The organism is Leptospira alexanderi serovar Manhao 3 str. L 60 (genome assembly GCF_000243815.2).
Taxonomy (GTDB): Bacteria; Spirochaetota; Leptospiria; order Leptospirales; family Leptospiraceae; genus Leptospira; species Leptospira alexanderi.
In genome coordinates, this window is sequence record NZ_AHMT02000044.1 from 1 (window position 1) to 57,671 (window position 57,671).

General features: G+C 41.5%; 47 protein-coding genes and 4 pseudogenes (1 of these 51 running past the window's edge). 25 read left to right on the forward strand and 26 right to left on the reverse strand.

The features are described 5' to 3' along the window. A pseudogene (locus LEP1GSC062_RS13530) lies at nt 1-796 on the reverse strand (IS110 family RNA-guided transposase); the annotation flags it as partial. A gap of 397 nt (nt 797-1,193) precedes the next feature. Here LEP1GSC062_RS13530 and LEP1GSC062_RS13535 point away from each other — a divergent pair. The 6 genes and pseudogenes from LEP1GSC062_RS13535 to LEP1GSC062_RS13560 form a co-directional block, all read left to right on the forward strand. Continuing rightward, nucleotides 1,194-2,976, forward strand: a pseudogene (locus tag LEP1GSC062_RS13535) (hypothetical protein); the annotation flags it as partial. Nucleotides 2,977-3,001: 25 nt separating this feature from the next. Continuing rightward, the gene (locus LEP1GSC062_RS13540) at nt 3,002-3,391 is read left to right on the forward strand and encodes a Bor/Iss family lipoprotein (protein ID WP_010576315.1); all 390 of its coding nucleotides are present in this window, start codon (nt 3,002-3,004) and stop codon (nt 3,389-3,391) included. Continuing rightward, a complete protein-coding gene (locus LEP1GSC062_RS13545; RefSeq protein WP_020984590.1) occupies nt 3,379-3,900 on the forward strand; it encodes an LIC_10461 domain-containing protein in 522 nt (173 codons plus the stop codon). Before LEP1GSC062_RS13540 ends, LEP1GSC062_RS13545 begins: the two co-directional genes overlap by 13 nt. Before the next feature lie 73 nt (nt 3,901-3,973). Continuing rightward, complete coding sequence (locus LEP1GSC062_RS13550; RefSeq protein WP_010576312.1) at nt 3,974-5,356, forward strand: high affinity choline transporter 1; 1,383 nt, start codon at nt 3,974-3,976, stop codon at nt 5,354-5,356. Nucleotides 5,357-5,509: 153 nt separating this feature from the next. Beyond that, nucleotides 5,510-6,514 carry a patatin-like phospholipase family protein gene (locus tag LEP1GSC062_RS13555; RefSeq protein WP_010576311.1) on the forward strand — a complete coding sequence of 335 codons (1,005 nt, stop codon included), beginning with the start codon at nt 5,510-5,512 and terminating at the stop codon, nt 6,512-6,514. A 389-nt stretch (nt 6,515-6,903) separates the two neighbouring features. Next, complete coding sequence (locus LEP1GSC062_RS13560) at nt 6,904-8,460, forward strand: NAD(P)/FAD-dependent oxidoreductase (RefSeq protein ID WP_010576310.1); 1,557 nt, start codon at nt 6,904-6,906, stop codon at nt 8,458-8,460. Between the two features lie 397 nt (nt 8,461-8,857). On the opposite strand, the gene LEP1GSC062_RS13565 is transcribed toward LEP1GSC062_RS13560, so the two are convergent. Together LEP1GSC062_RS13565 and LEP1GSC062_RS13570 are read right to left on the reverse strand one after the other, a co-directional pair. Next, nucleotides 8,858-9,097, reverse strand: a complete 240-nt coding sequence (locus tag LEP1GSC062_RS13565; protein ID WP_002630110.1) for a hypothetical protein — start codon at nt 9,095-9,097, stop codon at nt 8,858-8,860. Nucleotides 9,098-9,154: 57 nt separating this feature from the next. Further along, complete coding sequence (locus tag LEP1GSC062_RS13570; protein ID WP_010576309.1) at nt 9,155-9,562, reverse strand: DoxX family protein; 408 nt, start codon at nt 9,560-9,562, stop codon at nt 9,155-9,157. A gap of 391 nt (nt 9,563-9,953) precedes the next feature. On the opposite strand from LEP1GSC062_RS13570, the gene LEP1GSC062_RS13575 reads away from it, so the two are divergent. Then, nucleotides 9,954-12,893: an adenylate/guanylate cyclase domain-containing protein gene (locus LEP1GSC062_RS13575; protein ID WP_010576308.1), complete on the forward strand. Its 2,940-nt coding sequence runs from the start codon at nt 9,954-9,956 to the stop codon at nt 12,891-12,893. A 56-nt stretch (nt 12,894-12,949) separates the two neighbouring features. Here LEP1GSC062_RS13575 and LEP1GSC062_RS13580 read toward each other — a convergent pair whose 3' ends face one another. The 4 genes from LEP1GSC062_RS13580 to LEP1GSC062_RS13595 all read right to left on the reverse strand — a co-directional run bounded on the left by LEP1GSC062_RS13580 (nt 12,950) and on the right by LEP1GSC062_RS13595 (nt 16,525). Continuing rightward, nucleotides 12,950-13,696, reverse strand: a complete 747-nt coding sequence (locus LEP1GSC062_RS13580; protein WP_010576307.1) for a class I SAM-dependent methyltransferase — start codon at nt 13,694-13,696, stop codon at nt 12,950-12,952. 44 nt (nt 13,697-13,740) lie between these two features. Next, a complete protein-coding gene (locus LEP1GSC062_RS13585; protein WP_244265115.1) occupies nt 13,741-15,147 on the reverse strand; it encodes a polysaccharide deacetylase family protein in 1,407 nt (468 codons plus the stop codon). A 277-nt stretch (nt 15,148-15,424) separates the two neighbouring features. Next, the gene (locus tag LEP1GSC062_RS13590) at nt 15,425-15,988 is read right to left on the reverse strand and encodes a tetratricopeptide repeat protein (protein ID WP_010576306.1); all 564 of its coding nucleotides are present in this window, start codon (nt 15,986-15,988) and stop codon (nt 15,425-15,427) included. A gap of 21 nt (nt 15,989-16,009) precedes the next feature. Beyond that, nucleotides 16,010-16,525: an LB099 family protein gene (locus LEP1GSC062_RS13595; protein WP_004500869.1), complete on the reverse strand. Its 516-nt coding sequence runs from the start codon at nt 16,523-16,525 to the stop codon at nt 16,010-16,012. A 769-nt stretch (nt 16,526-17,294) separates the two neighbouring features. Between LEP1GSC062_RS13595 and LEP1GSC062_RS13605 the strand changes: the two genes are divergently transcribed. Continuing rightward, on the forward strand, nt 17,295-18,101 hold the full coding sequence (locus LEP1GSC062_RS13605) for a TIGR01458 family HAD-type hydrolase (protein ID WP_010576305.1): 807 nt from the start codon (nt 17,295-17,297) through the stop codon (nt 18,099-18,101). Nucleotides 18,102-18,529: 428 nt separating this feature from the next. On the opposite strand, the gene LEP1GSC062_RS13610 is transcribed toward LEP1GSC062_RS13605, so the two are convergent. Both LEP1GSC062_RS13610 and LEP1GSC062_RS13615 read right to left on the reverse strand, forming a co-directional pair. Beyond that, nucleotides 18,530-18,958, reverse strand: coding sequence for an acyl-CoA thioesterase (locus tag LEP1GSC062_RS13610; protein WP_010576304.1), 429 nt, complete (start codon nt 18,956-18,958; stop codon nt 18,530-18,532). A 16-nt stretch (nt 18,959-18,974) separates the two neighbouring features. Next, nucleotides 18,975-19,538, reverse strand: a complete 564-nt coding sequence (locus LEP1GSC062_RS13615; RefSeq protein ID WP_020984622.1) for a TetR/AcrR family transcriptional regulator — start codon at nt 19,536-19,538, stop codon at nt 18,975-18,977. 250 nt (nt 19,539-19,788) lie between these two features. On the opposite strand from LEP1GSC062_RS13615, the gene LEP1GSC062_RS13620 reads away from it, so the two are divergent. From LEP1GSC062_RS13620 to LEP1GSC062_RS13645, 6 genes are all read left to right on the forward strand, one after another. Further along, on the forward strand, nt 19,789-20,253 hold the full coding sequence (locus tag LEP1GSC062_RS13620) for a DUF1564 family protein (RefSeq protein ID WP_010576303.1): 465 nt from the start codon (nt 19,789-19,791) through the stop codon (nt 20,251-20,253). 41 nt (nt 20,254-20,294) lie between these two features. After that, entirely contained in the window at nt 20,295-21,272 is a 978-nt protein-coding gene (locus LEP1GSC062_RS13625; protein WP_010576302.1) for an ArsR/SmtB family transcription factor, read from the forward strand. 1 nt (nt 21,273) lies between these two features. Further along, nucleotides 21,274-22,584, forward strand: coding sequence for an adenosylhomocysteinase (gene ahcY / locus LEP1GSC062_RS13630; RefSeq protein ID WP_010576301.1), 1,311 nt, complete (start codon nt 21,274-21,276; stop codon nt 22,582-22,584). Between the two features lie 157 nt (nt 22,585-22,741). Next, on the forward strand, nt 22,742-23,041 hold the full coding sequence (locus LEP1GSC062_RS13635) for an indolepyruvate ferredoxin oxidoreductase subunit alpha (protein ID WP_004496665.1): 300 nt from the start codon (nt 22,742-22,744) through the stop codon (nt 23,039-23,041). Nucleotides 23,042-23,087: 46 nt separating this feature from the next. Then, a complete protein-coding gene (gene metH / locus LEP1GSC062_RS13640) occupies nt 23,088-26,831 on the forward strand; it encodes a methionine synthase (protein WP_010576300.1) in 3,744 nt (1,247 codons plus the stop codon). Between the two features lie 49 nt (nt 26,832-26,880). Further along, complete coding sequence (locus tag LEP1GSC062_RS13645) at nt 26,881-27,210, forward strand: hypothetical protein (RefSeq protein WP_010576299.1); 330 nt, start codon at nt 26,881-26,883, stop codon at nt 27,208-27,210. A gap of 11 nt (nt 27,211-27,221) precedes the next feature. On the opposite strand, the gene LEP1GSC062_RS13650 is transcribed toward LEP1GSC062_RS13645, so the two are convergent. Further along, entirely contained in the window at nt 27,222-28,151 is a 930-nt protein-coding gene (locus LEP1GSC062_RS13650) for an LIC_20087 family outer membrane protein (protein ID WP_010576298.1), read from the reverse strand. 110 nt (nt 28,152-28,261) lie between these two features. On the opposite strand from LEP1GSC062_RS13650, the gene LEP1GSC062_RS13655 reads away from it, so the two are divergent. Next, nucleotides 28,262-29,563, forward strand: a complete 1,302-nt coding sequence (locus tag LEP1GSC062_RS13655; RefSeq protein ID WP_039942171.1) for an ATP-dependent 6-phosphofructokinase — start codon at nt 28,262-28,264, stop codon at nt 29,561-29,563. A gap of 190 nt (nt 29,564-29,753) precedes the next feature. Here the strand turns inward: LEP1GSC062_RS13655 and LEP1GSC062_RS13660 are convergent, their stop codons facing one another. Both LEP1GSC062_RS13660 and argB read right to left on the reverse strand, forming a co-directional pair. Next, on the reverse strand, nt 29,754-31,502 hold the full coding sequence (locus tag LEP1GSC062_RS13660) for a GAF domain-containing SpoIIE family protein phosphatase (protein WP_010576296.1): 1,749 nt from the start codon (nt 31,500-31,502) through the stop codon (nt 29,754-29,756). Between the two features lie 164 nt (nt 31,503-31,666). Next, entirely contained in the window at nt 31,667-32,542 is an 876-nt protein-coding gene (gene argB, locus LEP1GSC062_RS13665) for an acetylglutamate kinase (protein ID WP_020984595.1), read from the reverse strand. 79 nt (nt 32,543-32,621) lie between these two features. Between argB and LEP1GSC062_RS13670 the strand changes: the two genes are divergently transcribed. After that, on the forward strand, nt 32,622-33,377 hold the full coding sequence (locus tag LEP1GSC062_RS13670) for an SDR family NAD(P)-dependent oxidoreductase (RefSeq protein ID WP_010576294.1): 756 nt from the start codon (nt 32,622-32,624) through the stop codon (nt 33,375-33,377). Between the two features lie 44 nt (nt 33,378-33,421). On the opposite strand, the gene LEP1GSC062_RS13675 is transcribed toward LEP1GSC062_RS13670, so the two are convergent. Together LEP1GSC062_RS13675 and LEP1GSC062_RS13680 are read right to left on the reverse strand one after the other, a co-directional pair. Continuing rightward, nucleotides 33,422-35,143: a M61 family metallopeptidase gene (locus LEP1GSC062_RS13675; RefSeq protein WP_020984569.1), complete on the reverse strand. Its 1,722-nt coding sequence runs from the start codon at nt 35,141-35,143 to the stop codon at nt 33,422-33,424. Further along, nucleotides 35,144-35,623 carry a peroxiredoxin gene (locus tag LEP1GSC062_RS13680; protein ID WP_010576293.1) on the reverse strand — a complete coding sequence of 160 codons (480 nt, stop codon included), beginning with the start codon at nt 35,621-35,623 and terminating at the stop codon, nt 35,144-35,146. A 624-nt stretch (nt 35,624-36,247) separates the two neighbouring features. Between LEP1GSC062_RS13680 and LEP1GSC062_RS13685 the strand changes: the two genes are divergently transcribed. The 3 genes from LEP1GSC062_RS13685 to LEP1GSC062_RS13695 all read left to right on the forward strand — a co-directional run bounded on the left by LEP1GSC062_RS13685 (nt 36,248) and on the right by LEP1GSC062_RS13695 (nt 38,712). Then, nucleotides 36,248-36,616 (forward strand): SirB2 family protein, encoded by a 369-nt coding sequence (locus LEP1GSC062_RS13685; protein WP_010576292.1) that lies wholly within the window; start codon nt 36,248-36,250, stop codon nt 36,614-36,616. A 170-nt stretch (nt 36,617-36,786) separates the two neighbouring features. After that, on the forward strand, nt 36,787-37,887 hold the full coding sequence (locus LEP1GSC062_RS13690) for an MBL fold metallo-hydrolase (protein WP_020984632.1): 1,101 nt from the start codon (nt 36,787-36,789) through the stop codon (nt 37,885-37,887). Nucleotides 37,888-37,905: 18 nt separating this feature from the next. Further along, the gene (locus LEP1GSC062_RS13695; RefSeq protein WP_010576290.1) at nt 37,906-38,712 is read left to right on the forward strand and encodes an SDR family NAD(P)-dependent oxidoreductase; all 807 of its coding nucleotides are present in this window, start codon (nt 37,906-37,908) and stop codon (nt 38,710-38,712) included. A gap of 434 nt (nt 38,713-39,146) precedes the next feature. Here the strand turns inward: LEP1GSC062_RS13695 and LEP1GSC062_RS13700 are convergent, their stop codons facing one another. From LEP1GSC062_RS13700 to LEP1GSC062_RS13715, 4 genes are all read right to left on the reverse strand, one after another. Continuing rightward, nucleotides 39,147-40,046, reverse strand: coding sequence for a tyrosine-type recombinase/integrase (locus LEP1GSC062_RS13700; RefSeq protein WP_010576289.1), 900 nt, complete (start codon nt 40,044-40,046; stop codon nt 39,147-39,149). A gap of 115 nt (nt 40,047-40,161) precedes the next feature. Further along, on the reverse strand, nt 40,162-40,701 hold the full coding sequence (locus LEP1GSC062_RS13705; protein WP_010576288.1) for a shikimate kinase: 540 nt from the start codon (nt 40,699-40,701) through the stop codon (nt 40,162-40,164). Then, entirely contained in the window at nt 40,698-41,549 is an 852-nt protein-coding gene (locus LEP1GSC062_RS13710) for an HDOD domain-containing protein (protein WP_010576287.1), read from the reverse strand. Before LEP1GSC062_RS13710 ends, LEP1GSC062_RS13705 begins: the two co-directional genes overlap by 4 nt. 6 nt (nt 41,550-41,555) lie before the next feature. Next, entirely contained in the window at nt 41,556-42,062 is a 507-nt protein-coding gene (locus LEP1GSC062_RS13715) for a chemotaxis protein CheD (protein WP_002722220.1), read from the reverse strand. 178 nt (nt 42,063-42,240) lie between these two features. On the opposite strand from LEP1GSC062_RS13715, the gene LEP1GSC062_RS13720 reads away from it, so the two are divergent. The 3 genes and pseudogenes from LEP1GSC062_RS13720 (at nt 42,241) to LEP1GSC062_RS24860 (ending at nt 46,162) form a co-directional block, all read left to right on the forward strand. Continuing rightward, on the forward strand, nt 42,241-43,467 hold the full coding sequence (locus LEP1GSC062_RS13720; protein WP_039942173.1) for a TraB/GumN family protein: 1,227 nt from the start codon (nt 42,241-42,243) through the stop codon (nt 43,465-43,467). Then, nucleotides 43,464-45,587 carry a 7TM diverse intracellular signaling domain-containing protein gene (locus LEP1GSC062_RS13725; protein ID WP_010576285.1) on the forward strand — a complete coding sequence of 708 codons (2,124 nt, stop codon included), beginning with the start codon at nt 43,464-43,466 and terminating at the stop codon, nt 45,585-45,587. Before LEP1GSC062_RS13720 ends, LEP1GSC062_RS13725 begins: the two co-directional genes overlap by 4 nt. Further along, nucleotides 45,588-46,162 (forward strand): annotated as a pseudogene (locus LEP1GSC062_RS24860) (penicillin-binding protein activator LpoB). 105 nt (nt 46,163-46,267) lie between these two features. Here LEP1GSC062_RS24860 and LEP1GSC062_RS13735 read toward each other — a convergent pair. Beyond that, a complete protein-coding gene (locus LEP1GSC062_RS13735; protein WP_020984594.1) occupies nt 46,268-47,242 on the reverse strand; it encodes a lecithin--cholesterol acyltransferase in 975 nt (324 codons plus the stop codon). 51 nt (nt 47,243-47,293) lie between these two features. Between LEP1GSC062_RS13735 and LEP1GSC062_RS13740 the strand changes: the two genes are divergently transcribed. From LEP1GSC062_RS13740 to LEP1GSC062_RS13750, 3 genes are all read left to right on the forward strand, one after another. After that, complete coding sequence (locus tag LEP1GSC062_RS13740; protein ID WP_010576283.1) at nt 47,294-47,701, forward strand: hypothetical protein; 408 nt, start codon at nt 47,294-47,296, stop codon at nt 47,699-47,701. Continuing rightward, nucleotides 47,689-49,107 (forward strand): UTP--glucose-1-phosphate uridylyltransferase, encoded by a 1,419-nt coding sequence (locus LEP1GSC062_RS13745; RefSeq protein WP_010576282.1) that lies wholly within the window; start codon nt 47,689-47,691, stop codon nt 49,105-49,107. The genes LEP1GSC062_RS13740 and LEP1GSC062_RS13745 overlap by 13 nt, the downstream gene beginning before the upstream one ends. Nucleotides 49,108-49,205: 98 nt before the next feature. Next, nucleotides 49,206-50,561 carry an EAL domain-containing protein gene (locus LEP1GSC062_RS13750; protein WP_010576281.1) on the forward strand — a complete coding sequence of 452 codons (1,356 nt, stop codon included), beginning with the start codon at nt 49,206-49,208 and terminating at the stop codon, nt 50,559-50,561. A 567-nt stretch (nt 50,562-51,128) separates the two neighbouring features. Here LEP1GSC062_RS13750 and LEP1GSC062_RS13755 read toward each other — a convergent pair. From LEP1GSC062_RS13755 to LEP1GSC062_RS13790, 7 genes and pseudogenes are all read right to left on the reverse strand, one after another. Then, nucleotides 51,129-53,528 carry a C1 family peptidase gene (locus LEP1GSC062_RS13755; protein ID WP_010576280.1) on the reverse strand — a complete coding sequence of 800 codons (2,400 nt, stop codon included), beginning with the start codon at nt 53,526-53,528 and terminating at the stop codon, nt 51,129-51,131. 11 nt (nt 53,529-53,539) lie between these two features. After that, nucleotides 53,540-53,997: pseudogene (locus LEP1GSC062_RS24865) on the reverse strand (LIC_20196 family exoprotein). Nucleotides 53,998-54,172: 175 nt separating this feature from the next. Then, nucleotides 54,173-54,811: an energy transducer TonB gene (locus LEP1GSC062_RS13770; protein WP_010576279.1), complete on the reverse strand. Its 639-nt coding sequence runs from the start codon at nt 54,809-54,811 to the stop codon at nt 54,173-54,175. Nucleotides 54,812-54,829: 18 nt separating this feature from the next. After that, the gene (locus tag LEP1GSC062_RS13775; RefSeq protein WP_010576278.1) at nt 54,830-55,234 is read right to left on the reverse strand and encodes an ExbD/TolR family protein; all 405 of its coding nucleotides are present in this window, start codon (nt 55,232-55,234) and stop codon (nt 54,830-54,832) included. Between the two features lie 25 nt (nt 55,235-55,259). Next, entirely contained in the window at nt 55,260-55,874 is a 615-nt protein-coding gene (locus tag LEP1GSC062_RS13780) for a MotA/TolQ/ExbB proton channel family protein (RefSeq protein WP_039942139.1), read from the reverse strand. 80 nt (nt 55,875-55,954) lie between these two features. Continuing rightward, nucleotides 55,955-56,473, reverse strand: coding sequence for a hypothetical protein (locus tag LEP1GSC062_RS13785; protein WP_010576276.1), 519 nt, complete (start codon nt 56,471-56,473; stop codon nt 55,955-55,957). Next, nucleotides 56,473-57,671 carry the 3' end of a TonB-dependent receptor plug domain-containing protein gene (locus LEP1GSC062_RS13790; RefSeq protein WP_010576275.1) on the reverse strand. The gene runs 1,408 nt beyond the window's last position, so the window shows 1,199 of its 2,607 coding nt (coding positions 1,409-2,607); the start codon falls outside the window, past its right edge — the gene reads right to left on this strand; it ends in the stop codon at nt 56,473-56,475. The genes LEP1GSC062_RS13785 and LEP1GSC062_RS13790 overlap by 1 nt, the downstream gene beginning before the upstream one ends.

Below are 57,671 nucleotides of genomic sequence, written 5' to 3' on the forward strand. Positions count from 1 at the left end.
TCTCCCGAAATATCAACACTCGGAACTAAGCCCACATAGTAAGCGGCTTGTTTAGCCGAAGAGAATCGTTTACAATCACCCATATAGCTCATGATCGCCAAAGAAGTAATCATACCGATCCCAGGCATGGACATGATCGTTTGAACGTAACTCTGATTTTTTTTCAGACACTCTATTATGTAGAGATCAGTAGTTTTAGATTTAGTTCGACTAAATCTAAAACTTTTAAGATTCGTTCTGCTTCTCTTTTGTATCGATCAGGAAGTAGAGTTACGGAAGCTTCTCTGGATGCTTTTATTCGCAAATGCTTTTTGGTAATTTCAGTCAAACCAGCTTGAGTGAATAAACTATGAAGTCGATTTTTGCCTTGCGTTAGTTGTCTTGTCCAGTTCTCATGCTCCGTGCAAAGTCTTCGATTGTCTTCCTCTTCGTCAGTTGGAATTGGAACAACCGGTAACTCTTCTATTGGAAAACGTTGAATGAGCCTGGCTATTTTTAAACTGTCTTCTTTATCGGTCTTTTTTAAGGATTGATAGATCGTTGCTAAGTCTCCGGGATTCAGGACAATTACTTGAATCCCTTTGTTTAATATTGATTTTGCGATTCTAAAAGATTGAGAGCCAGCTTCTAATCCGACTATATCATTCAAGGTTAACCATTTTAGTAAATTGTTAATACCACTTTTTGTTGTACTAAATTGTCGACGTTCGAGCGAGTTCTCCGAATTGATTCGAACAACCTCTAAAGTTTTCTTTCCACAATCAATTCCTACATATTTGCCATCTTGACTTTTCATTGCTTTTCTCCTAAAATGACAGAGACGGAAGGGCTTAACAAAGTCCGGTGATAAACCAGCACTCCCATCGAACGACCTAAACATCGACCCATAGGAAGGTGTTTGCTGAGTTCCATTAAACTTTACTTGAATACTGTGAATTGCTTCCTAAGGGGCGCAATTCAGGGAGTGAGATGTTGAGTTTCCTTCGCGGTCGACTTTGTTAAGCCGCCACACTTTGGTTTGCGGTGGCCGATTTAGATTTATCTATGGACCGGGGTCTAAGCCCTATCGAACGACCCGTAGGGAGTGAGATTGAGTTCATCAGAAGCGATCAATCTGCCACCGGCCTTCTTGACTCCGTCGAATCAAGAATCTCACACTTCGAGCTGTCTTACATCCAAGAACCATACTAATCTATAAAGGCAATACTCATCGGGATATTTCTTCGGAAGGAGCTTGGTCCTCTGCGGATTCAAGCATTCTCAAGTTGTTGACTCTATCTCAGTTCAAAGGGATGAATCTCTCGGAAGCATCAGCGGAAATACTTCTTTGTCCGTGATCTTCTTAGATACGGTTGCTCCGATGGTTACGAACGTAGTGGCTTTGACTCCTGCTACGGTGAGAATCACATATTCGGAAAACATAAATGAAATTCAGGCTAAAACTGCGGCCAATTACAAATTGGTTCTTACGTCAGTTGTGAGCGGAAGCGGATCCGTATTCGTTTTAACGCTCGGGTCTTCTAAAACGTCTAACGTGCCTTATACGATTCTAGTGAATAAGTCGGGGGTACAAGATCTTTCCACTAGTCCGAACAATTTGGGTTGTGCGAACGATGGTGACTTCTTAGGACAGGAACAGATCAAAATCGTTTCCGCTTCCTGCACAAATTCCAACTCTGTGATCCTGAATTTCTCCAAGGCCCCTAAATCCGGAAATAACATTTCAGGTTCTACGGAATGTGCAAGCCGTTACAAAATTGTCGGTGCAAGCGATCTGGGAACGATCAACAGCGCTAAGATGCTGGATGGAATTGTTTGTAACGGAGCGACAGCCGATTCCGCAAAAGTCTGTGTCGTACACAATCTTGTGCAAACGGGCACACAATATACTATCATTGCCGCGGATTCCGTGGACGGGGATGGATTCGACAACGCAAGTTGGGGATCAATTCGAAATTCTTTGGATACAGAGAATCTTCAATCTTCTCCGAGAGACAGGGCTTCCTTCCTAGGATGTGGAACTTCTCCCGTAAACTTTGCAGATGGACCGATTTCCATAGATCCGAATTCGTCCACGTTCGGATATCTTATGGACTTCAATTCTAAGATTTATCCAGGACCGAACAATTCCGGAACTGGATTCTGTACTCCCGGTTCCAACTGTGATGCGTTCGACGGAACCAAAGGTAAAAGAATCCGGATCGATTTCCTTCCTTACTTCGGAGGACCGTCCACGGGTTTATTAGGAATCAATAATAATGCACATCCGAACTGGGGGTATTATATCGGAGTCGATTCTATGTTCGTATTCAAAAATCGTATCTACGCCGCAAACGGGGGATTACACGCGGTAGGGCATAACGGATCTATCATACGTTCTACCACGGCCGATCCTACGGTGGCTTGCACGGGTCCTGATTCTTGCTCGAATTGGGTGGAGATCGGACCAAGAACCAATACGAAATGGCATAACAGTCCGACGAACAACTGGTTCTCTTTAGAGTTGAATCAATTTTACAACTTGATTCCTGGGGACAAAGCTTTTGCACAATTCGCCGAATTCAACAATAACCTTTATGTAACGAGAACTGTTTGCGTTCAAAGTTCTCAGGCAATCGGAATCAGAACGAGCGCGGGAACCGTTGCCGGATGTACGGACGGAACAACTACGAACCGAAGAGCGCAACTCTGGAAATGTGTCCTACAATTTCCGGAAACACAAGCGAATGCGACGCGGCCGATTGGTCCGTGATGGGTGATGATGGAACCGGAATCACAAACATGGGAGACTCGACCAACCGTACGATCACGATGGTGATGAAAAACGGGTCTTATCTTTACATCGGGTACGATAATCCGAACGGAATTAGAATTTACAGAACTAACGTAGCCAATCCCGGATCGTCTTCCGCATCTTGGAGTCAGATCGCGGGGAAAAGCGGAGTTCCAGTTAGGACGTATCGTCAGCAGAACTAAAGGGAAAGGAAAAGGAAAATTCAAAATGAAGAATATTCTAAAAACAAAAAGTTATAAATTATTAGTATGCGTTTTGTTCGTTCTTTTTTTGGGAGAATGCAGACACGCATGGGTTCGATTTCCTCAGAATCTTCCTCGGGCCTGTCAGGGTTATCAGAATTCGAGCGAATGTAAACGGATGATGGAGGAGAAAAGGATAAGAAAGGAAGAAGCCGGAAAAATCCATACGATTCACCAGAGGTATTATTTTTTCGGATTGTTGCCTACGGAACAGATAGTGGACGTAACGAAATACTGTCCGGAAGGAGGACCAAGATCGGCGCATCAGTTCACTTCTTTTTGGGACGCGCTTTGGGAACAATTGACTCTTACGATCTATTCTCCCCAGACCTTGGAGGTAGAATGTTATCCTTAATCAGAATTTTAGGTTTGTGTCTAACGATTTGTTTTTGTGTAGAGTGTCATTCTACGGTGATCGTTCATAAGGAAAACTCCAAACCTTTGTCGTCGATCCACGCGCCTCCGCCTCCGGAAAAAAGAAACAAACAGGCGAATACGTTTTTCGGGATTTATTCTCTATCGGACAGTGAGGAGGCTTCTTGTCAGGATCTGCCCGGAGAAGTGAAGATGGTTCGTACGATCCCGGATACCCTGATTCATTTTTTTGCGGGACCTTTTTATACCACGAGGACCGTGGAAGTATATTGTCCTTCTTGCCAAGATAAGGACGTCGAAGAAAAAAAGAGTGAAGTGAAGACGGTTCCGAAAGAAAATCAAGACGGAAAGGAAGCGGTAAAACCGAACAGTTCTCCCGTGCCGGATCGACCTAAACCGAACGTAGAGCGATTCGAAGCACAGGATATGAGCGAGAACAAGGAAAAACCGAAAGTGAAGAAAAATAACGTATTCGATTCACAATTTTAAACCGAAGTCGAAAGACCAAGAATTGATTGCCTTTCTAGAAGAAAAATAAGAAAGGGATAACAAAGGAAATCCATTGCTTGGTGTATCTGTCATTCTTTATTTGCTTACGACAATATTCATTGGAGTCGTGGCCTCTCGGTTTGTAAGCGATTCAAAAGACTACGTTCTTGCGGGCAGAAGATTGCCTTTGTTCCTTGCGTCTTCGGCATTGTTTGCGACCTGGTTCGGCTCGGAGACATTGCTCGGCGCGTCTTCCCGTTTTGTCGAGGATGGAATTTTGGGAGTTATCGAGGATCCATTCGGAGCGGCGCTTTGTCTGTTTCTTGTAGGGATTTTCTTTGCAAAGCCGCTTTACCGAATGAACATTCTTACTTTCGGGGATTTTTATAAAAACCGATTTGGAAGAAAAGCGGAGATCCTATCGAGCGTTTTTATGATTCCGTCTTATTTTGGGTGGATTGCCGCTCAGTTTGTTGCGTTGGGAATTATTCTTCATTCTTTGGCGGATCTTCCCGTATCGATCGGAATTTTTGCGGGTGCGGGAGTCGTTTTAGTCTACACGGTAATCGGAGGAATGTGGGCGATTTCTTTTACCGATTTTTTACAGACGATTCTGATCGTATTAGGACTTGCTTATCTAGTTTGGGATTTAAGTTCAAAAGCGGGCGGCATTGATGTAGTGCTTTTATCCGCAAAGCCGGGTTTTTTTCGATTCTTTCCGGAGATGAATTCCAAAAGTATTCTTATGTACGTCGCCGCTTGGATGACGATCGGACTCGGGTCGATTCCGCAACAGGATATCTTTCAAAGAGTGATGGCTTCCAAATCGGAAAGAGTCGCTGTTTATTCTTCCTTATTAGGATCTTTCTTTTACTTGAGTGTGGCGTTTCTGCCGTTGCTGGCAGTTCTTTGCGCGAGAAAGATATATCCGGAGATAGCGAGAGAAGACGCGCAGATGATTCTTCCGAAAACGGTGCTCGCACACACGGGGCTTTTTACACAGATCCTGTTTTTCGGGGCCTTGTTGTCCGCGGTAATGAGTACGGCAAGCGGAGCGATACTTGCTTCTGCTTCTGTTTTAGGCGAGAATTTGGTTCGTCCCTTCCTCAAAAAACCGGATGAGAAAACTCTGCTTCGGGTATTGAGAATTTCAGTCGTAGCAATTGCATTAATTTCTCTTTCTATGGCAAATACAAAAAGTAATATTTATGAGCTTGTGTCTCAGGCTTCCGCTTTGAGTCTTGTTTCCTTATTCGTTCCGCTTGTAGCGGGTCTTTTTCGAAAGAACTCGACTTCAACCGGCGCGGTACTTTCCATGGTCGTCGGATTTTGCGTATGGCTTTTTTGTAATATACTTTCTTTGGAAATTCCGGCTTCGATTCCCGGATTGGTATCGAGTTGGTTTGCGTTGTTGTTGGGCGATTTGATGGAACGTCGCGGTTACGGATTGAAATAGAATAGCGACAACCTACAAAGATAAAAATCCAGATACTGTTTGAAATTTTTTCGAAAAAACAAAAACGCAAATGGCAAATCGGTAGATAAATAATTTCTTTCCATTCAAGCGGGCGTTGTTTGAAGATGGCAAAATACGAATTTGGAGAGGTAAATGGCTCCTATTTTAGACGATTCCATCGCATTGGAAAAAAAACAAGAGATTCAAAAGAGATTCGGCGGAGTGTTTCAAGGTCTTTGGTTTGAGGAAGAGATTTGTTTTGCGATTGCGGGAGGGGGATGTAAAGCGTTTTACGGATTGGGTTTTGGTCACGAGATGAAATCTTGGGGATTGAAATTCAGGGAAGTTTCCGGAGTGTCGGCGGGAGCCGCGATGGTTCTTTGTTTGATCTGTGGGGACGAAGAAGAATGTGTCTCCTTTTTCGAAAACATAGTCCGAAAAAATCCGGCTAATTTCTATCTCGGTCGTCTTTTTAAAGGGGAACGTGTATTCCCGCACGAAGAGATGTATCGAAGGACGATCCGCTTCGGGATGGATTTTCAGAAAATCGTCAAATCCGGAATCAAGGTGTTTATTCATACTTTGAAAGCGATTCCTAAAGAGGATTCTTTAAGGAATAAATTCAGACTTGCAAGATTGATTACGGAAACCGCAAAAGCGTTTCTCGAGGACGAAAGAGATAAAAAGCGCGGTTTGAATACGGGAAGAATGCAAAGAATACTCAGAAAATGGAATATGAGAGAAGTTTTATTTACGGAAAAGGATTTCGATGATGAAAAAACAGTGGAACAGATTATTCTCAATTCTTCTTCGGTTCCTCCCGTCGTTTCCGTTCAGAGTCACGGAAACGAATATTATTTCGATGGAGGACTTACCAACAATCTTCTTTTGGAAGTGTTTCCTCCGGATAAAAAGACGATCGGAGTTTATTATGAACCGACTACGATTGTCGGAAAAGATCCTAAACTTTTAGAAAGATGTTATTTGCAAACTCCTTCCGAACCTTTGCCAATTACTTCCTTCGATTATACCGATCCGAACGGAGTGAGGAGAGCCTATGAACTCGGGAAACAGGATGCTCGGTTGAACAAGGATAAAATTTTCGAATATCTGAGAAAAGATTGGGCGAAAGCAGCTTTTTTCTTAAAGTCCAAGTAGGATACATATTGAAATGATAGGGTTTAACAATATTGAATCAGGGTTTAAGTCAAAGTCCGAAGTGATCTAAAATTTTAAAAAACGTCCGTCGGGTCCGATGATTTGTTACGAACTTATTGAATGATTGTAACTGATTTCTCTTCAGGCTTTGGGACAGACTTTTACCAATCCCTATAAAATAGAATACCGTTGATTTGAGCACAAATCCCACGTTTAGACGCAGAATTTTGGACGCTCTATTATATAAAGACGAGTAGTGAAATATTAAGTGTTTCTTTCTGAAGAAACACGAGGATTCGACGTTTCACTTTGTTTTTCTAGTCTAACTTAGTTTTAGATCGATAAATTGAGATTGTTCTTTCGCCCTTTCCTCGAAAACAAGTATATTTATGATACAAGAACTTCAGTTTCGCGTCGTTCCGGAAGTCGCGGAACGGGAAGAGGTGCTCAAGGCGCATATTTCTAAAACTCTAAAGATAAACATACAAGAGATTCATCATATTGAAATATTGAGTCGTTCCATAGATGCAAGACAAAGGACCGTTTATTTTAATTTAAAAGTTTTGGTTTTTATTCGAGAAGACTTTGTCGAAAAGCCGATCATTCTTCCGGATTTTCCAAATGTATCTCATTCGAAAGAAGTGATCGTAATTGGCGCCGGACCTGCTGGACTTTTTGCTTCTCTTCAATTGATCTTATCTGGTTTCAAACCGATTCTTTTGGAAAGAGGAAAGGACGTAATGAGACGTCCTTTTGATCTGAAAGAAGTAAACGTTCATCATAACGTAAACGAAGATTCAAATTATTGTTTTGGAGAAGGCGGAGCTGGAACTTACTCGGACGGTAAGCTCTATACGAGATCCAAGAAAAGAGGGAACGTTCGTCGGATTCTGGAGTTACTCGTAGGTTTCGGCGCAAACAAAGATATTCTGGTGGAAGCGCACCCTCATATCGGAACCAACAAACTTCCCAAAATCGTAAAAAGTATTCGAGAAAAAATCGTGGAGATGGGCGGAGAGGTCCACTTTGAAAAGAGAGTAATCGACTTTCTGTTAAACGGAAATCAAATTCAAGGTGTGCTTACCAAAGACGGAGATAAATTCCATTCAAAAAATGTAATTCTTGCCACGGGACATTCGGCGAGAGACATCTTCGAGTTATTGTACCGGAAAGGAATCGAACTAAAACTCAAGCCGATTGCCGTCGGCGTTCGAGTGGAACATCGTCAGTCTCTGATCGATTCCATTCAATACAATTGTGAGATTCGAAATCCTTATCTTCCGCCTTCTCCTTACAGTATCGTAAAGCAAGTGAATGGGAGGGGTGTATATTCTTTTTGTATGTGCCCAGGAGGGGTAATCGCGGCCTGTGCCACAAAACCGGAAGAGATTGTCACGAACGGTTGGTCTTCGTCGAAAAGAGCAAGGCCTTCCGCAAATTCCGGAATCGTAGTCGAATTGAAGATGGAAGATTTTAAACCTTTCTCCAAATACGGTCCTCTCGCTGCGATGGAGTTTCAAAAAGAGATCGAACAAAAGGCTTGGATTGCGGGAGGTCGTACACAAAAGGCTCCCGCGCAAAAGCTCGTAGACTTTGTACAAGGAAAGGTATCTTCGGATCTTCCGAAAACTTCCTATGCTCCGGGAATTACATCCGTTGCGTTGCAGGAAATTCTTCCGGATTTCGTTTATCAATCCTTGCAAAAAGGTTTTCAGGAATTTGATCGTACTATGAAAGGGTATCTTACAAATGAGGCGGTCGTTCACGCTCCGGAGACGAGGACATCTTCTCCCGTTTGTATTCCTAGGGATTCAAATACTTTACAACATATTCGAATTCAAGGTCTTTATCCTTGTGGAGAAGGTGCGGGCTATGCGGGAGGAATCGTATCTGCCGCAATGGACGGGATTCGATCCGCGAACGCTTGCGTTTCTTCGATCGGGTGAGTTGTTTTGGAACCTGTTTCAAAACCTCAAAGGAAATTTGTAAGAGCTCCTACAGATTTTGTCTTTGATGCTTATTGGGCTTTTTGAGTAATTTTTTCGTAGTTTAAAAAGCGTAAGAGTTCCTACATTTTCAGGTTTTGAAACAGGCTTCAAGTCAAAACGGACTCGAATTTTATCCTTTCGAATTTGTTTTTTACTACTCGGACGTATGAAAATGGTACCAAGAATTAACGAGCGATTTTTGCAGAGATATAGAAGTCCTCACAAAATTGCGCCGAATCCAGAATTGTTGGCTTTTTTAAAAAAGATCTAATATTCTAACTTTTGAAACAAACTTATTACAGTATTCTTTTTATACGTCCGGGTAGTAATTTTGGGGAAAACGTTTGGAAATGAATCATAAATTCATAAATTGTTTGTTGAGTGTTTCCAGATCTCGGATCAGATCCGCCGGTTTCGGTTGAATCGTTTTAGCCAGTTTCATACCGTCGTCTATCAACTCGAGAATTAACTTTTTTTCGGAGATTGCGCGTGCGGAAGGCATGGACTTTCTTTCGTTTCTATAAATGGAAGCTTTTTCGTCAATGATGGAGACGATTTTATTCAACGCGTGAATTTTTGCCTGTTCTTCTCCCATAAAATCCTCCGTCTTTTTGAAAGTCTAGCGAATTTGAAATTATAGGAAAGCTTATTTTTAAAAACGTTTCCGTAGAACGGCCATTAGAGTGTCTTTTTCCAACCAAAGAAGCAGGCTACAAATGATCGCATTCCCTAAGGCCAATAAGAATAATAATCCACCGTCGTTTTCCTGTTCGATTCCGATCACGAATACATGAGAAAAAATGGCACCGGACATAAGTCCGAGTCCGAGAAAGGAACCAAGCCAATTCCAACCCGGTAGAAACAAAAGAATCGAAGCGGCAAGTTCTAAAATTCCGGTTCCGATTCTCCCCCAAGGTTCCACTCCTAGTTTGGAAAAAATCGCGACTGACTCCGAAGCTCCAGTGAACTTATAAAAGAGAGTTTGTAAAAGTATGAACGCTACAATTATGCGAAGGCAATACAAAAGGAGTTTCTTTTTGGAAGAGTGAGAAATAGACAATAAGGTGCTCCCGGAAATTTCAAGTGTTTCTTCGAGTTTGTAAGAAAACGGTTACACTTGAAAAGAATTTTTATTCAAGTCCCGATACGTTGTATAATCGGTGAAAATTTTTGGAATGGTTCGCTTGATCATTACTTGCGCCCTGGAATGTGAAAGAGTTCTCTGAGTCTTTCATTTGGATTTTGAAAGCGGTATCAATCTTGTAGAAGAAAAAATTGATGAAAATCTTTCATTCGGTCGAAAAACTTTTTGAACCTCGATGGATTCTTATCTAAAAAATCGAATTTACCGTTCTTGGAAAATTCATTATACTAAAAGATCAATTTTGTGACTCGCAAGTCTGATATTTCAGAATGCCGGGAACGTTGTATCGACAACAAGGATGCCGTAAGTGATTACAGATCAAATTCAATTGGGAAAATTAAAAATCAAACCTTTCCTTGAAAAGATAAAAAAGAAATTCAAATTTCTCGTCGACTTTAAGAATCTTTTTTACCTCGGAATTCGAGCTAAACTTGCTCTTTTTACGGGAACTTTGATCGCATTTACGGTTATGATCCTTTCTGCGATAGACGTTCATCAGCAGACCGAAATTCTCACCCGAAGTTACGAAAAAGAAGCGGCGATCTCCAGACATTATATTTCCGGTTTAGTGCTCGAGTTGGAGAATCTTTCCAGTAGTTTGATTCGAGTGGAATCTTTTCGGGAAAGGGTCAAACGTCAAAGTCAAGCGTTACGCAAATATAGAACGAAAGTAGTCACCCAGGAAACGAAAGAAGTCAGCCTTTTCGGATTTAAAACGAAACTTTTCGGGGTTCTAGGAAAGGAACGTAAGTCGTCCATTAAGGATACGTACTATTCTGTTTATCTTTCCAAAGCCGACATCGACGAGCTCGAAAAAAATACCAAATTTCTACTCAAAGATCCAAGCGGTCTTGCAATTTCAGACGCGATGTTTTCCAAACTCAAAAATATGGCGCATCAGGTCGCGGTATTGGAAGCGGATCTAAACGAACAAAAACAAAAATGGGACGAGTTGCGTTCTCAGGGAAAAGCTTCCGAAAAAGAAGAACAGAATCTTGAGAACGGAATGGATAATCTGAAAAAGGGAATCGAAAAAGCCAGAAATCATCTGGATCATTCCGTTCTTGAGCTCGCACTTCCGAAACAACATCGGAAAATTGAGGAGCTTGGACTCAACATGTCCCAGTATAGAATTCAGACTTTTCCTGTGATCTCCCATCAGATTAAAGAAAATTTGAATCCTTCCTTCGATACGAAAATTTTTAAACCGGATGTTCCGATCAATTCGAACATTTTTATGCAAGATATCGATGTGAACCTAAAGGCTTCCATTGCGAAAATTCTTTCTTTGGATTTCTCACAGGATACGAATCAAAATTCGTACACAATTGGTAAGATGGAATTACAAACCTTGTATTCCCCGATCTTTAGAAATCAAAGCTCTACCGAACGAGCTGATCGACTTAAGGGAGAACTACCGGATTTTGCGAAACATTATCTGCAACAGGATGCAAATATTGCTACGCAGATTCGAGATTTGGTGCCTTCTTTGAGAAAAAGAATTCAGGAATTGAAAGGGAAAAAACCTCCGATTCCTCCTTTCAAGGACAAAACTTTCAACGATCTTTACGTTCGTTATTCCAAACTGATCGATGAAAGGGAAACCGGGTTTGAAGCGTTTCGAAACCAATACTCGGAAGATAAAAAAGATTTTGTGGAAACAACGCAGAAACTTAAAACGGGAAAACAAAAACATCCGGTCAAATCGGAAGTTTTCTTTCCGATTCAAAGCGAGACCGATATTCTTATCGATGCGTTAGGCGCACTTAGGAATGCGGGATTAGAAGATCTGATCGTGTTACGATTTAGCCAGAATTCCGGAAACTATTCCGATTATCTAAAGTATCCTTCGGAACAGAATTTATCCAAACAAAGATGGAAAGCGATTCGAGAATGGATTTATTCGGGTAAAAGCGAAACCCCGACCCCTCAACTGAAAAAATTGATTTCTCACGGAATCCTAGCGAATTCAAGAGGAGAAGCCGAAGAGATTCTTTGGAACTTGGATTCCAAACCTCTTTTTTCCGAATCAGGAGAAGGGGTCAGTTCCGCGATTTTATCCGCAAACCTTTCCGGAATTTCAAGAACGATCGTGGACCGTACCGAAGGTCTAGAGATAATTCAAAAGAATAAAAATTCCACAATCGCAACCGCCTTGTTGATTTGTGTCGTGGCGCTCGTTTTTGCGATTTTAATTTCCGGTTTTGTGGTTCAAAAGATCAAACGAATCATCCTTCATGCTAAGGAGGTCGGTCAAGGAAATCTGGAAGTCCGATTTGAACGTGGCGGCAAGGACGAATTTGGAACCCTTACCGTAGCTCTGAACTCCATGGTGACCGGTTTGAAGGAAAGAGAGAAAATCAAAAATATTCTCGGGACTATGATCGATCCGGTCGTTGTCAGAGAAGCTATGGTGGATCTGACGGCACTTAAACGGGGAAGTGAAAAAAGAATCACCGCGTTCTTTTCCGACGTAGCAAATTTTTCGAATATTAGCGAAAAGTTAACCTCTGTGGAATTAGCGTCTTTGTTAAACGAATATCTTTCGGCGATGACGTTGATCCTGAAAAAACACGAGGGAGTTTTAGATAAATACATCGGGGACGCCATTGTGGGAATTTTCAATGCGCCCGTGGAAGTGGACAAACATTGCCTCAAGGCGGCGCGGGCCTCGGTCGAAATGATAGAAACTCTCGAAAAACTCAGGCAGGAATGGAAAGGAAAAAAAGCCTATATTCCGGAAGCGCAAGAGATGCAGATTCGAATCGGGCTCAACACGGGTCTTGCGAAAGTTGGATTTATGGGAACCGATTCCATTTCTGCGTATACGATGATGGGTGATACGGTGAATCTTGCCGCGCGACTTGAAGCTGCCGGTAAAGATTACGGAGTTAATATTCTTGTGAGTGAGCACGTTCAACACGAGATCAAGGACGAATTTTTTACAAGACTTCTGGATGTTGTCCGGGTCAAAGGAAAAAACGAACCCGTACTTCTCTACGAACTTATCGGAAGACAGGATAACGTGCCCGAAAGAGTGGAAGCTTCCGTGTTAGAATTCTCCAAAGGTTTCGAGGCGTATCTCAATCGGGAATGGTCTTTAGCGCAGGAACTACTCGAAAGTTCTCAGATCACCAGGGGGAGCAAGGATAAGGCGGCGGTTCTTCTCATAGATCGTTGTGAAGAATACAAATTGAATCCTCCGGAAAGGACTTGGGACGGAGTGTATACTAGAACTCATAAATGAGAAATGGAATCGATTCCTAAAAAAAGATTCCACTGAAGAATATAAAAAAAATGGAATCAAGCTGGAAGTTTCCCGATTTTAAAGAAGAGTGGCCATTCCACGATTTTTGTTTGGGCTTTGCCCCAAAAATTTCGGATTTCCGCCTCGACTAAAAGAACCGGATCGGATTCATTTTTTTGAATATATTTCTGGACGCTGGACCAGGTCCTGAGGTAACCTAATATTTGATCTACGGTCCATTCTTCCTTCATGCTGAACGGAGGAGGGATAATCTCTTCGAAAGGAAAGGGGATCGTTTTGTATTTTTCTTCCACGTATTTTCTTTCCGGTGGCCAGTACGAACCAACGATTACTCTATAAAGTTTGTCCACGATATTGTCGATTTCGGGGGAGATTCTATGCAGACCGTAACCCCAAATCGCAAGAATTCCGTTTTCCCTTCCAACTCGGATCGCTTCCTTGTAAAACGGTTCGAAATTGAACCAGTGAAATGCTTGAGCCACTGTGATCAAATCCGCTTCATGATTTTCTAATGTAGAATCTTCCGCCTTGCAGATTCTGTATTCGACGTTTTTACGAAGTTCGGCGTTTGAGATTTGATTTGTGCTCGGATCTGTAGCGATCACTTTTTCAAAAGTTGCCGCAAGAGAAACCGCGGCTTGACCCGTTCCGGTTCCGCAATCCCAGACAATTTTTGCGTTTGGAACAAGGCTTTTGAGATATGAAAAAAATTCAAGCGGATAGCCTGGTCTGAACTCGGAGTAAGAAGAGGAATGAGAAGAAAAATGATCTTTGAAATTCATACTCTAATATTTTCAAAGATCATGATGTAAGTTCAACCGGGAATTTAAAAATCACCGTCCGGATGTTTTTGAAATTCCTTTTGATTGATAAAAAGATACTGATATTGGATTTGTTTGCCGTCCTTCGTTTTAGCTTGCACCATCAAAGGAAGAAATGTGGATTTTTTTGCGAAACTTGGGATCTTTACCGTATAATCTGGGGATTGATTTTCTAAGAGTACGTTCTTACTTTTGATTTTAATGCTAACCGACTCGGGTTGAACACCTTCGAGGTGAATCTTAAATTCTTGGCCCGTTTTTACCCAAGATCCGTCTTGGATAGAAATGGAGATCTTCGGAGGAGGAGCCATCGTAAGAATGGAATTGAACGCCGACTGAGATTGTCCCCAAGGAACCAAGGATCTGTGTATGTTATAAATGGGAGTTCCCGGAAGATTTTTACCTGGGTTGACCGTAAACGCCATTCTGTAGCCGATTGCTTTCGCTTCCTCGATTACTCTCGGATCGAAAAGACCGAAGGGATAGGCGAGATCAATTACCTTTCTACCTGTTTTTGTTTCTAAGATTTGTTTGGATTCCGCGAGTTGTTTTCGAATTAACGCGCGGCTCATCATCGGAAGTTTCGGATGGTATAAAGTATGAGAGCCTAGATCCAAAACTCCACTGTCCAAAGCCTTTTTTAACTCCTCCCAGGTCATGTAATATTTCTTTCGTGAAGAGATGATCGAAGGATAGATAAAGATAGAAGCGGTGAAACCGTATTTTTTTAAAAGAGGAACTAAAACTTCCAAATGTGTTTTGGAGCCGTCGTCGAATGTCAGTAAAATCGGTTTATCCGGAAAGTCGGAGGGTTTTTTACCGTTGATATACGCGTAGAATTGATCCAGGCGAACCGTGTTGTAGCCCGTAGCTTTCAAAAACTTAAATTGTTCCTCCAAAAGATTCGGGTGAAGATTATAACCTCCCATCGGTCCGCCTTCGGATGCTAAGTGGTGATAACAAAGAACGGGAATCCCACCTCCAGAAACGGATTCGACTCCCTGAATCGTATAACTGGGAGTAGGTGGAGTATCTTCTTTAACGGTTGGAAGCGCGTCTTCGTATGCTTTCTTTTTGGAATTCTTAGAAACGCCGAAATTTTCTCGTTTTGAATCGAATTCTTTTGGGTTTTTAACTGCAAATTTTTTACGGGAAACTTTATCTTCGGACTGAGCAGTGTCGGAATCTACGTTAGCGGATTCCGTTTTTTCTTTTTGATTTTTTTTAGAAACGGTTTTTTGCGAGAAATCTTCGGGAGTGTACGAAGGTTTTTGTTCCGTATCTTTTTTGGGAGACGAAGTAGTCGGTTTTCTCTTCTTCTCGGGGTTGAGAAAATCGTTCACGGGGGAAGCGATAAGAATCGAAGATACTAAAAGATAAAGGATTGCGAGAGTTATGAGGGTATTGCGCATAATGTTATTAATGAGAAAACGAAATAAGAGCGGAATATGTCCGAAATACGAACCATAAAAAGCGTTTTGTAAGGTTTTTTGGATCTTTCGGTCGGGTAAAACACTGTGCGGGCAAACGAAACATTGTGTTCCTTGGTCGTTTCGCTTTTTTGGATGAAAGAAGATTAACGTTTTAAAACGAACTGTAAATGGTTTTGTTTGCATTCTGAAATCCGGAAGAAAAGTCTTCGGTTAGTGTTTTAACACCGCCTTCCCCGGCAAGCGATTCCTGAGGTTTTCAATTGCAGAACTTTACAAAGGATTTTCCGGCTTCGCTGTGTCCTAAAATTGCCGCTTTTTTCCAATCTTCGCAGGCGCTTTGTCGTTCTTTCACTGTCCAGTTTGCCAAGGCACGGTTATTGAGCGCATTCGCATAAGTTGGTTTCAGCCGGATCGCCAAAGAAAGATCTTTGATCGCCCCTCGATAATCGGAAACTTTCATTTTTGCACAGCCTCGGTTGTTGAAAGCGATCGCATAATCTTCTCGTTTTTCAATTGCCCGGTTGTAATCGGAAATCGCTCCTGTTTGGTTACCGGATTTGCTTTTGGCAAGTCCTCTATTGTTGAGTGAGGTCGGATTGTCCGGATTAACGTCCAGATCTCTTGAATAAAACTCGATCGCTTCCAAGTAGTCCCCGTTCTTGAATTTAGAATTCCCCTCTTGAAAGGAATTCAGATCGGTTTCGCGGATGAAAACCAGTTCCTTCGTTTTCTTCTGTTCGAAAGAACAGACAGAAAACAACGTAATAGTTAGGAAAAAAATAAAAATCGATGTAAATTTCGATTTAAGACCGGGGACCAACCAAAAGCCTCCGAAAGAAATTTATTGTCCTCCTTTCTCTCGGATCAATCTTTTTAAAACTGATTCACTGTGGGTGCAAAGTTTCAGAATTCCACCCTTTGCCGGTTTTTGTTTTTCGAGTTGTAGAAGCTGAGAGGCAAAGCGAAACTTTCTACGTATATGATTCACGGCCGGAATCGAAGTTCTAAAATTTTTTGCTAACTCGTGATCGGCTAACCCTTTCGAGTTGAGGTCGAAGAACTTTGCTAATTTGTCTTTATCCCAAACGATCTTCCGATCTGTTCGGTAATAATTGTGTTGTTCCAAACGTTTACTGTTACGTTCGTATGAGCCTTGATTCCTCTTCTTTCTCCAGAAGGGGTGACGGTTTCTTGCGTATTTGATATCCTCAATCGTATACCCGGTGGACGTAAGCCATTCCGACGTGATACTAGATTTTTTGGGTCCGGTCAGTTTCGATTTGATGGATAGCTCAATGTACTGCTCCGGTGTAGATGCTGAAAGTAGTTTTCGTTTTTCTTTTTCGTAGATTTCCATATTGTTTTACGCTCGTTAAATTATCCGGAGAGCGTTAACTCTCCAAACTTTAGAAACTATAATTATCACAATATGGTTAACTTGAAAACATTTTTCCGAATTTGAAGAGAATTTCTCGAATGTATTTCTTATCTCCGAAAGTACACTGAAGTAATTAAACACTTACTACCATGTTGCCTTCTTTTGTGAATTCGAAGCGGTCCGATTCACTTGAGACTTGCGCAACTTCCTCTGATAAGCGAAATGGAGGATTACGTTTCGTAGCCGCGTTTACGATCGGAATTTGAAACAGTTTCAGAGGGAAGTTGGTATACACTGTAAGAATGGATTCCAGATGGTGCGAAAGGAGAGGCGATGTTTCGGTTCCAAAAAAAGTATACAGACTTTACTTGCCTCTTTGGGTTTTTGTTTCAAGACGAGAAGTTATCCCCGCGTTCTTTCGAATGTAAAAATTAGAGATTCTAAAGCCGTCAGACCAGAAGTTGCAAAAATTACAATATCCGGCAATAGTAAAGAATCTACATAAAATAATATTACGAACAACGGAAATGAATTTTTTACGTGTCGGAGCGTTTTAGTCAAGAGCTGTGGGAAATGACCTCATATACTGACATGTCTCACTCGGGAAATTCTTTCACAAAAGCGAACGTAAGCTAAGAACGTACACTCAATAAATCTGATTACGATTTAGAAGAATGGAATGTGATGAAAAGGATTTTTAAAATAGAGGATCGCAAATTTCGAAAAATGAGTTAGAATTACGTTTTATATGAATGAAAACACCATTCTACAAAAAAGAATACGAGCTTCCGTTCAAGGTGTTTTGTTGGATTTGGACGGGGTATTGTATACCGGAGATTCTGTTCTTCCCGGGGCACGGGAAGCGGTTTCTTATTTAAAAAAGAATCATATACCTCATCTGTTTTTAACAAATACGACTACAAAATCGAGAAAGGGGATTTCCGAATTTCTAAACGATCTAAAAATTCCCGTAGAGGAAAAAAGAGTTCTGAATTCTCCTCGGGCTGCCAGAGAATACATCCGAGAAACAGGAAATCCAAAAACTTTTTTCGTCATTCAAGAGGAAGTCAAAAAGGATTTGGAAGGAATCGATTTCGAACAGAAAATTCCGGAAGCCGTGTTAATCGGTGATATCGGAAAAAAATGGAATTATAGGATTTTAAACGATATCTTTCAAAAAGTGAAGAAGGGAGCCAGGTTGATTGCTCTTCATAAAGGAAAGTATTGGCAGACAAAAGAAGGGTTGATGTTGGATATGGGGGCTTTCGTGTCCGGAATAGAATACGCGACTGGTGTAAAAGCCGAGATCATAGGAAAACCTTCTCCAGCGTTTTTTAAAGCTGCTCTGAGGATGATTTCCACGCAAGCGTCTGAGACGATTATGATCGGGGACGATCTTGATTCGGATGTAGGTGGGGCGCAAGCTTGTGGGATTCGGGGAGTTCTCGTAAAAACCGGAAAATATCGGGATGGAATATTGCAAAATTCGAATGTTCGCCCCGATGTAATTTGGGAAAATATAAGTTCACTGATTCCGTTTCTTCAGAAATTCTAAAAACTGTTTCAAAATATCGAACAAAAAACAAGATATGAGTTCAATGCTATAAAGGTCCGAAAAGTTTTGGGATTGATTTTAAAAAAGGAAAATCCTTAAGAATAGGGGCAAAACTTAGTTCCCACGACTAACTTTGATAGCTATTTGTCTATGTAAAATTTTGGGATTGCGTCTGTCGGAAAAATTTTGAGAAGATTTACAATTCTCCTTTGAAGAGTCGTAGTTCATTGAAGCAAAAAAATCGGAAGATCAAACGGATTTACAAAAAAATACAAATTCAAAAAATGAAACGCTTTTAGACGGGAAATTTCGTTACCCAAAAAACTCGATTGGAAAATCGTTTTCAAATGTCTTGAAAATTAAAATCGAAAACTTTGATGTTTTGCTTCGGATCTTGAAAACTAAGTTTTTTTCTGAAATGACGGCGTTTAAACTGTCTGTTCGAAACCGATCGCTTCCAAAAATCTTGAGGGTCGTTTTGAGTTCGAATTGAGAATCACCCAATCTGTACTCGCGTTGCAAGAAAGAGTTTGACTGCTTTGACAAATGATCCTTTGTACAAATGCCGCGCGAATGGGCGTTTTTAGAAAGAGATCGGATTCGATCGTGATCGTTTCCGGGTAGTTGATTTCACGTTTAAAATCGAGGTAAATCGAAAGAATCACCGGTACAAAACCCTGTATTTTTAGTTTTTCCATGGAAAAACCCCAGTCTCTCATTGATCTCATTCTAGCTTCGTCCAAATAACCTTGGAAATTCTTATTGTTTACGTGTTGATTCGGATCCAACTCATCCCAACGGATCGTGATTTGTGTCGAGTGGTTCTTGCGAATCGGGGTTGGTTTTTCGGTTTTCATTCTTTTCTCCTAAAATTCATTCTTTGAGATTGGATAAAAAATTCTCAAGATAGGATTCGTCTCCCGTCGCTCTGGAGAGGAGCATTGCACCTCTCCAAGAAGATTCTAAATACTGAATGCGTTTTAGGAGGGATGGAGATTCGGAAACTCGAAGAGATTTAATGATTCCTTTTGAGATGGTTTCGAGAGAGAATTTCAATTTTTTTCTCAGTTCCGGTCTTTGAGAGGATGAGTGTTGAGAGAGGACATTGATAAGACAGGAGAGTTCTTCTTGGAGGAGATTCTTCTCTAAATCTACTTTTTTTTCGTAGAGAAAGTAGAGAGAAGAAGGTCCTCTTCCTCCTTCTTCTAAGACGGATTCGTTCCATTGGATCGCGGCGTTCGTATATATTTCTAAGGCCTCCAAGAGGAAATGATCCTTGGAAGGGAAGTAATTGTAAAAAGATCCTTTGGGAATCCCGGAAGCGTCCGCGATCTCTTGGATTCCGATTCCATCTGGTCCGGTTTTTCGGAGGAGGTAGATTCCGGTTTCGAGAATCTTTTTCCTTCTGGTTTCTGCTACGGTAGAAGAGAGTTTCATCTTTTTTGGGATATAAAGTGACTGGTCATTTTAGAATTCAAGGAGAATTTGTAAGAGGTCATACAAAAAAGGAGGAGTATTATTGAGAAAGGGGTTTTGGAGTAGGAACTCTTATAGAATTCTTAAAGAACTCCGTAACTTTAAGAATTACAAACGTTCCTCATTGAAAAATTTTTCAGGAGACCTCAAAAAAGTTCTAAGAACTCGAGTTTAACCAATTTTTCTGATTACTTGAAAGAACCGTTCGGGTATGGGATCAAAAGAAGAAATTAGCTCGAAAAGAGAAATCACCTTCCGAAAAAAAGGGGCACCTGTCACTCTCCTCATTCCGGAGCAGATTGTGCGCTTGAGAAAATTAAGGGCAGATAAATTGAATCAAGAATTGAGCTTTCTCCTAAAGAAATATCAAAAAAGTGCGCTTGAAAAGAAGTTCTTAGGAAAAAGTTTCCCTGCAGTGAGTTATCAGAGAAAAGGTTTAAAACTAAAAAAGATGAACTTTCGTCCAAATGAAAAGGATTGGGTCGCTTTGGGAGTCCTTGCTCTTGGATTAGGTGTTTCCCGTTGCCTCCTTTTTGCCATTTTAGAAGAGTGGGAGTATACTAACGAAGTCCCTTACTACCAAACAAGAGGAGCTCTTACAAAAATCACCCTTCTCAGAGAAATCCTCCTACCCCAAAACCGATTCTTCTCCCAACTTTTTCCTTCTTCCTCATAAAAATCTTGCAGATATCAAGATATCTTGATATCTTAGTCTTAATGGAGCTTTTAGAAGCCAAAATTGTTTCCGGTAATGGTTCGAAGCAGATTCTTTCTGCTCTAAAAGCGCTTTCGGATGAAACAAGAATTCGAATTCTTCATATTCTTTCTTTATCACCTTTGAATGTGCAAGAAATTACAGAAGTTTTAAAAATGGGTCAGTCTCGCGTTTCTAGACATCTTAAAATTTTAACCGACGCTGGATTCTTGATTCCTGAAAGAGAAGGTTCCTGGGTATACTACCGAATTCCAGAGGAAAAAAAGGTCCCCGCTTTTTCTTCCGAGGTCACCGAACTTCTTCTTTCCTATAAAGAAGATTTGCCGTTTCGAACGACGGATCAAGCGCAGATTTCTGAGATTCTTTCCAGAAGGGACCAAAAGAATACATTCTATTTTAATAATGTAGCTCACGACTGGGAATCGATTCAAAAGGACGTGTTAGACCCTGCGATCTATCGTAAAAAAATTCTTTCTTATTTGCCTGATTTTTCCTCCTTAATTTACGATCTGGGATGTGGTCCTGGAGGTTTGATTCCTTATCTTTTGACGAAGTCGAATCAGGTGATCGGAGTCGACGCGTCTCCTAAAATGGTGGAAGAGGCGGAGGTAGCATTTACGGGGAACACTCACGTATCTTTGATCCATTCTCCTTTGGAAAACGTGGCATCTTACGCGAGAGAGAAAGCGGATGCGGTCGTCGCTTCTATGGTGCTCCATCATCTTTCCAATCCACCTGCGGTGATTCGCGAAATTTATAAAATTCTGAAACCCGGCGGAACCTTCTGTCTTGTGGATTTGAAAAAACACAATCAAGAGTTTATGAGGGATAATTTCTCCGACCTTTGGTTGGGATTCGATTATTCTCTTCTACAAGATTGGTTGGAACTTTCCGGCTTTAGAGTCGGTTCTTACGAGGAATTCGATACGGGTAACGTTTTCAAAATTTTGATCATTCAAGCAAAGAAAAAGGAGGACTAAAATGTCCGCAACAACACAAGAAAAAGGTTCAAGCTATAAAGTAAAAGATCTTTCCCAAGCTGAATGGGGAAGGCAGGAGATCATCCTGGCGGAAAAAGAAATGCCGGGTCTTATGGCGTTAAGACAGGAATACAAAGGTAAAAAACCTTTGGCGGGTGCAAGAATTGCCGGATCTCTTCATATGACGATTCAAACCGCGGTTCTGATCGAAACCCTGACGGAATTGGGAGCGGAGGTTCGCTGGTCTTCTTGCAATATCTTCTCTACCCAAGATCACGCTGCTGCTGCGATCGCTAAGGCCGGGATTCCCGTTTTTGCATGGAAAGGAGAAACCGAAGAGGAATATTGGTGGTGTATCGAACAAACCCTTTTCTTCGGAGACAAAGGACCGAATATGATACTCGATGACGGAGGAGATCTCACTGCTTACGTTCACGAAAAGCATCCTAAATTGTTAAGCGAAATTCGCGGTATTTCCGAAGAAACGACCACAGGTGTCAAGAGTCTTTACAAATTACTCAAAAAGGGAGAATTGAAAGTCCCCGCGTTCAACGTAAACGATTCTGTTACCAAGTCTAAGTTTGACAACCTCTACGGATGTCGCGAATCTCTCGCGGACGGAATCAAAAGAGCCACTGACGTTATGCTCGCCGGTAAAGTGGCTCTCGTTTGCGGCTTCGGAGATGTAGGTAAAGGATCCGCGGCTTCTCTTCGTAACTTCGGTGCGAGAGTGATCGTAACCGAAATCGATCCGATCTGCGCTCTTCAAGCTTCTATGGAAGGTTACCAAGTTCTTCGTGTGGAAGACATTATCGAACAAGTGGACATCGTAGTAACCGCGACCGGGAACGATGATATCATCACTCTCGAACACATGAAAGCGATGAAAGACGGAGCGATCCTCTGTAACATCGGACACTTTGATACCGAAATCCAAATGTCCAGATTGAATTCCGAAAAAGGTGTAACCAAAAAGGAAATCAAACCTCAAGTGGATAAGTATACCTTTGCGGATGGTAAATCCATCATCGTTCTCGCGGAAGGACGTCTGGTAAACTTAGGTTGCGCAACCGGTCACCCTTCTTTCGTAATGTCCTGTTCCTTCACGAACCAAGTATTGGCTCAGATCGAACTTTACAACAACAAGTATGAGCTTGGAGTCTACACTCTTCCGAAACATTTGGACGAGAAAGTGGCCGCTCTTCATCTTGAGCAGTTGGGAGTTCGTTTAACAAAACTGAACCAAAAACAAGCCGACTATTTGGGAGTTCCTGTTGAAGGTCCTTTCAAACCGGAGAACTACAGATACTGATGCGAATCTTTTTCCGGGATGGGATCGTCCCGGAAAAAGCATTAGAGTTGTTGAAACATTCATTCCCGGCCGTTTTACATTTTGTGAAACATACGATTTTAGTCGGTTTGATTTAGAATTATGGAATTTTTCACAACTCTCTTCTTTTTGGAAAACGATGGCGTATGTAATCACGGAACCCTGTAGAAATTGCAAATATACCTATTGCGCCGCGGTTTGTCCCGTGGAAGCGTTTCGAGAAGGAGCCGATTGTCTTTATATCGAACCTTCCGTCTGTATCGATTGTAATAAATGCAGACCGGAATGTCCGGTAGAAGCGATTTATCCGGATTATGAAGTTCCGTCTATTTGGCATGGCTGGATCGCGGAGAACGTTCGCAAAGCGAAACATTTTCCCGTTATCATAGACGTGAAAACTCCTCTCAAAAAAGAGGGATGTGTAAATCCGGAATATTAGAATTTAATGTTATACTATTTTTTAAAACAATCAAAGAAGCTTGCTCATGACTTATAAAGTTCAGAACTATACGAATCCGAAAGCAAAGGAGCTTCTCTCGCTCCTCAAAAAACAAATCTTAGTCATAGACGGGGCGATGGGAACGATGATCCAACGATTCCCTCTCACCGAAGACGACTTCAGAGGAGAGGTTCTCAAAAACCATCCGCATCCTCTCAAAGGGAACAACGAACTTCTTTGTTTGACAAGACCGGATGTAATCGAAGCGATCCACGTTAAATTTTTGGAAGCGGGTGCCAATATTTTAGAAACGAATACGTTCAGTTCGAATCAGGTTTCTCAAGGCGATTATAAAACGGAGTTTCTCGTCACGGATTTGAACAAGGCCGCGGTTGTATGTGCCCGCAACGCGATTGAAAAGTTTAAAAAGACAAATCCGAACCATCCATGTTTTCTTGCCGGTGCGATCGGGCCTACGACTCGTACTGCGACTCTTTCTCCGGATGTGAACAATCCCGCGTTTCGTGCAGTGACTTTCGACGATTTGGTTGCGACTTTTTACGAACAAGCCCGCGCTCTCGTGGAAGCGGGGGTGGATTTGCTTCTTCCCGAAACGAATATCGATACTTTGAATCTAAAGGCGGCAATCTTTGCCATCGAACAAGTATTCGAGGATCTTCAAGTTCGAATTCCTGTATGTCTTTCCGTGACGATCACAGACGCTTCGGGAAGAACTCTTTCCGGGCAAACCGTGGAGGCGTTCTACAATTCCGTTGTACACTGTAATCCTCTTTCGGTGGGAATCAACTGCGCGCTTGGTGCGGACGAAATGCGTCCTTATATTGAAGAACTTGCGAGAGTTTCTTCCTGTTATATCAGTTGTTATCCGAATGCGGGTTTACCGAACGCGTTCGGAGGTTACGATCAGACTCCGGAAGAATTCGGAACCTATATTCAAGAGTTTGCAAGTTTCGGCTGGTTGAACATCGCGGGCGGATGTTGCGGAACCACCCCCGAACATATCGCCTCTGCTGCAAAAGCGGTCCAAGGAAAAAAACCAAGAGTTCTTCCTCAGATCGAAGAGATCACGAGACTTTCTGGGTTGGAACCGTTGAACGTCACCCCCGATCAAGGATTTTTACTCGTAGGGGAAAGAACCAACGTAACCGGATCTCCTAAATTCAAAAAACTCATCATCGAAGGAAATTTCGAGGAAGCGGTTTCCGTCGCGTTACAACAAGTGGAAGCGGGAGCGAATATCATCGACATCAATTTCGACGAAGCGCTGTTAGATGGCGAAGCTTCGATGAGACATTTTTTGAATCTCATCGCGGGCGAACCGGATATCGCAAAGGTTCCGTTCATGATCGACTCTTCCAAGTGGAGCGTTCTGGAGGAAGGTCTGAAATGTATTCAGGGAAAACCGATCGTAAACTCCATCTCTCTCAAAGAAGGAGAGGAAAAATTCTTAGAACACGCTCGTAAAATTCAAAGATACGGAGCTTCCGCGATCGTGATGGCATTCGACGAACAAGGACAAGCCGCGACCAAGGATGAGAAGGTTCGTATTTGCAAAAGGGCATACGACCTTCTCGTAACGAAGGCGAATTTCAGTCCGACTGACATTATCTTTGATCCTAATATCCTGACCGTGGCGACCGGGATCGAGGAACATAATAACTATGCGGTGGACTTTATAGAAGCTGTTCGTGAAATCAAAAAGCTCTGTCCGGGTGCGAAGGTTTCGGGAGGTTTATCTAACGTATCTTTTTCCTTTAGAGGAAACAATCCCGTGAGAGAGGCGATGCACTCTGTTTTCTTATATCACGCGATACGAGCAGGACTCGACATGGCAATCGTAAACGCAGGAATGCTTGCGGTCTACGAAGAAATTCCGAAAGATCTATTAGAATATGTTGAAGATGTAATTTTAAATAGGAGGCCCGACGCAACCGAACGTCTCGTGGAATTTGCCGAAAGTGTAAAATTCTCCGGAGACAAATCCGAAAAGAAAGAGGAAGCTTGGAGAGAAGGGACTTCGGTCGAGGAAAGGCTTTCGCACGCGCTTGTAAAGGGAATCGTGGAATATATCGATCAAGATACGGAAGAAGCCAGGCTCAAGTACGGACGTCCGTTAACCGTCATCGAAGGTCCTCTCATGGACGGAATGAAGATCGTAGGAGAATTGTTCGGTGCCGGGAAGATGTTTCTTCCTCAGGTGGTAAAAAGTGCTCGGGTCATGAAGAAATCTGTGGCCTATCTTCTTCCTTTTATGGAAGAAGAGAAAAATCAATTGGAGGATGTGGCCGCTCGCCCTAAGTTTTTGATCGCGACCGTAAAAGGAGATGTTCACGATATAGGAAAAAACATCGTAGGAGTCGTTCTTGCGTGTAATAACTACGAAGTGATCGATCTAGGTGTGATGGTTTCTTCCGATAAAATTTTGGAAGAAGCAAAGAAACATAACGTGAATATCATCGGTCTTTCGGGACTCATTACTCCTTCGCTTGATGAGATGGTACACGTGGCTTCCGAGATGAAACGAACCGGTTTCGAAATTCCTCTTTTGATCGGAGGAGCGACCACGAGTTCCGCGCACACTGCGGTAAAAATCGCGCCCGTATATGATCCACCTGTAGTGCATGTAGTGGACGCTTCTCGGGTTGTAAACGTGGTAAATCAACTTTTACATCCGGATTTAAACGAGGCGTATGCTCAAAAGATCAAAGAAGACCAAAAGACGGCCCGGGAGAATTATTTCAATACGAGAGCGGAAAGAAAATTAATTTCTTTGGAACAAGCCAGAGAGAATCGGGAAGAGATCGATTGGACGGCTACGACGATTGATAAACCTTCTTTTACGGGAATTCGGGTTTTTGACGAAGAAATTTCTTTGGAGACGTTGATTCCGTTTATTGATTGGACTCCGTTTTTTACCGCTTGGGAACTCAAAGGAAGATACCCGGCGATTTTAGAAAGTGAGACAACGGGAAAACAAGCCAGAGAACTTTTTGCGGATGCGCAAAAGCTGATGAAGACAATCGTAGACGGAAAACTTTTTAAGACGAAGGGAGTAATTGGAATTTTTCCGGCAAATTCGGTCGGGGATGATATCGAGGTTTACGAAGACGAATCCCGTTCTAAGTTGCTGACGGTGTTTCATACTCTTCGTCAGCAGATTCAAAAAGCAGACGAAACAGAACCTAATTATTGTTTGGCGGACTACGTTGCTCCGAAAGATTCCGGGAAAATCGATTATATCGGCGGATTTGCTGTTACCGCTGGGCACGGTGTGGAAGAATTTGCGAAAGAATTCGAAAGCAATCAGGACGATTATAACTCCATCATGGCCAAGGCCTTAGGAGATCGTTTTGCGGAAGCTTTTGCGGAATACATGCATTACAAGATTCGAAAAGAATATTGGGGTTATGATAAGGATGAAAATCTTTCTCCCGAAGATTTGATCCGTGAAAGATACAGGGGAATTCGTCCTGCGGCGGGTTATCCCGCGTCTCCCGATCATACCGAAAAAAGAATTCTATTCGATCTATTGCAGGCTGAAAAAAATACCGGGATTACACTTACAGAACATTTTGCGATGTGGCCTGCAAGTTCGGTCAGTGGCCTTTACTTTGCGCATCCTAAGTCGAAATATTTCGCGGTCGCAAAGATCAATCGAGATCAAATCGAAGAATACGCAAAACGAAAGGCAATGAGTGTCGAAGAAGTCGAACGTTGGCTGGCTCCGAATCTTGCCTATGATCCTCTTGCGGTTTCGGTGGTTCGATAAAACTTCGAATTTAATTTCGATTCTATTCGTCTTATTAGAGTAGAAAATTATGGAACCGACTATTCCTAATCATTTTTTCGTACACGATCACGGTCCAGTGTATTCTGAGATTCGAAACGCAACCGAAGAATTTTCATTTCATCCTACGTTGATTTCTTGGCTCAAAGGACCTCTTGAACTCAAGGGAAACGAAATTTTAAAACTGACGGAAATTGGTTGTACGGATCATTCTTGTCCTGTGATCGAAACTTGTTTGGAAGTCTTTTATTCAGAACAGGATTCCGAGCCCAAACGCATGATCCGCTTTGGAAGAGCAAAACATTTAATCAACAAGATGGATCTTATTTTCTCTCTCAAAAAACAAGGGATTATAGAATAACGTTTCTCTGTTTATTTGGAGGAAGTTTCTGAAAAACTATATTTAATCCCGAGAATTCCCTGAACATCCTGCATCCATTGGTGTTGTTCTCCCCCAAGTTGGGCTGCAGTCGGAAGAGGAACTCTTACCATCCCTTCTAAACTTAAATTTCTGGAGGAAAAGGAAATTCCGGGGTTCAAATAGTATTCGTACGACTTCATGCCGCGAAAATGATTTCCTGGTTCTCCGCCATAAGCCGAGCCCCTATCCTGGAAACGTTTGATACTGGAAAATTGAAGAAAAAAATTCATCTTAGAACTTTCTCCAATTTCCGGAAACACGGAGTAGTTGAATGCAATCGTAGATCTTGCGGATTCTAAAAATGCAAGTCCTGCTTGGTTGCCGATCATTCTCGCGTTAAAATCCATTTCCAAACCCGCATGACGTTTCATATAAAGAAACATCACTCCGGAATTGCTTCCGTTTTGCAGAGAGTTCGTATTCCAACTCGTCAAACCAAAACCCGGAACCTGATTTCTGGAATCGGTAATCCGATCCATGGTCCTTTTTTCAGAAAAAGCCCCCGATACGAGTTTGCCGTTCCTGGAAGGAACCCGGTCTACGAGAATGGTTTCGGAAATGGGTAAAAATTGAACGCTTTCTTGAGGGACTACGGAAAATAAGAACGGTTGGAACATTCCTGAAAAAGAAAGTCCGGGAGTTTTAATAAAAGTAATCTCGGGAGCTTTTTTTTGGGGAACGGAATCGTTTTCCGGTCCGAGCTTGAGTTCCATCGGATCCTTATAGGGAATTGCAATTACCTGTAGATACTTCTGTCGATTGAGATCGAAATCACGGGAAAGATGGTAAGGTTCGAACGGACTCGGCAAAGGGTCCTCGACCGAAAAAATCGAAACTCCGAATAAAAACAAAAATAGAATGAAGGATCCCCTTTTGTTCATAAAACGTTCCATCTGTAAGACTATGGAAATAGAACAGAACTGTCAGTATAAAATTGCAAAATGAGGTGATTTTTACGGGGATTCTCGAAACTATTTGTGTGAGGCCCGTTATGGAAACACGAATTCAAAATTTTGGCGAATGTTTGATACCTAGTCCCGCGAATTATGAATATTACACTAGTGATTCTTCCAGGTTGATATTCAAAACTGTGTTTCAATCGGAAGAGGACTGGAATTCTTATGTTAAAGGTAATCCCGATTTTTTCGAGCAGGCCGGACCTAGAGAAAAAATATATTTTCCTCCCGAAGAAGTGACCGCCGGAATCGTAACCTGCGGAGGTCTTTGTCCCGGAATCAACGATGTGATTCGAGGGATAGTGATGGAGCTTTACTATCGTTACGGAGTTTCCAGGATTTTAGGTTTTCTGTACGGCTATCAGGGACTTGTAAAAAAATATTCCCACGAACCGATCGAACTCACTCCCGAAAAAGTGGCGCATATTGTGGATGAAGGTGGGTCTATGCTCTCTTCTTCCAGGGGGAATCAATCTCCGGTCGAAATGGTGGATTGTCTCAGCTTTTACGGAGTAAAGATGCTTTTTTGTATCGGAGGAGATGGGACTCTCCGAGGCGCTCGAGAGATCGTGGATGAGATCGCGAGAAGAAAGATAGAAATTTCCGTCATTGGAATTCCGAAGACGATCGACAACGATATCAACTACGTACAAAAAACATTCGGTTTTTCTACTGCGTTTTCCAAAGCGATGGAAGCTGTGGAATGTGCGCATGTGGAAGCGAAAGGAGCGCCGAACGGAATTGGTTTGGTCAAACTGATGGGACGTCATTCCGGATTCATCGCGGTAAACGCGGCTCTTGCCTCTAGAAACGTAAATTACTGCTTGATTCCCGAAGTAAATTTTGACCTCTACGGGAATGGAGCCTTTTTGGACGATCTCAAAAAAAGAATCCAAAAGAAAGGACACGCGGTTATCATCGTGGCGGAAGGAGCCGGGCAGAAATTTTTCGATTCGACGGGAGAAAGAGATTCTTCCGGAAATCTGAAACTGGGGGATATCGGCCTTTTTCTCAGGGATACGATGACTGAATTTTTCAAAAAAGAAAACATTCCAGTGAATATCAAATACATAGATCCGAGTTATACCATTCGATCTATTCCGGCTAACGCGGAGGATTCCGTATTCTGCGGTTTTCTGGCTCAAAACGCGGTTCACGCGGGGATGGCTGGTAAAACTGATATGGTTGTCGGAATGTGGAACAACGTATTTATACATCTTCCGATTTCCGTTGCGATTCAAGAAAGAAAAGTATTACAACCGGACAAAAGTACTCTTTGGAGATCTCTTTTGGCTTCCACGGGTCAACCTGCACATATGTTAGTGGATAGGTTTTAGGGGTCAGCGTATTAGATGTCAGTGGATAGTTATTAGGAATCAGGGGACAACAGTTAGGGTTAAGTGTGGCAATTTCTGTGAAAGTTCCGACAAGAATCCTATTTTTTACTTGCAAAAAGTATGATTTTCTGATAGAGAAAAGTCTCTCAAACTCGGGAGAAACTCAATGCGACGTTTTCTTATGAATCTTTTAAGGAAGACGAACCATAAACAACGTATAATCGTCGTGAGGGTCCGCATCTCCTCGAAAGGCATCGGTCGTATCGATGATAAGTTCCTTTAAGGCCCCAAGAGGCATATCTCCGTTTCGTTCGATGAGTTTGGTGAGATTTTCGAGACCGTACATCTCGTTCGATTCGTTCATCGCCTCGCTGACCCCGTCCGTATAAAGAATTAAAAGATCACCGGAATAATAATCGAGCTCGTGTTCGTCAATCTCTGATTCTTTGATCCCGAGAGGCATTCCTTTGCCGGAAAGGCTGACTACCTTTTTTTCTTTGGCTTTATAGAGAAGTTGTTCGTTGTGACCTGCGCTGGAATAACGAATCTTTCGTTTTGCCATATTGATTCTTGCAAGCATCACTGTGACGAACATAAAGTAACCGGATTTTTCCTGGATGATTCGGTTTGCACTCATCAAACTGATGCTAGTCGAGGAATTTCTGGAAACTTCTCCCGCAATGATCGTTTTGGAAAATTCCATAAAGAGCGCGGCGGCGATTCCCTTTCCGGAAACGTCGGCAATGAGAACGCTGACTTCGTCCGGATTATGATAGATTAGATCGTAAAAGTCGCCGCCAATTTCCTTCGAAGCGATGTAACTCGTTTCCAATTCCAATCCTTGGATCTTCTTAGGAATATTTGGTAAAGAATTTAACTGGATCTGGGAAGCGATCTGCATATCTCTATGGATCGAATTGAGTTTTTCTTTTTGTTCTTTGGAAAGAAGGGAATTGTAAGCCTCCGCTATCTGATTGGAGATTGTACTCAAAACGTTTTGATCTGCATTGTCGAAGCTGTTTCCCGATTTTTTATCCGCAGAATTTAGGATTCCGATGATTTTTCCGTCCTGACGGATCGGAACGGAAATAAAGGATTTGGTTTTATATCTTTCGGGACGAACACAATCTTCTATGATAGATGAGGTGTTTTGGACGAGAATCGGTTTACCGGTTTCGATGACCCTGCGGATTACACCTTCTTTTTCGTTGATAAAATGTTCCTCTTCTTTAAGACTAAAGCCGATACTTTTTTTGAGTTCGTATTTTCCGTTCTTTGGGTTGAAAAAGATTAAGGAAACTCTTTCTGCCCCCATAACTTCCGAAACGGAATTTACGGTGAGATTGAAAAATTGATCCATCTCCGAGATATTTGAGATCGCCTGACTGAGTTGAAACAAACAATCAAGCTCGTTCGCGCGGCTTTTCAAATCTCGAATCAGTCTTCGATTCCGGATTGCGATTGCCGCAAGATCCGAAAGATATTGAAGAACCTTAATGTCTTTGTTTGTAAATTCTTTTCTTTCCAGGGAATTGACCGCTTCCAGTACACCCTGAATTTCCCCTTGAGTGCTCATCGGAACACAGATAAGATTGTAGGTAACAAACCCCACGGTCTCATCGATGTTTCTATAAATTCGCGGATCGTTTTTCGCGTCGTTTACGATTACCGGTTCCAATGTCTCTAAGACCATTCCCGCAATCCCTTTTCCTCTTGGGACTTTCAATTCCGTAAGGGATTCTCCTTTTGTGCCTTTAGCAATGTTGAAAACGAGACAATCTTCGTTCCGGTCATACAAAAGGAGAGAACAACCTTCCGTGTTGAGGACGTCTTTTGTGGTTTCTATGATGATGTTAAGAAGTTCTTCCAGGTTGTCGGTCGAGTTAATTTTCGCCGTAATGTTGGAAATTAAAGATAAGGATAACTGCCTTTCACTCATAAAGGGGTGTTGGGATTTTTTTGTAGAAGGAATTCAATCATTGAACACAGGAAAGTTTTCCTTGTCAAGGAGTTTCAACGAATCGAAAACTTCGGGAAAAACGAGACAAATTGGCGTTAATCGAACACTTGAATATATCCTCTTCGAAAAAGGAATCGTCTCAATCATGATTCGATCAAAGAACCGATGCCTTGGTTCGTGAAAATTTCAATCAAGATGGAATGGGAAACTCTTCCGTCAATGATATGGGTTCTATTCACTCCTTGGTCGATCGCTGCCAGACAACATTCTACCTTAGGAATCATTCCGCCTGAAATTTCTCCCTTTCGAATGTATTCCTTCACTTTACCTCGGTTGAGGCCGGTCGCTAGTTTTCCGTCGATCAAAATTCCTTCCGTGTCGGTAAGAAGAATCAATTTTTCCGCTTTGAGCGCGCCCGCGATTTCACCGGCGAAAGTATCCGCGTTGATGTTTAGGCTGTCTCCTTCCACACTTTCCGCTACTGGGGAGATGACCGGAATGAATCCTTCCTTTTGGAGGTTATAAAGAATTTCTGGATTTATGGATTCGATTCTTCCCACAAGCCCCACATCGAAGAGCTGTTTTTCCTTTCCCTCCAATTCGATTTCTATCGGAGCTTTGACTGCTTTTGCGAGATTACCGTCCTTGCCGGAAATTCCGACAGCCTTTCCTCCTTGAGAATTGATCATAGAAACGATTTGTTTGTTTACCTTACCGGTAAGAACCATTTCCACAACTTCCATCGTCCGAGTGTCGGTAATTCTATGTCCGTGAACGAATTCGGTTGGAATTTTCAAACTATCCAAAAGGCGGTTGATTTCAGGTCCTCCACCGTGAACGATTACGGGATGGATGCCTACATACTTTAAAAGAACGATGTCTTTGGCAAAAGATTCTTTGAGATCGGCCTTAGCCATCGCGGCTCCGCCGTATTTGATCACGACCGTCTTGCCTGAATATTTTGTAATATAAGGAAGGGCTTCTAGGATATGATTGACTCTTTCCAAAAGTTTTTCCATGAGAAACAAAAGAATCCTTGTGTCTTCCTCTGTCATCTAGAAATAGAGAATAATAAGTTGCCTGCTATGAGGTTATAGATTGTCTTCGAAAAATCAAGAAACGAACAAAAAAAGGAATGTGATTCTTACCGGAGGAAGTGGAGGTTTGGGAAGAGCCATCGTTGAATCTCTTGTATTCGAGGGTTATTCCGTGACCAATTTGGATATTCAGGCTCCGAAGGAAATTTTGTCGGGAGAACTTTTCCTGAATACGGATCTTACGAAAGACGAAGAACTTATTTCCTCGCTCTGCGAATGGGAAAATACGATTTCTACCCAAAAACAAATTCCGTACGGTTTTGTTCACTGTGCCGGATACGGAGGGCCTTATCATAAAATCACCCAAGTCAGTCTGGAAGAATGGGATCGTATTTATTCGATAAATATCCGTTCCTCTTTTCAGATTGCGAAGTTTCTTTTGCCTATATTCAAAAATTTGCAATTAGGAAGATTGGTATTTATCGCCTCTTCTTTATCGCTGATCGGTTCCGCAAATTCGGTCGCGTATTCCTCGTCGAAACACGCTTTGATCGGCTTTGTAAAATCTCTTGCGGATGAATGGGGTCCTTTCGGAATTACTACGAATGCGGTCAGTCCGGGTTATATGGAAACGTCGATGGGAATTCGGGAAGATCAAGTTTCCGATCATAGACAAAAAATCATTAAAATGACCCCGTCTGGAAAAATCGCGTGCCCTTGCGAAATCGCAAGGGTCGTATCTTTTATGTTAAACGAAAACTCTTCCTATATCAACGGCGCAAACTGGGCCGTTGATGGCGGAATCACTGCGGTTTGAAAAATTTGAAATTTAGAATATTTTCATATGAATCGCACGTTATGTTACTTTATTCCGAAAAAAAGATTACGTAACTTTCTTTGATTCTCGGATATGTGTTCTTCCAATTTAAATTGGCTCGTTTGAAATCGTTTGGAAAGTTTTATTTTCCTTTTGAGGATTTTCCCTTTTCTTGCGATCAAAAGTTCTACCTTTTCGCCCGCCCTAAATTGTTTCAAAAGATTCTTTCGATTTCCGGAATGAATCCGTGACCCGTTCAATGCGATCCACTCGTCTCCTTGACTCAGGTCCACGGAAGGATCTAAGAATTTCCAATCGATCTTATGGATGACGAGATTTCCTTTTTCTTCCCTGGTTCCAAAGCCGAGTTCCGCTTCCGGATTCGAATCGGATCGTTTAACACCGATTTTGTGAAAGTATTTTTCAATTGGAATCGGAATCGGTTTGTCAAGATAATCGCCGAATTCCAATTTTAGATCGATTCCGGTACTTTTTTTTGCCGCTTCAAAGAACTCGATTTTTGTAAAACCCCGATTTTTTCCTAAATGGAAGGTTTGATAAACCTCATTCATCACATCTAGAAGAGAATGATTTCCTGAAGATTCGGACAAAAGGTGAAGGTTCATGGCCAGAGCCAAGATACTTCCTTTGACGTAGTAGGAAATTCCCGTATTATTTGCGTTCGGATCGTTCGGGCGGTTGTAGAATTTGGTCCAAGCCGTAAACGAAGAATCTTCAAGACTCATCCAAGATTCGCCTTCCGATTTTTCCAAACTCAGTAAATCTTCCATTACTTTCGCAAGATACGACTCCGAGTTGAGATGTTTGGTTTTGACTAAAAAATATGCGTCGTAAAAAGAAGTGATTCCTTCCGCTATCCATAATTCTCTTGTTAAACTCGGCTTTTGATAATCGAAAGGGCCTAATGCGATCGGACGGATGCGCTTTACGTTCCAGAGATGAAAATACTCGTGGGATAAAAGTTCCAAAAGTTTTAGATATCCATCTTTTGAAATCGCCTTTAAGGGATCGTACATATTTACGGAGGAATTGAAATGTTCCAAACCCCCGTAAGCCCCTTCGGATAAAATCAGAATAAATAGATAACGGTTATTTGGCGAGCCGCCGAAAGAGCGGATTTGTTCTTCCGTAATCTTTTGTAAATCCGGAATCAGAGTTTTCTGAACAGATTTGGATAATTCTCCTTCGAGTACGATTTCGTGAACACATTCTCCCGCACGAAACGGAATGGCCGCGCGGTTGGATAAAAGAATGGGGGCATCCAAGAACTCGTCCAGATTTTTGGAAAAACGTTTTTTCCCTTTGCCATCTAAACCCGAGTGACAGAATTCAAAGGGAAGAGAATTCGAAATCTCTAATGTGATTTCGGAAATTTTTTCGTCTTTCGGGTATAAGAACAAGGCGGGCGGGTGCAAAAGGCAAAACTCGGTTGTAAAATAATTGGAACGAACCGAATAATCGTAACCATAGACCACATAACGTATGCGAAACGGTATCCCTTCACAGCGAACGCTCCAGGAATCGAGACCAATTTGCGAAACTTCCGGACGTTTCCTATTTTTCCCTAAAGCGAAGACTTCGAGTTTATGAATATGTCTGGAATAATCCCGAACCATATAGGATCCGGGAGACCAAACGGGAAGGGAAAGGATTATTTCTTTTCGGGGGGATATTATCTCCAAGTCCACTTGAAGATAATGTCCCGTAAGTTGATATTCTTGAATAGAAAAGTGAAGTTTAGACAATCATGTACCACTGACTTTGGAAATCTCTTGGAGAGTTTCTTCCACCGTAGTCGTCGGGTCAACTTTTCTCCAAACCTTTTGAATTTTTCCATTCGGAGAAATTAAAAAAGAGTCCCTGGAAAGTCCTTTGAAAACCTTACCTTTCCATTCCTGATCACCATAAACTCCCAACGCTTCGCTGAGTTTGTGATCCGGATCGGACAAAAGAGGAAAGTTCAAAGAATATTTTTGGATGAAGTTTCCGTGAGAATCCAAATTATCCAAACTCACTCCGTAAACTTTCGCTCCGATTTTTTTGAACTCTCCTATATTGTCCCGGTAACTACAGGCTTGTTTGGTGCAGCCCGGAGTATCGTCTTTAGGATAAAAATAGAGAAGAGTCCAAGAACCAGCGATATCTTCCGGGAGTTTGACGTTTTTACCTTCCGTACTTTCCAAACTGATCGTGGGCAGATTTATTCCTAACATTGAATCCGACATTCAAATTTCCTCCGGGAGTAAGAATACCGAATTCAAATGATATGCAACCGCTTTTCAAAATAGCAGGAAAGATTTAAAGACGGTTTACTTACAATTTTTAGATCGGGTTCAACACTTTCTGAAAAGGTAAACGACTCCCTGAACTCAGGCGCAGAGCTTTCCTGAACTCAGCAAACACCTTCCTATGGGTCGTCGTCGCAGCTCGCGAATTTCATAGATAAAATAGCTCGCGACCGCGCTTTAACTCAATGTTGCTGCCTACGATCGCAACATAATGCTCCAATTCCTTCGGAATTTAACTCAATGTTTCTCCCTACGGGTCGAAACATATAATCGCTTTCGCATTTTGTTATATCGAACTCACGCTAATCAGGGCAGACTTTGAAGTCCGGTTTCAAGCGTTTTTTTTAGTAAAGTAGTTGTCGGAACAAAGATTATGAATGCTGAATTCTAGGGTCTTACGACAGGTTCTGACCATAAACAATCGTTGCCAAAGTCTGTTCTTCCTTAAAGATTGGATTCCGTGATGCGGCGCTTAAGGGATTTCGACTGTTGTCGAAATATTTGTGATTGTCTTTAAAAATCTTTTTAACTATCAATTTGAAATGAGGAAAAAACTGGCCTATGATATCTTATACAGTCTATAAAATGATTCATATTTTTGGAATTCTTCTATTGTTTACCGCGCTTGGAGGGGTTACGCTTCATGTTCTGAATGGGGGTACGAAAGAATTTTCCAATCGCAGAATCGTAGCGATTACACATGGAATTGGTCTCTTTTTAATTTTGTTAGGCGGATTCGGAATGCTGGCAAGACTTGGAGTTATCTGGTCTTGGCCGGGTTGGGTGATTGCAAAATTTGCGATCTGGCTGGCATATGGCGGACTTTTGACAGTGGTTTATAAAAAACCGTCCTTGGGAAAAATGTTTTGGTTCGGATTCCCTCTTCTTGGCCTTCTTGTAGTGTATGTCGCAATATACAAACCGTTTTGATTTCCATTTATTTTTGAAAATGAAACTAGGAAATATAATAGAGTTGTTGAAAAATTCCATGATTCAGATTAACAAAACTGCTTCAAACGTCCATTTCAATAGGGCAGAAACGGATAGAGAATTAATTTTTCAACAACTCTAATCTAAAGCATTCAAGGGGATTAAGAAATATGGCAAAAAAAACATCCACGGCAAAAGGGATTTCCAAGACGAAGAAGGATTCTTCGATTCGATCCATCAACGATTTTTTAGGTTCTAGAGATCTGCCTCATCCGGTAGATCGTCTGGAGGACGTTCGAAGAAGGGCTCGCAAATTTCGGGAGAAGATGCTCTCCGGTCCTCAAGTGATTTTTTACAGGTCTTACGATTTAATCAGGGTTCCTTATCCTACACGTTATGCGCTTTTAAATGCTTATAGTCTTCCAACTCCGTACATGCACATTCTCAATCGATTATTCATCATCCAATATAAAACTTCGGATGGAATCAAAACACTTTTATTTTCTCCTTCCGATTTGGATGGAAATACGGAGACTCCTTTTTTCAAAAGACTTTCCGAATCTTTCGGACCGTTTCAATCCATCGGAAGAAAGATCATCGCACCGATTTTAAACACAGTGGAAGAGTGTCTGAAAGACGCGGGGATTTCTCCCGAAAAAGTCGATTATATTTCTTATGATCACCTTCATACACAGGATATCCGTAAGTGGTTGGGGGCGAATGGAGAAAAAGGCTACTTTCCGAACGCAAAACTTTTGGTAATGAGACAAGAATGGGATTCGGTTCAGGGACTTCTTCCTCCTCAAGCCGATTGGTATTGTCCGAATGGAACCGGAGGAGTTGCAAGTGATCGGATTCTGATCTTGGATGGAGATGTCTCGTTGGGTTCGGGAGTTGCTTTGATACGTACTCCGGGGCATACCGCCGGAAACCATTCTCTTGTGGCCCATACTCCCGAGGGGATTTTTGTTTCGAGTGAGAACGGGGTTAGTGCGGATAGTTATTCTCCGTTAAAGTCCCGGATCCCGGGAGTGAAAAAATACGCAAAGGCGACCGGTATGGAAGTCATCTTAAACGGAAACACACTTGAGAGCGGGTTGGAACAATATATTTCCATGGTTCAGGAAAAAGAAATGGCGGGAATTTCTTCCAGAAATTCGGACTTTTACAACGTTATGCCTTCTTCAGAGATGACAAGTTACTGGTTGTTTCCAGGAACGGCCCCTACCTTTAGTTTCGGAAGATTATCTTTCGGTTCCCCGGTGCTCTAATCTAAGGGAAATCAAAAGATGATTTTATTCATCACAGGTTGTGCGGGTGGTCTTGGAAAAAAATTAGCGGAAGAAGCTTTTGCCGCCGGGCATTCGATTTTAATCACGGACATCAACGAGAAGGAACTCAAAAAATTCGCGATTCATTGGAAAAATGAAAAAAATCGGGTGCTTGTTTCCAAACTCGACGTAACTTCTCCTGGCGATTGGAAAAAAGTAATGGATCTTGCGATTAAAAAATGGGGTAAGATCGATGCGCTTCTCAATGTTGCAGGTTATTTGTTGCCCGGTTATATTTATGAAGTCCCTGCGAATCACATTGATCGGCATATCGATATCAATACAAAGGGAGTTATGTACGGAACGAGGGAGGCCGCAACCAGAATGGTAGCGGCAGGAGCGGGGCATATCGTAAATATTGCTTCCTTGGCGGGAGTCGCTCCGATTTCTGGAATTTCTTTGTATTCCACCTCTAAGTTTGCGGTGAGAGGTTTTTCCCTTGCGATCGCTCAAGAATTGAGAGAAAAGAATGTTTATGTTACGGTTGTTTGTCCTGATGCAATCAAAACTCCGATGCTGGATTTGCAGAAGGATTATAAACAGGCCTCGATGACTTTTTCCGGGGGTAGGATTTTAACGGTGGAAGAAGTTTCTAAAATCATTCTTGGTAAGGTTCTTACCAAAAGGCCGCTTGAAGTTTTGATCCCTGGTAGTCGCGGTATTCTTGCAAAGATTGGGAACGCATTTCCTGCAACCGCCGCAATCTTGGGCCCGATTCTCCGGAAAAAAGGCCTAAAAAAACAATTCGTTTATACCAAAGGCTAAGAGAAAATTTTCTCCTGATTTTCTCCTGATTTTTTCTATGTTCGGATTTTAATTTTCGTTTGTTTGTTTTTAGAACTGATTCCCCAAGTCTTAGAATTGTAAGAACTCCTACACGGTGAACGATGAAAAGACGGTTTAAAAATCTATAAATTTCCCAAAGAGAGATCTTGGTGCGGGGACTGCTACATTTTGTTATTGGCGACTTAGAACCCGTCTCAAAACATCAAAATGTAGGAACTACTACAATCTTAAACGACAAGAAAACCGGCAATACGATGTAAACTGTGAGAACTCCCACGTTTTTTAGAAATTTGCCGGATCCTTTAGAGATGTCTTTTTAAGATTTTGAGACGACCGCTTAGCAATCGAGGTTTCTTTTTGGGTTTCAGGACAAGCTTTTAGATACACATCGACTTTTAAGATGGATTTAGAGCTTAACTGGTCCTAAACTTTTTGCGGATGTTTTTAAGGGCATCCTGTCTTGATTTTTCTCTGACTGACGATCTTAGATTTCTTTTCACCGGTAAATAAGATTCGGTACTTGCTAGAGTTTTGTGTCCTAGGAAATCCTTCACGTGATTCAAGGACGAACCGTCGGCGATCAAATGCAAAGCTCTGCTATGTCTGAGAGTAAAAACGGTTACTGGGCTTGAAATCCCGGAGTTTCTGCCTATTTCGGAAATGATCCTTTCCACATTTCTAGATGTCGTATGAGATCCTGAACTTTTTCCCGGAAACAGATATGCGCTCGAAGAAGAGATGACTTCTCTTTCATACTTCTTAATCAGAGTCCCTAATTCCGCAGGGATTTCCACGGTTCTACTAGATTGGGAAAGAATCGGAACTTTGATGTGAATCGATTTCCTTTTTGTATCCAAATGAGCCCATCTGAGGGTAATCAATTCACCGACGCGAAGGCCTCCGAAATACACCAGACCGCACATCAACTCGTGTTTCGCGTTAGATGACGCAGTTTTTAAAATACTCTGCATTTCCTTATAAGTGATCGCATTCGGATTGTTATATTCCCGTACGGGTCTTTGAAAATCCTGAAATAGATTCATTTTCATTACGTCTTCGAAAAACATTTTCAAAGAACTTACGTTGATCTGAATGGTAGAAGAAGATACTTTTCTCTTCCTTAAATGATCCATATAACGGTTCAAATCTTTTACAGTGATCTTTTCTGCGGGTTTGTCCGTAAAATGGAGAAAATCTAAGTTATATTTCATGTAAGTATAAGCTGTAGCTTTTTTATAATTTCTCTGGCGGATAATCTTTATTAGTCTTTCAATCGAGTGTTTGTTCTTTTTTGGAACGTCCAATTCTGCCATCTTTCTTCCCTGCTAATTTAGTAATGAGACTCATTAGTTGCTTTTATATGATTTTCATATTCCTTTTCTAAAAGCTTTGGAAAAAGAGAACCAAATATCGCCAAAATGTGTCAATTCAATATTCGATTTTGTGCAGAATTCTAGAACAAACTTCTTCTACCTTCAAATCATCTATTTCAAGATAATAATCTGAAACACTTCGATAATGGGGCAATCGGTTCTCTAATATGTTCCGATAGGAGTTAATTGCACTGAGTGGGGGGCGAGTAGGGTCGTTTTGAATCTTTTCCACTAAAGCTTCTGTGGGCTTAGAAAGGCCAAAAACGAGCGCAATGGATTTTAAAAGGTCAATTTTGCGATTACTAGGGACCTCTTTTCCTTTGGTATCCAAATCAAATAAAATACCACCTCCACAATCTAAGATAATTCCCCGGGAAGTTTTGAGTTTTACTAAGATTTGGAACTCTAAATTTCGAAAAGTTCTCCAATCTCCTTCATTTTCTTGAATGAATTCCGGAATGGAAATCCCTCCCATCTCGTAAACCGCGATCATGTCCGTAGATATTACGGGCATTCCTGTTATTTTAGAAAGTTTGCGAGAAATTTTAGATTTTCCGACCCCTCTTGGACCGATCAGAGCAAAATTTTTTCTCAAGCCTGAATCAACTCGCGGATGTGTTTCTGTATTTCCGGAAGAACCGTATAGTACATTTGTGCGTCAGAGTCGGTGATTCCTATAGTTTGCAAAGCCTTATTGGAAATCGGGGTGGATAAGCCCGCGATGTCAATTCCCACTCCCGCCGCTATGGAAATCGAATGAGCTACATGAACCACGGATACTAATTCCTGAAATTCTTTTTCATTTTCGGGTTGGCTGTAGTTCCGTGATACGTGAATCAATTCTTTTGGAAAATTCCATTTTTCTAATAATTTCTCACTTACTTCTTCGTGGGAATATCCGAAATGTTTTCTTTCTAATTCTTCGAACGAAACGGAATGAGTTTTTAATTCTTCCCTAAGATTGGCGATCACGGCGGGAAAAAAGTCGGCAAGAATCACTTTGCCTATATTATGTAAAAGACCGCCGGTAAACGCGAGATCCAATCCGATTTTGAGTTTTTTCTGTTCACAAATTCTTTTGGAAAGTTCCGCTACCGTGAGAGAATGAATCCAGTTGTCTTCCGCTTCTACCTGATAACCTTTCAGATCTTTTTTAAGAATTCCTCTCGCTGCGGTTAGTAGAATGATATCTTTTACCGTTTTGATCCCTAAAGTCATCAGAGATTCTTGTACGGTTTTGATTGGTTTTGCCGCTCGATAATAGGCCGAATTGGAAAGTTTAATCACATCGGCTGTCAAACCCGGATCGTGTGAAATTTCTTTTGCTAGATCCGGAATCGATACATCTTGCTTTTGCACCATTTGCATTACTTTCGTAACTACGGACGAAATTCTAGGAAGTTGAGCGTCGTTTAAAAAAAGTTGGTCTATTTTTTCTTTCATCTTTTCTTACCTGACCTTGTAGAGATACTTTTCAAACCCGCCTTTTTTTAAAAGAACCCGGCCGTCGTCCAAATACAAGCTGATAGTTCTACCGTCGTTCCCTCCGACATCCTCTAAGATTAAAGGAATTTTACTTTGTTCCAAAATAGTTCTGGCGATAAGGATGTTCTGTTCTCCGATGTTTTGTAAAAAACTGGATTGAACTCCTTTGAACATGGAGGCACCTCCGAAAAGTCTTACCGAATATTCTCCATGGTTACAGCCCATTTCGCTCATTTTTTTGATCAAGAGAGGAATTGCAGTCTCTGCGTATTTGAAAGGATTCTTTTGTGAATCTTTTCCGCTTGGGTCTTTGGAAAGCATAAAGTGAGCCATTGCTCCTATCTTTTTGTCGGGAGCGTAAAATACCACTCCGATGCAGGAACCCAAAGTGGTTCTCAAAATTTCGGGAGACTGTGCTCCCTGCATATCGGCGATTCCTACGTTGACTACTTTTGATCCTTTTGTCAGCATTTGTATCCCGTTATCCCGGTGTTCATTTTAGTTATAAAAGTGTAACAAGACTTTATAGGAGGCTCCCTAATTCTTCAATACTTTTTTGAGACAATTTGAAGAAGTAGATACCTTTGAATCTAAAAACAGCAGAATTTCATTTTACTCTCGGATCTTGATTCCATATACTGCCTTTGGAATGGCAAAAGCGGCACTTAAAAATAAGGTAAAATCCGAACACAAAAAAAAGGTCTCGGGCTCTGAACCGATTGAAACGTTTAAACTGGGCAAGACGATCGTAACGGTTCTTGGGACTGCGCATATCAGTCAAAAAAGTATAGACGAGGTTCAAAAAATCATCCGGAAAGAAAAGCCGGACACGGTCTGCGTTGAGCTTTGTAACTCTAGAATGCGTTCTATTAAGGATAACGAGCACTGGAAAAAATTAGATATATTCAAAGTTTTTAAAGAAAGAAAGATGTATCTTCTCCTTTCAAGCCTTATTCTCTCCGCATTCCAAAAAAAACTCGGTAGGGACTCCATTCGCCCCGGGGATGAGATGAGAATGGCGATCGTCGAAGGTGAAAAAATCGGCGCCAGAATCGTTCCAATTGATCGGGAAATTTCAACGACTCTCAAAAGAGCCTGGTGGAACATCGGAATTTTCAATCGTATGTTTCTTCTTTCCGCGCTGTTGACTTCTCTTTTCGTGAAAGAGGATGTCTCCGAGGAAAAAATCGAAGAGATGAAATCGGAAGATGTTCTCAAGGATCTTTTTTCCCAACTTCCGAAACGTTACGAGTCGATTAAGAACGTAATCATTGATGAACGGGATTCCTATCTCGCTCAAAAGATTCGAGACGCCGCAAAGGAAGGGAAGAAAATTTTTGCCGTAGTCGGCGCGGGGCATTTGCAAGGTATCATGAATCACGTTCAAGAAGAGAGGGATATTTCCAGCCTCGATCATTTACCTCGAAAAGTGGCTCTGGACCGTTGGAAAGGTCTTTTGATTCCGGGGATTTTTTTCGGTCTCATTCTGACCGTTTTCTATTTCGGAGGCAGACAACAAGGTCAGGAATTAGTTCTTCGTTGGATTTTAGTCAAAGGCGGACTTGCCGCGTTAGGCGCTATTATTTCTCTCGCACACCCTCTATCCGTGATCCTTGCGTTTCTTGCGGCTCCCATAGGTAATTTTAATCCGATTATCAAGCCGGGTTGGATTGCCGCGTTATGCGAGTCTTGGTTACGTAAACCTCTCGTCGAGGACTTCGAAAAAATCGCTCAGGATTCGGAACACTGGAAAGGATATTGGAAGAATAACGTGATTCGTATCTTTCTCGTGTTTATACTTCCTCAAATAGGCAGTAGTATCGGTACGTTTATCGTAACTGCAGACTTATTCCGAGTTCTTAAGGGATTGATGTGATTTTCGGGCTTCGGAAATCTAAGGCCTTTTTCTTTTCGATTTTGGCTTGTTCCGGGGCTTCTTTCGCGATTCATTCCGAGTCCGCCGAATTCGAACCGAATGCGGTAATGAAAGGATGGAATCTTCAACCGTATCTAACGTATTACGAAGACAAGTCAGGAAAACTTTCTTTTCCCGAGATTCAAAATATCTTTCGGTCTGGGAAATCGATTCCGCTTTTCTATAGTAGCCTCGGATATTCTGATGCAACGATTTGGGTTCGGATTCCGGTTTCTAATTCGGAAAAGAGAACAAAAAATTGGGTCCTTCTATTTTCTTATTGTCTGATCGATTCTTTGCAGTTTTATTCCGTTCGAAACGGGCCCTCGCCTCTGGTGGTTTCCGGAGATAAACTTCCATTTGCAACAAGACTTGCGGAAAATCGAAATTTCCCATTTCAATTGAGCGAACCTCCTCTTTCCAAAAACGACTATTATATTCGAATCGAATCCAGGAATTCAATCATCGTTCCCTTATCCGCGTATTCACGGACTCAATTTTTGGAACAAACCGCAAAAGAATATACTATCCTCGGTTTGTACTACGGAACGATGCTTGTGATGTTTATCTACAATTTGTTTCTTTTGATTACGATTCGAGATATAAGTTATCTTTATTATAGTATATTCATATTTTTTGATATTCTTTTCCAGATGACGCTGAACGGCTTGTCCTTTCAGTTTTTATGGCCTAATAACCCAGGATGGGGGAATGTAAGCCTTCCGTTTTTTATGTTTTCTGCGCTTCTCGCGGCATGTTTGTTCGGAAAATCCTTTTTAGAATCCTCTAAAATGACTCCGATCACGAACAAATTTTATTATCCGATCATGACGATTTGCGGGTTCGGTTGTGTTGGTTCCTTAACTTTTTTCACTTATACGTTCAGCGTGATTTCAAGTATTATCGTTCTTTTGATCGTTCTAACTTTGCTTTTGACTAACAGCCTTCAATGTGTATGGAAAGGACATCGTCCGGCTCGATTTTTCCTAATGGCTTGGTCCGTTTTGATTTTGGGGAGTTTTTTATATGCGATGAGCGCCTTTGGAGTGTTTTCGGATAATTTTTTTACTCAATGGGGCTTACAGATTGGATCCGCGATTGAAGTTGCTCTTCTTTCTTTGGGATTGGCGGACCGGATCAAACAACTTTCCTTAACTTTAGAGATGCAAATGAAGAGTTTAGGCCTTTTGAAACAAAGACATGAACAATCTGCGGTTCAGTATAAAAATTTATACGAAGGCGAGGAAGATTTTCTTTTCGATTTGGATTTCAACGGAACGATCACAGGAAGTAATAAGTCTATCGCTACGTTTTTAGGTTTTAAACCGCAGGACGTGATCGGTAAGAATTTTTTTGATCTGGTGTACAAAACGGGGAGTTTGGAGGACATATTCAAAAAATTGTATGTTATGGAAAAGATGGAAGAGTTGTATTCCACGAGAAAACCAGTTCATTTTCGAGTCGATTTCATTCAGAAATATCTGAAAGAGCCGAAAGAGTTACAGGTTCGTCTTCAAATTTTAGAGCACAAATACGGTCGGGATGTCTTAGGAAGAGCTTTTGAACCGGATCGAGATCTGATAGGGAGATTTCTGGATGAGGAGAGAATCGTGTTTTCAATGAACAATTCTCTTCAAAATGCGGAACTTCTGAGCCAGAGACTTACATTTAATCTTATACGTTTTACTAATCCTGCTATGGCTCTTTCGATTCGAACAGGCCTTAGAGAGATGCTCATCAACTCGATTGAACACGGAAATCTTAATATATCCAACGAAGATAAGGCCAAATCCTTAAAAAGTAGAAATTATTTTCAATTTATCCTAACTCGTCAAAACGATCCGCATTACAGGGATAAAAAAATTCTCGTGGAATATTTTCTTTCCAGTCAAAAGGTGGGTTACAGAATTACGGACGAAGGGAAAGGATTCAATCACGCGAGAATTGTTCGAAATGCTCTTTCTAAAACGAATGAAAATGCAGCTTTACGGACTAGAGGAATCGCGTTTGCACTTTCCACTTTCGACGTAGTGAAATTCAATTCTGCAGGAAACCGAGTCACCTTGGTTAAGTATTTCTAAATGAAACATTTTATTTTTATAATATTATTTCTTTTGTTATTTTTCACGGATTGTGCGGTCGTAGGACGTTCTTCGAAAAAGAATCTTCCGAAACCTTTAGGCGTGGTTTTGCAAGAAGTTTCTACCGAGTTGAAAAAACAAATCAACGTCAACCGACAAGCTTATTTTCCCGAAAAAAAGGCGCGTTAAAACTTACCGTTCTCCCTTTGTTAAATGAAAACGGTTTGGTTACCATTTTAGGAGCCACGATCTCCTCTCAACTTCTGCCGCAGATGTATGATCCGGGAAAGATTGCACTCGTGGAAAAGTCTCAATTGGGGCGACTCGTCGACGAACAAAGTTTTCAAAAGTCCGGATTGGTGCTTTCAGATCAAAATCTGGAGATCGGAAAATTATCGGGAACGGATCTTCTACTTTTAGGAGTGGTTCAATTTAACGATCAGACGTTTTTACTTCAACTGAGAGTCGTATCTCTTCAGTCGGGAGAAATTCTCGCTTTATCGGAATCTGTTTTTGATTCGGACGATACTCTTTACGGTCAGTACCGTTCTATTACTACGGCTCCGCGGAATTAGACTCATAGGAAAAACCTGCTTTTAGTTTGCTTGATTTTGGGAGGAGGTAACCGAGTTGATCCATAAAAATCAAAAATCTACTCTCTCAGGTATTTCGCCTAACGCTTATTTTTTTTTCGCTGCTGATTTGTTTTTGCCGGAAGTCGAAATCGGTTTTTTCTTAGACACATTTTTCGTTTTGGAGCGGACAACCCGCGGATTTATGACGGACTTTGTTTTTCCTTTGGAAGTCGGATTTGTCTTTTGATTTTTTGTTGTAGCATTTTTTTTAACAAGCGGTTTTGACTTCGAAGCGTGTGCTTTCATCGATTTCTTCTTTGCCGAAAGATTTCCTTTTAAAGTTTCGGATTGAAATATTTGTGATTGAGCTTTTGTTATAGGAATCGTTTGCTTTTCAAATTCCTGCGCGGTCGTACTCGGATAATGGAGCGAAAGAAATTCCAAAATCGTTCGAATATTCTCCGCTTTACGAACTTGATTGTAGTTTCCTGGAATATCGAACCAAAGATCTCTTCCTTCCCCGTAAACGGAAGAAGAAGCTGGAAGAAAGATAAATTCTTTTAAAGGTGAAAGGGGATGAAAACGGTCCATGAATAAAAAAGTTTTAAAGAGTTCTTTCAAATATTCGGAACCGTAACGCAAACCGCTTAAGGGAAAAAGGGAAAACAAATAACTTCCTCGGAACGGAGTTCCTAAAGTTACGAGTCCTCGGATTTTTTGACGGCTTCGATCCGGAAGCAACAAAGTCAAAAGTCCGCCCGTATTGTGGGCGAGTAGAATGGATTTAGAGGGAATTTGATCCATTTGTTTTGCGAGAATTTCCACGGCTTTTTTTGTGTTGAATAAAAAAGGAGGAATTCTCAAAATTTTAGGCCGATATCCTTTCGATTCTAAAGCCTTGCACAGTTTGGAATAAAACAAAGTTCCCGAAAGATAACCAGTTACGATATAAATATCTCCTTTGGAAAGACTTGGATTTGCACTTGAGGGGAATAACGAAGAAATTAAAGAAAACATGAATTCTAAAATCTCGGAAAGGAAATAAAAAAACGTTCTAAGAGTAGATATGATTTTTTTCATGAGAATGGCTTGAAGTTATGGAGTGAAAAGATAAGACTGTCAGAGTCTTTCATGAAAACAAAGAAGCTGATTCTTTTCCTATGGATTTTTTTCATTCTGCCTTCCGTTGTCTATTCAAATATTCCGACACATTTCGGCATGGAGAAAAATTTCAAGGAAACTTGGAGAAAGTTGTTTCCGGTTCCTTATACGAAAATTTTAAAACACGATTTGACGGGTAAGGGAGTTTTGGTTTATAAAAAAACTCCGAAAACTATCGTTTATATCTATACGTATCTCGTTTTTCTTCCTTTGTATTCGGAAAACGAAGAAGTCCCTAAGGCAATTCCCGGTAAAGGAAAAGAAGTAAGAGCGAAACTTTTTTACGAACCTTCGAACCCAACCGAGAAATTCTTGATTGAGCTTACCGAATTCGACGAACAATACAATAGCAAATCGGTGGTTCGATGGATTCGATGAAATTAGAGGCGGATGAACTAATCCAAAAGAAAATGGCTGCCGAAGGTTTGTCTTCCGCCTTCATCCAGGACTTTTTGAAAAAAACGGATCTGGTTCGAAATGGGGAAACTGGAATTGTTCGCTGGGAGGAAGTAGGCGATCTGGATCCGGTTACGGACGAAATCGCTCTCGAACAAATTGAAAAAGAGAATATCCCAGATCCGTCAATCCTTAAGAATCTGGTTGTTATCAAACTGAACGGAGGACTTGGAACTTCGATGGGGCTTTCCGGTCCCAAGTCCTTGATTGAATTGAAAGACGGGATGTCCTTTTTAGAAATCGTCGCCAAACAATCCGAATTCATTCAAAAGAAATATAACGTGTCTGTTCCTTTGATTCTGATGGACAGTTTCAATACACAAAGTGAAAGTCAGACGGAACTGAAAAGAATCGGGTTCCGACAAAAATTCCCGACTTCTTTCTTACAGCATAAAGTACCTCGTCTTTTAAAAGAGAATCTAACGCCGATTGTGTGCAAAAATCCTGACGATGAATGGTGTCCTCCCGGCCACGGGGATATTTGGATTTCTCTTTTGGAGACTGGATTTTTGGACACTCTCATTGCAAATGGATACAAAGTTGCGTTTGTATCTAACGGGGATAATTTAGGAGCTACGGTACATCCCGGAATTCTTTCTTATATGTTGAAAGAAAAATTAGAATTCTGTATGGAAATGACTCCGAAGACTCTTGCCGATAAAAAAGGCGGGGCGATCTACAAAAGGATCGTTCATGGAAAACTGGAGAATTATCAACTTCTCGAAACGGCTCAGGTTCCTCAAGAACACATACGCGAGTTTGAAGGTTTGGGCAAGTTTAGAACTTTTTCGACCAACAATCTCTGGATCGATTTAATTGCTCTTAGGGAAAAAATTCTTCAAGGCAATTTTGAACTTTCTCTGATCGTAAATCCGAAAACGGTCGAAGGAAAAGACGTTCTCCAGCTTGAAACCGCAATGGGGTCCGCGATCCGAAATTTTAATAAAATCAAGGGGATCATTATTCCCAGGGATCGGTTTACTCCTGTAAAAAAATGTGAGGATTATCTTGCTCGAAGATCCGACGCGTATCATCTTTGGGAAAACTACTCGATTACGATGTCCGACGCAAGGAAGGAATCGGGGTTAGGCGAAGTATTGATTACTCTGGATGAAAAATACTACAAAAAAATCCAAGACTTCAATCGACTCTTTCCGGAGATCCCTTCTTTGGTGCGTTGCACCTCTCTCATTGTTCAGGGAGAAGTGTTATTCGATCAAAAAGTTTCAATCGTAGGTGAGGTAGTGATCCAGAACAACGGTTCCGGGCTTCGTAGAATATCGGACTTGGGATCGGGAGTTTTAGAGTCCGGAAAATATTCCTTTTAAGACTTTACAAAGAAAATCTTTAAAAGGAATATTTTATTGGAATTTTTGGAACGAATCGGTTCAAATCCAGTAAGATTTTTTGAATCATAAAGGTTAAAATGACAACTTCTAAAAGTCTGAAGATCCGATCCTTTGACGAAGGTAAAATTGAGCAGTTCAAAAACGTCTTTATCAACGAAAACAGAGGTAAGCCGATTGTTCTTCTTCGGTTTCAAGATATAAAATCCTTATCCTTTATTGATTTCTTACAACTTGTTCCAATCAAAATATCGGAACTGTGCCCCGGTGCGGAAAACCACTATTCTTATTACTGTTATGGAGATAAAAAGAATCTGCTGATCGGAGTCGCTCCGATTCAAATGAACGGCGGCTCAAACGGATTTTTAAACTTTGATTCGCTTCTTGGACGATTCAGAGAGGTTTCGATCAAAAACGGTTCTATGAATTTCGATTTCGGAATTGCAAGAACCCAATGTAATTATATTTCTTATGTGGACGAAATCTTTCATGAATTGGAAGTTTCTTCGCTCAAAAATTTGCAGGACAATCTCATCCGTTGGAGTTGGACTTATCTCAATCGGGTCAATGATTATTTTGCTGGTGAAAAAGCGGATGCTGTCATTCAGCCGATCATTTACTACAATCATAAGGCACGCACGTATTCTATGAAAGGAGGGGAGGTATTTGTCGGAGGAGAAGCTTACTCGGGTTATGCGGATCTTATTCGGGATATTCCTCACGATCAGGATCTAAATCGAATCGAACTTCTGATTTTGGAAAAATTGACTGTATGTTGTAACGGAGCCCCTGGCCTTTTAAAATTTAACATTTCTCCGCAGACTCTTATCGATACGTTTGATACAGACGAAAAAGTAACTCGTTTTCATAATCTTCTTCTCAATCAAAATCTAAATCCGGCTCTCATAAGAATGGAATTAATTGAAAAACCGTACGAAGAAACAGATGTCACACTCAAGAGCGTATGTAAGAGATTCTGGAATTTTGGGATCAGTTTTGCGGCAGATGATTTCGGAGTCAAAAGCCAAAGCCACCAGATTGTTTTGGATCTGGGAGAAATGATTAAAGAATTCAAACTTGATCCGATCAGTTTTAAATTTAAGGCCAATCAGGATCTTACTAAATTTTTGGATAACTTAGCATTTATCGATTATTGCAGGAGACTTTCGGATAATCGGGAAGCGATTATCACAGCCGAGGCTTTGGAAGACATAGATTCCTTGAACTTCTTAATTACACACCAAGTCTATTATTTCCAAACCAATCTATTCTGTAAGAAGATTTCCGTCGAAGAATATAAGGAAATTTTTAAAGATATGCAGGATCTTCCGGAAACAATCGTGAATCAAATTTTGAGTTCAGAAGAACTTCTTTTCAGATTAAAGAAAAAAGGAAATATCTTCAAACTCGCAAAAGAACTGGAACTTGTTTCTTAAATAACGTGAGTTCGGCGTAAAAAAGTTTGAGCGAATAAGAAACTAAAGTGCAACGACTCCCTGAACTCAGCAAACACCTTCCTATGGGTCGGTGTTTAGGTCGCTCTGCGGGTTGTCGTCGCAGCTCGCGAATTTCATAGATAAAATGCTCGCGACCGCGCTTTAACTCAATGTTTCTCCCTACGGGTCGAAACATATAATCGCTTTCGCATTTTGTTATACCGAACTCACGTTAAGTTAAGTTCTATTTGGATCCAAGATAAAATCCGTCGGAAGTACGACAATCCTCCGTGAATAAAAGTCGCCCACAACGCGCCCTTCGAAAGCGTTGTGCCTGATTTTTCCTGATGTATGAACCGACGACATGAGTGGAGAAGGAAGAGGTGGTGGGGAAGACTTGAGGTTTTTTTCTATCACAAAATCATAATTTTGTAAATAGAAAGTCTCCTTTTTGTGAGGACTCCCACAAAAATTCCCGCTTTTTTAACCACCATGATCTCAATCACTTTTCCGGCTTACGAGAGATTAGCGCGGTAAAATATTACTAACTCCTAATCAACGATTTTCTTATTCTTTTAGGAAGGACAAGTTGGATTTTTGACTTACAATCGATACGTCTTTCATCGTGACCGAAAGAGCATCCCCCGATTTTTCGATCTCTATTTTAAATTTTCCGTCCTTGTCGATGATCGGTGATTCCTCTACGTATTTACCTTCGAAGATTTTCTTTTTATTGAACTTTACGGTGTAATTGACATTATCCTGACTTTCGATTTCTAAAAGCACTTGACTTACTCCGTTATTTCCATCCCAGGCCATTGCGGTCCAAGGCCCCTTGAATTTCTCCAAAGTGGAATCTCCACCGAAGGTTCTTTTTTTAGGAGCGGTAACTGCGGCGGAGATTACGGCCGACACTGGAAGGGATTTTTCGCTTTCTCCCCCGAGATCAGTTTTTGAAGCCACAGAATAAAGAAATAAAGTTTCTTTTTCCGGGACGGCAGCCACGTAATCGTTTTTGTTTCCCGCGGAACCGAGAAAGGTCCATTTTGATTCTCCTCTTTTCTTACGAAAAACATAATATTCTGATGCTTCTTTCGTCTTATCCCAAGTCAGACTTATCTTAGCCGCTTTTGTATCTAGAACACCTTTTAGGTTTTCAGGAGAAGTAATTTTTACCCCCCTTTGTTTGTTGGGATCGGTATATCCATAGGCAAAACTTGAGAACGGACCGTTTTTCCCTTCCGAATTTACGGCTGTTACGGAATAGTATGCGAATCGAGCGGGCAGATTTTCATCGATGAATTCTTCCGCTCCCGTTTCGGAAATTTTTTCCCAAGCTCCTCCTCCAATCCAACCGGATTTTACATATCGAAATACGAAATATTTGGAAGCTCCAGAAACTTTCTGCCATTTCAATTCTACTTTATTTTGATAAGAACCTCGGCTAGCAACTAATCCCAACGGCTTTGCGGGAGGGGTCTTCGGTTGAGCTGTAAAACCGCTCACCGCATCGGAAGGTTCTCCGGTTTTTCCGCTAAGTTTAGCAGAAACTACATAGATTTCCACAATACCTTTTTTTGCCGCGGAATGATCCACATAACTGTTGATCTTGGAGTTCCCGATCGGATTATATCTCTTCTGAGCCTTATTCCATTTAAAGATTTGGTATTCGGAAGAAGCGGCTCCCGGCTCCCAAGTGAGTTCGATTTTGTTGTCGTATTGACCTTGTGTCGCTTTCACCCCCAAAACCTTGGGAGGAGGTTTTAGTTCTTCCGTTTTTGCAAATCCGATTACCTCGCCCTGAGATAAATCGGAAGCGGAAGAATCCGTTAAAGTCATAATCTTGTATCTATACGCGAGATTCGGTTGAACTCCGTCATCGTTAAAGCTATTCGTGCTCGCTAAACCGATCTTCCCGAAATCGGAATCTCCTGGACCCTTTCTATGAATTTCGTATCCGACTGCGTTCGGAACGACTTCCCAGTTGATTAAAACCTTATCCGTAAAACTTCCTTGAGAAGCGGTGATGGAAGAAGGTGCTACTGGATTGGAATCACTCACGATCGAAGTGGGTTCGGGAGTGTTGGAATCCGGCTTTCCTTGATCGCTGACGGTTTCAACCTGGTCGATCATTACGAAGGCGCCTTGACAAATTCGAGTAAACCAACGATAGTCTATATAACCGTAACCTTGGTCGCCCCAGTCCGTTCCCCAAGAATTGATGAATTTTACGGCATTCTTAGAATCGTCGTAACCGACGATTGCGATCGCGTGTCCTCCGTAGGTTTTGCCTAGACCCTCTTTGTAAATCTGATCTCCTTTCAGATTGAAAAAGTTCTCATAAACCAAAACTCCTGCGACAACCGGCTTACCTTCCGCAAGTTGCGCTTTCACTTCGGTTATGTCTGTCGTTTTCACCCTTAAAAATTCTTTAGCCTTGTACTTGGAAGCGGCGTCGATTGCTGCTTGAGAAGGGCGGGCTCTGTAGTCGGCGGAATTATAGGGCATTGTTTCCCAAGGTGCCGCTCCCATTTCCACGATCACACGCATCGCGTCGGAGATCAAAGATCCGTTGTCTCTTCCTCCATTGATTTGATTGTAGATAAACGCGGGCGAAAAGATTTTGCTATAATTCGGAGTTCCTTCGGGGGTTCTGAGAGACCAATCCTTGGAACCTTTTCTTTCGATATATTCTTGGAAGCTTTTAGTTGCGTAGGCGGTGGACCAAGCGACACAACTGCCTTGTTCCCCCTGATTTCCTACGGGAGGCATGGAAGGAGAAAGGTCCACGTTCGAAGCAAGCCCTCTGTGAGAAATTCCGTACGGATTCGTGTCCCTTAAGGAGGAAAGGAGTTCGGAGGATTCTTGTTGCATCCCCAAAGAACGAGTCAACGGTTGCGCAAAAATTGGATTAAGAGCGAGCGAAAAAAGAATCGATGTTAAAATAGAATATTTTAAAATTCTCATATACTTTCCTATTAATTTCCTTTTTGGGATTGAACTACTTCCCGGATTTTATCTTCCGTTTCTCTGGAATATTCTTTAAACGCAAAGGGATGGGGCTCGTAGAGTGTAATCAACTGTGATTCATTCCCTTTGCTATCCTTAACTGTTTTTTGATTTAAGAATAGAATGTAATCCCCTTCAGGAGGAGCGGCTTTCAGCCATTTTCCTAAAAGTTCCGGAAAGATCATAAATCCGATTTCAAACTTGGCGGGAAGTTTTTCTCCGCCTTTCCAGGGTTTTAGAATTTCAACCGTAGCTATTACGGAAATCGAAGTTTCGGAAATTTTTTTTCGCGAACGTTTGTAATTCGAGTGAGAGCTATGTAATCGGAATTTTTAACCTGATGTTCAAGGGTAGGGGGAGCGGGTACCGATAAAAGCGGTAAAGTAAAAAATAGTAAACCGATCCAAGCAAACGCTTTCAAATTCATCTTTGTCTCCATCGGCTGATTTTTTTCAGCCAAAAATGAAGTATGAACTTGCAATTCGACTCCGCAAGGAATTTTTTAAATTTCAAAGAAGAGAACTTCTGGTTCTTGAAAAGAATGGAAAACGAAAAAGTATTGTTTGAGTAAGAATCTCGAAGAGCTGAAATTTGAAATAAAATCAGTCTTCGAGATTGAAATGAATCGGAACCCGATGCGACATTTTTGTCGGTCTTCCTTGGACGTATCCAGGACTCCAGCGCGCCAGTTTGACGATTTTAAGTGCCGCTTCGTCAAAACCGAAGCCTGCCTTTCCGGAAGCGACTTTTGCTCCTTGTAGATTTCCTTGTTCATCGATTTGAACAATGACTACAACTTGTTTTGTTACGATCCCAGCGGATTTTGCTTGAGGTGGAAAAAAATCTCTCAAATCAAAATCGATAATCGGAGTTGGAGTTTTATCTCCGTTGTAAGAAAATAAGAATCCGTCTTTGTCAGTTCCGTTTCCGGAAAGAGCGTTCGGATTCAGATCTTCATCGATCGGGTCATCCGCATTTTTGTTGGAACCTTCCACCCATTCCTGTTTTTCAACGGGAGCAGGAGAAGAGGTCCCGCCAATCAATTCGGGAGGGATGTCTTCTAAATCCACTTCCACGTCCTGATTATCCAAATCCTCAGAAGAGATCTCCGCATCGGGAATATAGGTCGCGATGAAATAAATTCCGATTGAAAGTGAATGCAAAGTAAAGGACGCGATCAGACAAAATCGGAACAAACCGAATCGAATGATTTTTTGTTTAATTTCAGAAACGCTTACCATTCTACTTTCCCGTTTCCCTTAACGTTTTACCGAAAGCGCAATTCTAGTAACTCCAGCTTTACGAATCACTCCCATCGTTTCCGCGATTTTCCCATATGAAAGAGAGGAATCGGCCGAAAGAGTCAGACGCATATTCGGTTTAATTTTAGAATCTCTTTCAAGCTGAGCTTGTAATTTTTCTATAGAAGCTTCCACACCTTCTATCAAAATTTTCCCGTCCTTGGTCAAAGCGACTTGAACCGATTGAGCCACATTCGGATCCGCCGCCGAAACCTTGGGAAGATTGATGTTGATGGATTCTTTTTTTAAGAAGTTAGCAGTCACCATAAAGATCACTAAAAGAACTAGAATCACATCCACCATCGGAGTGATATTAATATTGCCTATTTCTTCTCCGTCGCCGGAGGGAGCAGAACCTGCCATGTTTTTTTACCTTCTCCTTATAAGTTTATTTCTTACGGGAAAGACTTGCAAGAAACTCTTTTGAAAGAATTTCCAAATTTGCCTGAATGATCTTTAATTTACGAGTAAAATAGTTGTTCGCCATTACGACCGGAATTGCAACTCCTAATCCGGCGGCGGTTGCAAGAAGGGCCGTAGAGATACTTCTCATTACGAATTCAGCCCCAGTACTTCCTAACGTTCCCAGTCCGTAGAAGGCTTTGATCACACCAAGAACCGTTCCCAGTAGACCAATAAAAGGTGCGTTATTTCCTAAAGTGTTTAAAATCGGAAGGTGGTTTTCGAGTTCAATTCTTTCTCCGATGATTTTACCTTCTTGCAATTCTGAGAGGGCTTCGTGGCCGGCTTCGTAATTTTCTGTGGAAAATTGGGAAAACTTTGCATATATATTTGTGGGGTTTTCGCTTGCTATAGTCTTTACGGCTCCAAAATCTCCCTTTCTAATTTCAGAGGTTAAGATAGGAAGAACTACGTCAGTATTTCTAAGATTTCTGCGAAAAATTAGAATTCTTTCTGTTCCTACTGCAAGAGCGATAATGCTGGCTACAAGCATGACAATAAAAATGAACGTCTCGCCGTATTCAACTAAAAACATAGTCATAATTGGATCCTCTAATATACTTTATTTTATAAAACCGATAAGGTCTCAAACTGTAATTGTTCTCTTTAAAACAATATTTTTTATTCCCCAGAAATACTCACACAAGTTTTTGTGCAAGAAAAAGTTCCGGTAGATAATCCTGAAATCTGAGAAAGCCCACTTTCCCCGCAGGTTCCCGCAGAATCTTTACTCAACCAATAGGATCGATTACAATTCATTACGCAGGTTTTGGCTCTATTCGTAAATTTTGCGAACGTAGGGGAGTTTAGCAAAACACTACAAAAATCCTGATATGTTCCAAGTGATGTGTTCCCATTGCTAAACAAGGTAACGATGGCGGCTTCCGAAAGTGGGGTTGGTAAATCGGGAGTTTTGTTCAGACAAGTTTGAGCCGCTTGTAGGGATGTGACACAAGATTCAACCGGATCCGTCGGAGACAAAAGTAAATATTGGAGAAGGACTCTTTTTTCGTTTTCTCTGTTGAAATTATCGCTTTCGTTCGGAAAATTATTACAATTCCAAATTAAAAGGAATACAAATAGGAAGTACGAAAAGTTTCCGATTCGTTTCCACGAAATGGTGAAAGGATTCTTTTTCATTAGAACTTCACCTCGATTCCTATGTTAAAGAACGGAATGACTACGCCCCCCGGTAATGCAATGGTCCCAAATGTCGGACTCGGTTTCGGGTTTGTAGAAGAATAAGGACGCGTAACGTTGAAAGTTTCTCCGGAAACGTTCTGTCTCATGTAGACGTTGATAATTTCGAAGAATGTGTTTACGTAGCCCCATTCGTAATTTAAGAATCTATCAATTCGGATATCAAATCTGTGATAATCCGAAAGTCGCTTCGTATTGATATAGTCGGCGAGATATGGATTGTTTGCCGAAACCGGCGCCCAAATCGTTTGGTTGTTCGTCGGATTAGAAAATCTACCGCCGTCGTCTCCTACGATCGGAGTAATTGGCATGGAAGTTAAGTAAGACCACCTTCCGCCAAGTTGCCAATCCTGGCTGAATTTCCAACCGAAAACTACGTTGATGATATGAGTACGGTCGTAATCATATAAGGTTTCCTTCGAGTTATGATAAGACTGAGCGAGCAATCTTTGTTCCGGCCCGGTAGCAACGGGAGCTATAATTCCGTCTGGTTTATAAATATTAGGATTTCTGAATGTTTGAGACCATGTGTAGGAAATCCAACCGAACCAATCTCTCTTTCCAGGAGTGGCAATTTTACGGATTAAGAGTTCGTAACCTCGAGAGTGGCCGGATCCGTTGTTCGAATAATTGAGAGGTTTATTGACAACGTAAGGCTGAAAAACTTTTCCGTACTGATCCGGATTCGTTCCAATAATCTCCGTAATATAAGGATCGGTTACGATCAAGTTGGAAAATTCCTGTTTAAAAATTTCACCTTTAACTTGCCAATTGGAAGTGAGCTGATGATCGACCCCTCCGCCGTATTTAAAGGCTTTTTGAAATTTCAGGTGAGGGTTTCCGCTTTGTTCGGAAAAACGGGTGTCCAACGGAAAGTTAAAATGATTTCCCGCACCTCCGAAAATGGTCGTTCCTTTGAGAGGACCTTCTTCGAACTTATAGGACATTTGTGCTTTCGGACCGAGCGCGCCGTTTTTGATATAAGGAATGTAATCGTACCTCGCGCCGGGTTCGATAAGTAGACCGCCGAATTTGATCTTCATCGTTGTATAAGCGTTATAGTATTTGCTTTGTACTCGGTTCGTGTCCGAAACGGTTTTAAAGTCGGGAGTTACCGTATCATACGGATTTGGGTCGG

Coding starts and splice junctions, on each gene's coding strand:
- LEP1GSC062_RS13555 (WP_010576311.1), top strand. CDS start 5,510: ATGGCTCCTATTTTAGACGATTCCATCGCATTGGAAAAAAAACAAGAG.
- LEP1GSC062_RS13780 (WP_039942139.1), bottom strand. CDS start 55,874: ATGACTATGTTTTTAGTTGAATACGGCGAGACGTTCATTTTTATTGTC.
- LEP1GSC062_RS13680 (WP_010576293.1), bottom strand. CDS start 35,623: ATGTCGGATTCAATGTTAGGAATAAATCTGCCCACGATCAGTTTGGAA.
- LEP1GSC062_RS13605 (WP_010576305.1), top strand. CDS start 17,295: ATGAATGAAAACACCATTCTACAAAAAAGAATACGAGCTTCCGTTCAA.
- LEP1GSC062_RS13645 (WP_010576299.1), top strand. CDS start 26,881: ATGGAACCGACTATTCCTAATCATTTTTTCGTACACGATCACGGTCCA.
- LEP1GSC062_RS13620 (WP_010576303.1), top strand. CDS start 19,789: ATGGGATCAAAAGAAGAAATTAGCTCGAAAAGAGAAATCACCTTCCGA.
- LEP1GSC062_RS13635 (WP_004496665.1), top strand. CDS start 22,742: ATGGCGTATGTAATCACGGAACCCTGTAGAAATTGCAAATATACCTAT.
- LEP1GSC062_RS13690 (WP_020984632.1), top strand. CDS start 36,787: ATGGCAAAAAAAACATCCACGGCAAAAGGGATTTCCAAGACGAAGAAG.
- LEP1GSC062_RS13770 (WP_010576279.1), bottom strand. CDS start 54,811: ATGGTAAGCGTTTCTGAAATTAAACAAAAAATCATTCGATTCGGTTTG.
- LEP1GSC062_RS13585 (WP_244265115.1), bottom strand. CDS start 15,147: ATGCGCAATACCCTCATAACTCTCGCAATCCTTTATCTTTTAGTATCT.
- LEP1GSC062_RS13540 (WP_010576315.1), top strand. CDS start 3,002: ATGAAGAATATTCTAAAAACAAAAAGTTATAAATTATTAGTATGCGTT.
- ahcY (WP_010576301.1), top strand. CDS start 21,274: ATGTCCGCAACAACACAAGAAAAAGGTTCAAGCTATAAAGTAAAAGAT.
- LEP1GSC062_RS13745 (WP_010576282.1), top strand. CDS start 47,689: ATGGATTCGATGAAATTAGAGGCGGATGAACTAATCCAAAAGAAAATG.
- LEP1GSC062_RS13755 (WP_010576280.1), bottom strand. CDS start 53,528: ATGAGAATTTTAAAATATTCTATTTTAACATCGATTCTTTTTTCGCTC.
- LEP1GSC062_RS13565 (WP_002630110.1), bottom strand. CDS start 9,097: ATGGGAGAAGAACAGGCAAAAATTCACGCGTTGAATAAAATCGTCTCC.
- LEP1GSC062_RS13700 (WP_010576289.1), bottom strand. CDS start 40,046: ATGGCAGAATTGGACGTTCCAAAAAAGAACAAACACTCGATTGAAAGA.
- LEP1GSC062_RS13685 (WP_010576292.1), top strand. CDS start 36,248: ATGATATCTTATACAGTCTATAAAATGATTCATATTTTTGGAATTCTT.
- LEP1GSC062_RS13655 (WP_039942171.1), top strand. CDS start 28,262: ATGGAAACACGAATTCAAAATTTTGGCGAATGTTTGATACCTAGTCCC.
- LEP1GSC062_RS13545 (WP_020984590.1), top strand. CDS start 3,379: ATGTTATCCTTAATCAGAATTTTAGGTTTGTGTCTAACGATTTGTTTT.
- LEP1GSC062_RS13735 (WP_020984594.1), bottom strand. CDS start 47,242: ATGAAAAAAATCATATCTACTCTTAGAACGTTTTTTTATTTCCTTTCC.
- LEP1GSC062_RS13740 (WP_010576283.1), top strand. CDS start 47,294: ATGAAAACAAAGAAGCTGATTCTTTTCCTATGGATTTTTTTCATTCTG.
- LEP1GSC062_RS13710 (WP_010576287.1), bottom strand. CDS start 41,549: ATGAAAGAAAAAATAGACCAACTTTTTTTAAACGACGCTCAACTTCCT.
- LEP1GSC062_RS13715 (WP_002722220.1), bottom strand. CDS start 42,062: ATGCTGACAAAAGGATCAAAAGTAGTCAACGTAGGAATCGCCGATATG.
- LEP1GSC062_RS13615 (WP_020984622.1), bottom strand. CDS start 19,538: ATGAAACTCTCTTCTACCGTAGCAGAAACCAGAAGGAAAAAGATTCTC.
- LEP1GSC062_RS13660 (WP_010576296.1), bottom strand. CDS start 31,502: ATGAGTGAAAGGCAGTTATCCTTATCTTTAATTTCCAACATTACGGCG.
- LEP1GSC062_RS13785 (WP_010576276.1), bottom strand. CDS start 56,473: ATGAAAAAGAATCCTTTCACCATTTCGTGGAAACGAATCGGAAACTTT.
- LEP1GSC062_RS13595 (WP_004500869.1), bottom strand. CDS start 16,525: ATGGAAATCTACGAAAAAGAAAAACGAAAACTACTTTCAGCATCTACA.
- LEP1GSC062_RS13610 (WP_010576304.1), bottom strand. CDS start 18,958: ATGAAAACCGAAAAACCAACCCCGATTCGCAAGAACCACTCGACACAA.
- LEP1GSC062_RS13580 (WP_010576307.1), bottom strand. CDS start 13,696: ATGAATTTCAAAGATCATTTTTCTTCTCATTCCTCTTCTTACTCCGAG.
- LEP1GSC062_RS13750 (WP_010576281.1), top strand. CDS start 49,206: ATGACAACTTCTAAAAGTCTGAAGATCCGATCCTTTGACGAAGGTAAA.
- argB (WP_020984595.1), bottom strand. CDS start 32,542: ATGGAAAAACTTTTGGAAAGAGTCAATCATATCCTAGAAGCCCTTCCT.
- LEP1GSC062_RS13695 (WP_010576290.1), top strand. CDS start 37,906: ATGATTTTATTCATCACAGGTTGTGCGGGTGGTCTTGGAAAAAAATTA.
- LEP1GSC062_RS13775 (WP_010576278.1), bottom strand. CDS start 55,234: ATGGCAGGTTCTGCTCCCTCCGGCGACGGAGAAGAAATAGGCAATATT.
- LEP1GSC062_RS13720 (WP_039942173.1), top strand. CDS start 42,241: ATGGCAAAAGCGGCACTTAAAAATAAGGTAAAATCCGAACACAAAAAA.
- LEP1GSC062_RS13625 (WP_010576302.1), top strand. CDS start 20,295: ATGGAGCTTTTAGAAGCCAAAATTGTTTCCGGTAATGGTTCGAAGCAG.
- LEP1GSC062_RS13560 (WP_010576310.1), top strand. CDS start 6,904: ATGATACAAGAACTTCAGTTTCGCGTCGTTCCGGAAGTCGCGGAACGG.
- LEP1GSC062_RS13650 (WP_010576298.1), bottom strand. CDS start 28,151: ATGAACAAAAGGGGATCCTTCATTCTATTTTTGTTTTTATTCGGAGTT.
- metH (WP_010576300.1), top strand. CDS start 23,088: ATGACTTATAAAGTTCAGAACTATACGAATCCGAAAGCAAAGGAGCTT.